The organism is Streptomyces sp. NPDC104814 (assembly GCF_055583185.1).
In genome coordinates this window covers 1-57469 of the sequence record NZ_JBVJOL010000010.1, presented here as the reverse complement: position 1 = coordinate 57469, position 57469 = coordinate 1, and the positions used below count along the sequence as shown (strand labels likewise).

At 72.9% G+C, this 57469-nt stretch carries 49 protein-coding genes and 2 rRNA genes (1 of these 51 cut by a window edge); 13 read left to right on the top strand and 38 right to left on the bottom strand.

Features of this window, described 5'->3' with window-relative positions; genetic code table 11:
* On the top strand, positions 1-695 hold the 3' portion of the coding sequence (locus ACZ64A_RS28630) for an ABC transporter substrate-binding protein (protein ID WP_469814386.1). 259 nt of this gene lie to the left of the window's left edge; the window shows 695 of its 954 coding nt (coding positions 260-954); the start codon falls outside the window, past its left edge; it ends in the stop codon at positions 693-695.
* Positions 696-731: 36 nt separating this feature from the next.
* Here the strand turns inward: ACZ64A_RS28630 and ACZ64A_RS28625 are convergent, their stop codons facing one another.
* Positions 732-1889, bottom strand: coding sequence for a DUF5685 family protein (locus tag ACZ64A_RS28625; RefSeq protein WP_469814385.1), 1158 nt, complete (start codon positions 1887-1889; stop codon positions 732-734).
* Positions 1890-2137: 248 nt separating this feature from the next.
* On the opposite strand from ACZ64A_RS28625, the gene ACZ64A_RS28620 reads away from it, so the two are divergent.
* Entirely contained in the window at positions 2138-2575 is a 438-nt protein-coding gene (locus ACZ64A_RS28620) for a cell division protein SepF (RefSeq protein ID WP_361625813.1), read from the top strand.
* Positions 2576-2614: 39 nt separating this feature from the next.
* Here ACZ64A_RS28620 and ACZ64A_RS28615 read toward each other — a convergent pair whose 3' ends face one another.
* Positions 2615-3784, bottom strand: a complete 1170-nt coding sequence (locus tag ACZ64A_RS28615) for an acyl-CoA dehydrogenase family protein (protein ID WP_469814383.1) — start codon at positions 3782-3784, stop codon at positions 2615-2617.
* A 113-nt stretch (positions 3785-3897) separates the two neighbouring features.
* Positions 3898-5499, bottom strand: coding sequence for an MFS transporter (locus ACZ64A_RS28610; protein ID WP_469814381.1), 1602 nt, complete (start codon positions 5497-5499; stop codon positions 3898-3900).
* A 480-nt stretch (positions 5500-5979) separates the two neighbouring features.
* Here ACZ64A_RS28610 and ACZ64A_RS28605 point away from each other — a divergent pair, with 480 nt between their 5' ends.
* On the top strand, positions 5980-7002 hold the full coding sequence (locus tag ACZ64A_RS28605) for a phosphatase PAP2 family protein (protein ID WP_469814379.1): 1023 nt from the start codon (positions 5980-5982) through the stop codon (positions 7000-7002).
* Positions 7003-7131: 129 nt separating this feature from the next.
* On the opposite strand, the gene ACZ64A_RS28600 is transcribed toward ACZ64A_RS28605, so the two are convergent.
* The 4 genes from ACZ64A_RS28600 to ACZ64A_RS28585 form a co-directional block, all read right to left on the bottom strand.
* Positions 7132-7347, bottom strand: a complete 216-nt coding sequence (locus ACZ64A_RS28600; RefSeq protein ID WP_469814378.1) for an I78 family peptidase inhibitor — start codon at positions 7345-7347, stop codon at positions 7132-7134.
* Between the two features lie 300 nt (positions 7348-7647).
* Positions 7648-8640 carry a helix-turn-helix transcriptional regulator gene (locus tag ACZ64A_RS28595; protein ID WP_469814376.1) on the bottom strand — a complete coding sequence of 331 codons (993 nt, stop codon included), beginning with the start codon at positions 8638-8640 and terminating at the stop codon, positions 7648-7650.
* 62 nt (positions 8641-8702) lie between these two features.
* On the bottom strand, positions 8703-10034 hold the full coding sequence (locus ACZ64A_RS28590) for an ABC transporter substrate-binding protein (protein WP_469814374.1): 1332 nt from the start codon (positions 10032-10034) through the stop codon (positions 8703-8705).
* Complete coding sequence (locus ACZ64A_RS28585; protein WP_469814373.1) at positions 10003-10581, bottom strand: MTB12 C-terminal domain-containing protein; 579 nt, start codon at positions 10579-10581, stop codon at positions 10003-10005. The genes ACZ64A_RS28590 and ACZ64A_RS28585 overlap by 32 nt, the downstream gene beginning before the upstream one ends.
* 142 nt (positions 10582-10723) lie before the next feature.
* Here ACZ64A_RS28585 and ACZ64A_RS28580 point away from each other — a divergent pair, with 142 nt between their 5' ends.
* From ACZ64A_RS28580 to ACZ64A_RS28570, 3 genes are read left to right on the top strand one after another with little or no spacing between them, the layout of a single operon-like run.
* The gene (locus ACZ64A_RS28580) at positions 10724-11197 is read left to right on the top strand and encodes a hypothetical protein (RefSeq protein WP_469814371.1); all 474 of its coding nucleotides are present in this window, start codon (positions 10724-10726) and stop codon (positions 11195-11197) included.
* On the top strand, positions 11197-14118 hold the full coding sequence (locus tag ACZ64A_RS28575) for an ABC transporter permease subunit (RefSeq protein WP_469814370.1): 2922 nt from the start codon (positions 11197-11199) through the stop codon (positions 14116-14118). The genes ACZ64A_RS28580 and ACZ64A_RS28575 overlap by 1 nt, the downstream gene beginning before the upstream one ends.
* Complete coding sequence (locus ACZ64A_RS28570; RefSeq protein ID WP_469814368.1) at positions 14115-14771, top strand: ATP-binding cassette domain-containing protein; 657 nt, start codon at positions 14115-14117, stop codon at positions 14769-14771. Before ACZ64A_RS28575 ends, ACZ64A_RS28570 begins: the two co-directional genes overlap by 4 nt.
* An 82-nt stretch (positions 14772-14853) precedes the next feature.
* Here ACZ64A_RS28570 and ACZ64A_RS28565 read toward each other — a convergent pair whose 3' ends face one another.
* Positions 14854-15573, bottom strand: a complete 720-nt coding sequence (locus ACZ64A_RS28565; RefSeq protein ID WP_469814367.1) for a transglycosylase family protein — start codon at positions 15571-15573, stop codon at positions 14854-14856.
* A 513-nt stretch (positions 15574-16086) separates the two neighbouring features.
* Between ACZ64A_RS28565 and ACZ64A_RS28560 the strand changes: the two genes are divergently transcribed.
* Positions 16087-16881: a hypothetical protein gene (locus tag ACZ64A_RS28560; RefSeq protein ID WP_469814365.1), complete on the top strand. Its 795-nt coding sequence runs from the start codon at positions 16087-16089 to the stop codon at positions 16879-16881.
* A 286-nt stretch (positions 16882-17167) separates the two neighbouring features.
* A complete protein-coding gene (locus ACZ64A_RS28555) occupies positions 17168-17560 on the top strand; it encodes a hypothetical protein (protein ID WP_469814364.1) in 393 nt (130 codons plus the stop codon).
* A 73-nt stretch (positions 17561-17633) separates the two neighbouring features.
* Here the strand turns inward: ACZ64A_RS28555 and der are convergent, their stop codons facing one another.
* The 15 genes from der to ACZ64A_RS28480 form a co-directional block, all read right to left on the bottom strand.
* Positions 17634-19112 carry a ribosome biogenesis GTPase Der gene (gene der / locus ACZ64A_RS28550; protein ID WP_469814363.1) on the bottom strand — a complete coding sequence of 493 codons (1479 nt, stop codon included), beginning with the start codon at positions 19110-19112 and terminating at the stop codon, positions 17634-17636.
* Between the two features lie 19 nt (positions 19113-19131).
* The gene (locus tag ACZ64A_RS28545; protein WP_469814803.1) at positions 19132-19779 is read right to left on the bottom strand and encodes a lysophospholipid acyltransferase family protein; all 648 of its coding nucleotides are present in this window, start codon (positions 19777-19779) and stop codon (positions 19132-19134) included.
* A 53-nt stretch (positions 19780-19832) separates the two neighbouring features.
* Positions 19833-20528 (bottom strand): (d)CMP kinase, encoded by a 696-nt coding sequence (gene cmk / locus ACZ64A_RS28540; protein ID WP_469814362.1) that lies wholly within the window; start codon positions 20526-20528, stop codon positions 19833-19835.
* 168 nt (positions 20529-20696) lie between these two features.
* A complete protein-coding gene (locus tag ACZ64A_RS28535) occupies positions 20697-21782 on the bottom strand; it encodes a prephenate dehydrogenase (protein ID WP_469814361.1) in 1086 nt (361 codons plus the stop codon).
* Entirely contained in the window at positions 21779-22141 is a 363-nt protein-coding gene (gene aroH / locus ACZ64A_RS28530) for a chorismate mutase (RefSeq protein WP_469814359.1), read from the bottom strand. Before aroH ends, ACZ64A_RS28535 begins: the two co-directional genes overlap by 4 nt.
* A gap of 181 nt (positions 22142-22322) precedes the next feature.
* Positions 22323-23330, bottom strand: coding sequence for an ADP-ribosylglycohydrolase family protein (locus ACZ64A_RS28525; RefSeq protein WP_469814358.1), 1008 nt, complete (start codon positions 23328-23330; stop codon positions 22323-22325).
* A gap of 67 nt (positions 23331-23397) precedes the next feature.
* The gene (locus ACZ64A_RS28520; RefSeq protein ID WP_469814356.1) at positions 23398-24516 is read right to left on the bottom strand and encodes a pseudouridine synthase; all 1119 of its coding nucleotides are present in this window, start codon (positions 24514-24516) and stop codon (positions 23398-23400) included.
* The gene (gene scpB, locus ACZ64A_RS28515; protein ID WP_469814354.1) at positions 24516-25202 is read right to left on the bottom strand and encodes an SMC-Scp complex subunit ScpB; all 687 of its coding nucleotides are present in this window, start codon (positions 25200-25202) and stop codon (positions 24516-24518) included. The genes ACZ64A_RS28520 and scpB overlap by 1 nt, the downstream gene beginning before the upstream one ends.
* Complete coding sequence (locus ACZ64A_RS28510) at positions 25199-26467, bottom strand: segregation and condensation protein A (protein ID WP_469814801.1); 1269 nt, start codon at positions 26465-26467, stop codon at positions 25199-25201. The genes scpB and ACZ64A_RS28510 overlap by 4 nt, the downstream gene beginning before the upstream one ends.
* Before the next feature lie 186 nt (positions 26468-26653).
* On the bottom strand, positions 26654-27247 hold the full coding sequence (locus ACZ64A_RS28505) for a hypothetical protein (RefSeq protein WP_469814352.1): 594 nt from the start codon (positions 27245-27247) through the stop codon (positions 26654-26656).
* Positions 27232-28368 carry a ParA family protein gene (locus ACZ64A_RS28500; RefSeq protein ID WP_469814350.1) on the bottom strand — a complete coding sequence of 379 codons (1137 nt, stop codon included), beginning with the start codon at positions 28366-28368 and terminating at the stop codon, positions 27232-27234. The genes ACZ64A_RS28505 and ACZ64A_RS28500 overlap by 16 nt, the downstream gene beginning before the upstream one ends.
* Before the next feature lie 426 nt (positions 28369-28794).
* A complete protein-coding gene (gene ald / locus ACZ64A_RS28495) occupies positions 28795-29910 on the bottom strand; it encodes an alanine dehydrogenase (RefSeq protein WP_469814799.1) in 1116 nt (371 codons plus the stop codon).
* A 145-nt stretch (positions 29911-30055) separates the two neighbouring features.
* A complete protein-coding gene (locus tag ACZ64A_RS28490) occupies positions 30056-32122 on the bottom strand; it encodes a tetratricopeptide repeat protein (protein ID WP_469814349.1) in 2067 nt (688 codons plus the stop codon).
* 244 nt (positions 32123-32366) lie between these two features.
* The gene (locus tag ACZ64A_RS28485) at positions 32367-32993 is read right to left on the bottom strand and encodes an NUDIX domain-containing protein (RefSeq protein WP_469814348.1); all 627 of its coding nucleotides are present in this window, start codon (positions 32991-32993) and stop codon (positions 32367-32369) included.
* A gap of 86 nt (positions 32994-33079) precedes the next feature.
* On the bottom strand, positions 33080-34747 hold the full coding sequence (locus tag ACZ64A_RS28480) for a CTP synthase (protein WP_469814797.1): 1668 nt from the start codon (positions 34745-34747) through the stop codon (positions 33080-33082).
* 509 nt (positions 34748-35256) lie between these two features.
* Between ACZ64A_RS28480 and ACZ64A_RS28475 the strand changes: the two genes are divergently transcribed.
* Positions 35257-37059, top strand: coding sequence for a glycoside hydrolase family 15 protein (locus ACZ64A_RS28475; RefSeq protein ID WP_469814795.1), 1803 nt, complete (start codon positions 35257-35259; stop codon positions 37057-37059).
* Positions 37060-37218: 159 nt separating this feature from the next.
* On the top strand, positions 37219-38601 hold the full coding sequence (locus ACZ64A_RS28470; RefSeq protein WP_469814346.1) for an FAD-binding protein: 1383 nt from the start codon (positions 37219-37221) through the stop codon (positions 38599-38601).
* Positions 38602-38693: 92 nt separating this feature from the next.
* Here the strand turns inward: ACZ64A_RS28470 and ACZ64A_RS28465 are convergent, their stop codons facing one another.
* Both ACZ64A_RS28465 and ACZ64A_RS28460 read right to left on the bottom strand, forming a co-directional pair.
* Positions 38694-40292 carry a flavin monoamine oxidase family protein gene (locus tag ACZ64A_RS28465; protein ID WP_469814344.1) on the bottom strand — a complete coding sequence of 533 codons (1599 nt, stop codon included), beginning with the start codon at positions 40290-40292 and terminating at the stop codon, positions 38694-38696.
* 11 nt (positions 40293-40303) lie between these two features.
* The gene (locus tag ACZ64A_RS28460) at positions 40304-41812 is read right to left on the bottom strand and encodes an APC family permease (RefSeq protein ID WP_469814342.1); all 1509 of its coding nucleotides are present in this window, start codon (positions 41810-41812) and stop codon (positions 40304-40306) included.
* A 223-nt stretch (positions 41813-42035) separates the two neighbouring features.
* On the opposite strand from ACZ64A_RS28460, the gene ACZ64A_RS28455 reads away from it, so the two are divergent.
* Positions 42036-43679 (top strand): PucR family transcriptional regulator, encoded by a 1644-nt coding sequence (locus tag ACZ64A_RS28455; RefSeq protein WP_469814341.1) that lies wholly within the window; start codon positions 42036-42038, stop codon positions 43677-43679.
* Positions 43680-43726: 47 nt separating this feature from the next.
* On the opposite strand, the gene ACZ64A_RS28450 is transcribed toward ACZ64A_RS28455, so the two are convergent.
* From ACZ64A_RS28450 to ACZ64A_RS28430, 5 genes are all read right to left on the bottom strand, one after another.
* Positions 43727-44863 carry a glycosyltransferase family 4 protein gene (locus ACZ64A_RS28450; protein ID WP_469814339.1) on the bottom strand — a complete coding sequence of 379 codons (1137 nt, stop codon included), beginning with the start codon at positions 44861-44863 and terminating at the stop codon, positions 43727-43729.
* A 329-nt stretch (positions 44864-45192) separates the two neighbouring features.
* Positions 45193-46935, bottom strand: coding sequence for a DNA repair protein RecN (gene recN, locus ACZ64A_RS28445; RefSeq protein ID WP_469814337.1), 1743 nt, complete (start codon positions 46933-46935; stop codon positions 45193-45195).
* A gap of 87 nt (positions 46936-47022) precedes the next feature.
* Positions 47023-47928, bottom strand: a complete 906-nt coding sequence (locus ACZ64A_RS28440; protein WP_469814335.1) for an NAD kinase — start codon at positions 47926-47928, stop codon at positions 47023-47025.
* Positions 47925-48740: a hemolysin gene (locus tag ACZ64A_RS28435; protein WP_469814334.1), complete on the bottom strand. Its 816-nt coding sequence runs from the start codon at positions 48738-48740 to the stop codon at positions 47925-47927. Before ACZ64A_RS28435 ends, ACZ64A_RS28440 begins: the two co-directional genes overlap by 4 nt.
* A gap of 7 nt (positions 48741-48747) precedes the next feature.
* Positions 48748-49053, bottom strand: a complete 306-nt coding sequence (locus ACZ64A_RS28430; RefSeq protein ID WP_469814333.1) for a hypothetical protein — start codon at positions 49051-49053, stop codon at positions 48748-48750.
* A 42-nt stretch (positions 49054-49095) separates the two neighbouring features.
* Here ACZ64A_RS28430 and ACZ64A_RS28425 point away from each other — a divergent pair, with 42 nt between their 5' ends.
* Positions 49096-49443 (top strand): sterol-binding protein, encoded by a 348-nt coding sequence (locus tag ACZ64A_RS28425; RefSeq protein ID WP_469814331.1) that lies wholly within the window; start codon positions 49096-49098, stop codon positions 49441-49443.
* A gap of 96 nt (positions 49444-49539) precedes the next feature.
* Here the strand turns inward: ACZ64A_RS28425 and ACZ64A_RS28420 are convergent, their stop codons facing one another.
* The 4 genes from ACZ64A_RS28420 to ACZ64A_RS28405 all read right to left on the bottom strand — a co-directional run bounded on the left by ACZ64A_RS28420 (position 49540) and on the right by ACZ64A_RS28405 (position 53616).
* The gene (locus tag ACZ64A_RS28420; protein ID WP_469814329.1) at positions 49540-50397 is read right to left on the bottom strand and encodes an ABC transporter ATP-binding protein; all 858 of its coding nucleotides are present in this window, start codon (positions 50395-50397) and stop codon (positions 49540-49542) included.
* A complete protein-coding gene (locus tag ACZ64A_RS28415; protein WP_469814328.1) occupies positions 50394-51473 on the bottom strand; it encodes a FecCD family ABC transporter permease in 1080 nt (359 codons plus the stop codon). The genes ACZ64A_RS28420 and ACZ64A_RS28415 overlap by 4 nt, the downstream gene beginning before the upstream one ends.
* A complete protein-coding gene (locus ACZ64A_RS28410; RefSeq protein WP_469814326.1) occupies positions 51470-52513 on the bottom strand; it encodes a FecCD family ABC transporter permease in 1044 nt (347 codons plus the stop codon). Before ACZ64A_RS28410 ends, ACZ64A_RS28415 begins: the two co-directional genes overlap by 4 nt.
* Positions 52514-52587: 74 nt before the next feature.
* Positions 52588-53616: an HAD hydrolase-like protein gene (locus ACZ64A_RS28405; RefSeq protein ID WP_469814324.1), complete on the bottom strand. Its 1029-nt coding sequence runs from the start codon at positions 53614-53616 to the stop codon at positions 52588-52590.
* Between the two features lie 75 nt (positions 53617-53691).
* On the opposite strand from ACZ64A_RS28405, the gene ACZ64A_RS28400 reads away from it, so the two are divergent.
* Positions 53692-54984: a DUF1015 domain-containing protein gene (locus tag ACZ64A_RS28400; RefSeq protein WP_469814322.1), complete on the top strand. Its 1293-nt coding sequence runs from the start codon at positions 53692-53694 to the stop codon at positions 54982-54984.
* An 84-nt stretch (positions 54985-55068) separates the two neighbouring features.
* Here the strand turns inward: ACZ64A_RS28400 and ACZ64A_RS28395 are convergent, their stop codons facing one another.
* From ACZ64A_RS28395 to ACZ64A_RS28380, 4 genes are all read right to left on the bottom strand, one after another.
* On the bottom strand, positions 55069-55854 hold the full coding sequence (locus ACZ64A_RS28395; protein WP_469814793.1) for a tetratricopeptide repeat protein: 786 nt from the start codon (positions 55852-55854) through the stop codon (positions 55069-55071).
* Positions 55746-57005, bottom strand: coding sequence for a hypothetical protein (locus ACZ64A_RS28390; RefSeq protein WP_469814791.1), 1260 nt, complete (start codon positions 57003-57005; stop codon positions 55746-55748). The genes ACZ64A_RS28395 and ACZ64A_RS28390 overlap by 109 nt, the downstream gene beginning before the upstream one ends.
* 169 nt (positions 57006-57174) lie before the next feature.
* Positions 57175-57291, bottom strand: a 5S ribosomal RNA gene (gene rrf, locus ACZ64A_RS28385).
* Positions 57292-57395: 104 nt separating this feature from the next.
* Positions 57396-57469: ribosomal RNA gene (locus ACZ64A_RS28380) — 23S ribosomal RNA — on the bottom strand; the annotation flags it as partial.

The window sequence follows — 57469 nt, the reverse complement described above, 5'->3', positions numbered from 1 at the left end:
CCACCTATCTGGACGACGGCAAGACGCTGACCGGTCAGGACGTCGACTTCACCAAGGCCGTCGCCCGCGTCCTCGGCCTGCGGCTGAAGGTGGAGCAGGCGGGGTTCGAGGCGATCCTGCCCGCCCTGGACAGCGGCAAGTACGACGTCGGCGCCAGCAACTTCGGCGTCACCGACGAGCGCCGCAAGACCATCGACTTCGTCACCTACATCAACGACGGACAGGGCTTCGCCACCCGCAAGGACAGCGACCTGCACAAGATCACCGATCTGACGCAGCTGTGCGGCCTGAACGTCGCCACCGGCGCCGGCACCACCTTCGAGGCCACTCTGGAGAAGAACAAGCACCTGTGCACGGACGCCGGCAAGAAGGCGTACACGGTGCAGACGTACGGCGAGCCGGGCGCGATCTGGTCGTCGGTGCAGCAGGGCCGCAGCGACGTGGTGATGTCCACCATCAACGGCCTGCGCTACGCCGTCGCCCACCAGCCGGGCCTGAAGTTCCTCAACGAGTACCACCGCCTCGACGTCGGCTTCGCCTTCAAGAAGGGCACCGCGCTGGCGCCCGCGTTCCGGGCCGCGGTGAACAAGCTGATCGCGGACGGCACGTACGAGGCGATCCTGAAGAAGTGGGGGACGACGGGATCGGCGATCAGGACGTCACAGATCTCGCCGCCGGAGCTGAAGTCCTCCTAGACACCGGCCCGTTCGGCGGCCGGGCCCCACGCCGGTTCAGCAACCGTCGCACGGACAGCAGCAGTCGCAGCCGTCGCACCCGTCGCAGCCGTTGCACGGGCAGTCGCAGTCGCAGTTCTGGCAGCACCCTTCGCGCCGCTTGCGCGACCACGGCCCCTCGAACTCGTCGGCACAGCACACCTTGCAGGTGCAGCACAGCCCGATCGCGGCCGCGCACCCGGCCCAGAAGCCGCGCGGGCCCTTGTACGGCGACTGCGCACCGAAGGGGTCGCCCGGCAGGTACGAGGGGGTGCCCGGCGGGGGCGGTCCGAAGGCGCCCTCGGGCCGGTGGCCGCACGAGGCGGTGCCGAACGCCCGGTCCACCGAGCGGCCCAGTTCGTGCACCAGCAGCCGGTGCGCGAGCCGGCCGTCGGCGAACTCCACGTCCCGCAGGGCGAGACGGATGCCGTGCACGGCGTCGTCCGCCAGCCGGCGGGCGTCGGTGAGGGAGGTGCCGGTGGCCGTCAGCGGGTTCCAGGCGCCGGACGCCGCGTCGGCGTCCCGGTCCTCGACCGCGTCCAGCAGGTGGGCGAGCCGTCCGAAGAGCCGGCCGGCCTCGGCGAGCGGTGCCGCGTTGCCGGGACGGCCGGCCAGCACGGCGGTGTGCGCGAAGGCGGCGGCGGTGGCCGTCTCGGTGGGTTCCGTGACGGTCAGGACCGGTGTGCCGGGCCCGGCCAGCGCCTCCAGGCCGCTCTGCCGGTCGACGGCGTCGACGAGGACGGCGGTGTCGAAACCGACGGCGGCGCCGCCCCGTTCCCCGGCCCGCGCCCAGCCTTCGGCGACCCGGCGGGCGGCGAGCGCCACCGGCCGCCGGCCCAGCAGCCCGTCACGGTCGGCGACATGGTCGTGCACCTTCGCGGAGGCGAGCACCAGCGACACCGCGGCGGCCAGTCGAGCGCCCTCCCCCTGGGCGACGGATGCGGTGCGCATCCCGCGCAGCGGACACGGTCCGGCCGTACGCCACCCACCTGCGGTCTTCGCGGTCTGAGCCTCCGTCAGAACCGATATGAGCAGTCCGTCATAGTTCGTCACGATTCGGGCGAACTGTCCGTGATCCTTGCGCAGTGCCAGACACAGCCCGCACAGATGAGCCACCCACTGCACCCCGAGCGCCTCGCCGAGCCGATGCCGGCAGGGCCTTACGATTCCGAACACCACGCGCCCCCGTTCACCCGTACGCCCCGTCCGTCACCCGGACGCCGGGAAGAATCATATTTCACTCACAGTCAGCAGCCGTTTGAGTCACGACCCTTGGGACACCCGGGCTCTCGACGGATCGGCTGTGCACCAGTACCGTCACAAACCCCCCGCACGGCGTCTATCCACTTGGCGCGACATCCGCATCATGGACGACCATGGGGAATGCGGAAGGCAAGACAAGGCCGCTGTGAGAGGAGGCGTCCATGGGATCGGTGCGCAAGGCGAGTGCGTGGCTCGGCCTCGTCGACGACAACGATGACGAGCGCTACTACGACGACGACTACACCGAGGGGACCGAGTCCGGGGACGCCTGGGTCACCGACCCCCGGGTGAAGGTGGCAACGGACACGGCCGAGGAGAAGGGCCGCCGGATCGGCACGGTGACGCCGGACAGCTTCCGGGACGCCCGCGCGATCGGCGAGCTGTTCCGCGAGGGGGTACCGGTCATCATGAACCTCACGGCCATGGAGCCCGGCGACGCCAAGCGCGTGGTGGACTTCGCGGCGGGGCTCATCTTCGGGCTGCGCGGCTCGATCGACCGGATCTCCACGCGTGTGTTCCTGCTGTCCCCGGCCGACACGGAGATCATCTGCGGCGAGCCCGCCGCGCACCGTTCGGACGGTTTCTTCAACCAGAGCTGAGGCGGGGCCGCTCACCGGCCCCGCCCTGCTCGGGGTCCGTCACCGGAACGCGTCGAGTCCGGTGAGCGCCTTGCCCAGCACCAGCTGGTGCATCTCGACGGTGCCCTCGTAGGTGAGCACCGACTCCAGGTTGGTCGCGTGCCGCATCACGGGGTACTCCAGCGAGATCCCGTTCGCGCCGAGGATGGTGCGCGCGGTACGGCAGATCTCGATCGCTTCCCGTACGTTGTTGAGCTTGCCGAAGCTGACCTGCTCGGGACGCAGGCGGCCGGCGTCCATGCGCCGCCCGAGGTGATGGGCGAGCAGAATCCCCTTGTGCAGCTCGACCGCCATGTCGGCGAGCTTGGCCTGCGTGAGCTGGAAGCCGCCGATGGGCCGGCCGAACTGCTCGCGCGTCCTGGCGTACTCCAGTGCGGTCTCGAACGAGGACCGGGCCGCGCCCATGGCCCCCCAGACGATCCCGTAGCGGGCGTGCGACAGACAGCTCAGCGGGCCGCGCAGCCCGGTGACCTCCGGCAGCACCGCGTCGGCCGGCAGCCGTACGTCGTCCAGCACCAGTTCGCTGGTGACGCTCGCCCGCAGCGACCACTTGTGCTTGATCTCGGGTGCGGCAAAGCCGGGGGTGTCGGTCGGGACGACGAAGCCGCGGATGCCGTCGTCGGTGCGCGCCCAGACGACCGCGACACCGGCGACCGAGCCGTTGGTGATCCACATCTTGCGGCCGTTGAGCACCCAGTCGGAGCCGTCGCGCTTGGCGTGGGTCCGCATGGCGGCGGGGTCGGAGCCGTGGTCGGGCTCGGTCAGGCCGAAGCAGCCGATGACCTCGCCGGCGGCCATGCGCGGCAGCCAGGTCTGCTTCTGCTCCTCGCTGCCGAAGCGGTGGACGGCGTACATGGCGAGCGAGCCCTGGACCGAGACCAGGGACCGGATGCCGGAGTCGGCGGCCTCCAGCTCCAGGCACGCGAGGCCGTACTGCACGGCGGAGGCACCGGCGCAGCCGTAGCCCTCCAGGGACATGCCGAGCGCGCCGATCGCGCCGAGTTCCCTCGCCAGCTCGCGGATGCCGGGCAGCTCACCCTTCTCGTACCACTCGGCGATGTGCGGCAGGACGCGGTCCGCCGCCCAGCTGCGGACGGTGTCCCTGACGGCCAGGTCCTCGGGCTCGAGAAGGTCGTCGATCCCCAGGGGATCGGTGGGGTCAAAGGACATGGCGCATCCTCCGGCGAACGCGGAAAACTAGCAGCGCTAGTTACGGTTGGTGCCGCTGACGTTACGACGCGCTGTCCCGTACGTCCAGTCCCACGGATGTGTCCGGTGCGGCGTCACGCCGAGACGCGCGAGCGCTCCGCCTCCCGGGGCGCGGGAACCTCCACCGGCTCCGGCTCGCCGCACTGCATGATCCTCGGCAGCCGCAGCGCCATCACCGCGCCCAGCAGCAACAGGCCCGCGCTCACCAGCAGCGTCACATGCAGCCCGTGGACGAAGGAGGCGCGCGCCGCCGCCCGCAGGGCGTCCCCGGCGCTCCCGCCGAGCCGGCCGGCGATGTCGTAGGCCTCCCCCAGCGAGTGCCCGGCCGCCCGGGAGGCCGGCGCCGGCACGCCCGGCACGTCCGCGAGCCCCGGCGCGTACGCCGCGTTCATCACACTGCCGAGCAGCGCGATCCCGATCCCGGCGCCCAGCTGGTACGACGTCTCACCGATCGCCGCCGCGCCGCCCGACTGCTCGGCCGGCGCCTCGCTCAGCATCGACTCGTACGCCCCGAAGAGCGTCGTCTCCAGCCCGAAGCCGAGCAGCACGAAGCCGGCCAGCAGCAGAGGCACGTCGTCGGTCGCGCCCATCGCCGTGAGCGCCACCACCGCGGCCGCGGTCAGGCAGAAGCCGGCGCACACCATCCGGCGCGGTCCGAACCGGCGCAGCATCCGCGCCCCGAGCAGTCCAGCGGCCATCGCCGCGAAGGTCAGCGGCAGCAGCCGCAGACCGGTCTGGAGCGGCGACAGGCCGAGCACCAGTTGCAGGTACTGCGCCGCGATCAGCTCCAGGCCGACCAGGGCGAGCATCGCCAGCACGATGCACCCGACGGAGGTGCTGAACGCCGGCCGGGCGAACATCCCGAGGTCCACCAGCGGGTGCCGGCGCCGCCGCTGCCGTCGCACGAAGAGCACGAGGAGCACCGCGCCGGCGATCAGGGGCAGCACGGTGAGCGCGCTGCCGGCCGGCTCCCCGCCGCCCAGCCGCTTGACGCCGAACACCGCGCCGAAGAGGCCGGCCGCGGCCATCAGCGCGCCGACGACGTCCCAGGGGCCGTCGTCCTCTCCGGTCGACTCGGGCAGCAGCAGCCGGCCCACCGGGAGGCTGATCAGCATCAGCGGGATGTTGACGAGGAAGACCGAGCCCCACCAGAAGTGCTCCAGCAGGAAGCCGCCCAGCAGCGGGCCGACGGCCGCGCCGACCGCCGCGACCGCGCTCCACACGCCGATCGCGAGCGCCCGCTCGCGCCGGTCGGGGAAGACCTGCCGCAGGATCGACAGCGTGGCGGGCATGATCATCGCGCCGCCCACGCCGAGGAGGGCCCGCGCGAGGATCAGTACCTGCGCGTTCGGTGCGAAGGCGGCGAGCGCGGAGGCGATGCCGAAGAGGCCGTAGCCGAGCAGCAGGACGCGTCTGCGGCCGATCTTGTCGCCGAGCGTGCCGAACAGGATCAGCAGCGAGGCGCAGACGAGGGGGTAGGTGTCGACGATCCAGAGCAGCTCGATGGCGCCGGGCCTCAGGTCCTCGGTGACGGCGGGCACCGCCACGTGCAGCACGGTGGCGTCGACGGCGACGAGCAGCAGGCTGGCACACAGGACGACGAGGACGACCCATCGGTTGGCACCGGCCCCGGCCGCCCGACGGCGCAGCGCGGCGGCCGTGGTCGTCCCGGACATGTACTACCTCCCAGATGAACCTCGCGCCCGGCGGGCTCGCGGGGAGGGGGACTCCCCCGCGACTCGGCCGGAGAGAAGCGGTCGTCTCCGGCCCGCGCAGCGAACGCGAGTGACACGTCAGCGTACGCGCATTCGCTCGCCGCTCGCGTGGCGGAGGTCTCACCGGTTCCGGTGAACCCGTGTGGCGTACGCCACTCGCCCGCATGACCGGGACGTCCGGCGCGGACGCCCGGCCGGCCCGGGGTCGATCACGCTGCGACACGAGCGAGCAGCGAAATCCCGGCGGGCGCACGGTGAACGCATTCGGACAAGCCATTAAACCCGCTCCGGAATGATCAAAGGAATTGCAGGGCGCGGCGTAGTCCGATTACAGATTCACAGGAATTAAACCCGCTGTTGAGAGGAATCCCACATCACATCGTCATCACAAAGCCGTGGATTCGCAGGGGTTGACAGCTCACTCGCTGTAACGTCGATTGAGTGCGTACCGAACCGAACCTCACCCGTCTGGACCGGGTGTTCACCAGACTGGACAGGGAGCCGGAACGACCGGCCCACATCGACGTACCGCGGATGACGCGGCACAGGGTCGTGCTGTTCGGCTCGACCCTGGCCTTCTACGCGGCGATCGTGTGGCTGGTGGTGACCACCTCGTGGCTGGTCCGGCTGGACTGGCAGGTCATGTTCTTCCGGCCCTACCAGCAGTGGGCGCAGATCCACTGGTTCGTCGACTACTACGTGGTGCTCGGCCAGCGCGGCCCCACCGCCGTGATGGTCGCCGCCTGGCTGGGCTGGCGCTCCTGGCGGCAGCACACCCTGCGCCCCCTGCTGACGCTGGGGGCGTCTCTGCTGTTGCTGAACATCACCGTGGGCGCCGCGAAGATCGGCATGGGCCGGCTCGGCCCGCACTACGCGACCGTGATCGGCTCCAACGAGATGGGCATGGGCGGCGATATATTTCCCAGCGGCCACACCGCCAACGCCGTCGTGACCTGGGGAATCCTGGCCTATCTGGCCTCCACCCCGAGGGCCAGGCGCTGGCTGTCCGCCCTGTCGGCGATGACCGCGCTGGGCGTGGGCATGTCCACGGTGTACCTCGGGACGCACTGGCTGAGCGATGTGCTCCTCGGCTGGGCCGCGGGCCTGCTGGTCCTGCTCGCGCTGCCGTGGTGCGAGCCGCTGATCGCCCGCGCCGAGGCCGCGCTCTTCGACCTGCGCGACCGCCTGCGCTCCCGCCGCGCCGGTACGGCGCCGGCTCCCGCCGCCCCGGTCACGCCGCCGGTCCTGGTCCCCTCGCGCCCCCAGGCGCAGGACGACGCCCCCACGGGCCGCGCCGCGCGCGACACGGCCCGCGCCCCGCGAGCGCCCGTCTACCTGGCCCCGGGCCCGCACACCACCCGCGCCGAGCGCACGCCGGTCACCCCGGCCGGCAGCCGCCGCCCGCCGCACGCGGACCGCTTGCCGCGCGGTACGACCCCGGCGGCCCGCCCGACGGGCGGCTGACGGCCGCGCGGCGGACCGGTACGCACACCCCCCGTCGCGCACCACACCTCCTCGCGCAGCACACGTCGCGCGCGGACGAAGGCCCCGGTTCCGGGCAGGAACCGGGGCCTTCGTCGTCGTCCGGGCGCCTCAGCCCTTCCAGGCGCGGGCCACTCGGCCGTCCTTGACCTCGAAGTTCAGCCGGCCCACGCGGTACTCCATGGTGATGACCGCCCCGGGCGGCAGGGAACGCACCGTCGACCATCCGCGCTCACGCGCGAGGCCCTCGGCCCGCTCGGCGTCGAGGCCGACGTAACCCTCGGGACTGTCCTGCGGCTCCCCCGGCGGGGAGGGAATGGGTGCCATACCGCCACGCTAGGCGGTGTCACGCTTCTGTCACAAGATCACACCGTCATGTTTGACCGCGTCCGGTCATACCCGGGAGTGGTTCCCGATGCCTTCATTACTCCTTGCGGGCGTATTCGCCCGCCATTCCCGCGGCCGGGGCCGGTTCTTCCGGCTCCCTGCCGGAAAATGCCCCGGCCCGACCCTCCCGGCCGTGATTTCCGGGCCGATTTCCCGAAAGGCGTATGCGTCGGCGCGCCATGGTGCGTCCACGGTTCCCCCACACAATCTCCGTACGCCCCCGCGGTGCGCTGCGACCGTTCACCCGGTTCGCGGCGCCGGCCCCGCGGCCCGAGCCAGGGCCGCGTCCAGCCGGTCCCGGGTGGTCCTGAGCGCGTCGACCAGTCCGGCCGGCTCGACCACCTCGAAGGGCAGGCCGAGCATCATCACGTGGATCACCATCACGTCCAGGCTCCCGGCCCCGGTGCGCAGCAGGCAGGCGCCGGGGCCGTCCGGCTCCAGCGTCCCGGCGGACGGCGAGACGCGCTCGGCGGCCTCGGCGAGGGGCACCAGCAGCCGGACGGTGGCGTGGGTGGCGTACGCGCGCGTGGAGACGCCCTTGGAGACGTACGCGGCGAGATCGTCGGCGGGCGGGGTGCGCGGGGTGAAACGCGGTCCGTGCGGCGGCTTGGGGGTGATGCGGTCGACGCGGAAGGTGCGCCAGTCGTCCCGCTCGACGTCCCAGGCGACCAGGTACCAGCGGCGCTCGGTGCACACCAGGCGGTGCGGTTCGACGGTACGGCGGCCGGTGGCGCCGTCGTGCGTGCGGTACTCGAAGCGCAGCCGCTCGGCGTCCCGGCACAGGTGCGCGAGCTCCGTGAGCAGGGCCGGGTCCACGGGAGCCGTCGGCGGGCCGGGGCGCAGCATCGGCACGGTGAAGGCGTTCAGCGCGCTCACCCGGCGGCGCAGCCGGTCCGGCAGCACCTGCTCCAGCTTGGCCAGGGCCCGCACGGAGGTCTCGCCGATGCCCTCGATGCCCTGTCCGGCGGCGGTGCGCAGACCCACCGCGACGGCGACCGCCTCCTCGTCGTCCAGCAGCAGCGGCGGCAGTTCGGCGCCGGCGCCGAGCTGGTAGCCGCCGCCGGTGCCGGGGCTGGCGTTGACGGGGTAGCCGAGCTCGCGCAGCCGGTCCACGTCCCGGCGCACCGTGCGCGGGCTGACGCCGAGCCGTTCGGCGAGGTCCGGGCCGGACCACTCGCGGTGGGCCTGGAGCAGGGACAGCAGGCGCAGCAGTCGTGCGGAGGTCTCCAGCATGGCGCCGAGTCTGCCAGGGCTTGCGGACAGGGAGTGTCCGCAATGGCCCCGGTCACCCGAGGTCAGGGCGTGTAGGGCAGTTGCGGCACCACGAAGCAGGTGCGGTTCATGTCGCCCTGCGTCACCCAGCCCTTGCCGTCCTGCCAGCGGGCCACCGACAGACAGGTGCGGCGGTCCTTCGGCGGCTGCGGCAGCCGAGCGAACTCGACGGGAAGCAGCAGGCCGTCGGCGGTGTAGCCGTTGCCGTGGCGGTTCATCCAGGCGTCCACGCACGCGCGCGTGATGCCGTGCCGCGCGCAGGAGCGGGCCGCGTCGGTGAACCACAGGGCCGCCGCCCAGCCCTCCAGCTGCCACTGGGAGTGCGTCGAGAGCCCCGCGGTGGCATCCCGGAACTCCCGCACCGCGCTGTCGCCGGTGTCCTGGTAGTTGCGGCTCGCGCCGGTGGCCCACAGGGCGTTGCGGCAGTGCGGGGCGTCCTTGTAGTCCTGCGGGACGGTCGAGGTCCAGTTCTGCACGTTGGTCACCTTGGCGGTGACGTGCGCGCCGACCGCGTCCATGGCCCGGCACAGCTGGGCGTTGCCGTGGGTGTCGATCGCGTCGAAGACCAGGTCGACGCCCTGCTGTTTCAGGTCGGCGGCGACGGCGCGGAAGTTGGGCAGCGCGAAGTCGACCTCCTCGGTGACCACCTTGTACCCCTCGGCCTTCAGTCCGCGCTGGACGAGCCGGGCGTAGGCGGCGGACGCCGACTGGTTGTACGACACGACGGCGGCCGTACGAGCGCCGTGCTCGCGCCGGAAGTACCGGTAGACCTCGGTGCCGCCGTACAGCTTCCCGCCCCAGCCCGGCGTGCCGTCGCGCGGTGCGAGGCTGCCGTAGATGCCGTACAGGTGCGCCCAGGTGTCGTAGGCGGCGCCGATGGGCTGGCCGCCGATGTCGGGCACGCCCGCGTGGGACACGCGCGGGGCGCCCGCGTAGTCGAGGGCGGTGGTGGCGACCAGGGCGACGACCTTGTCCTCGTCGATCAGCCGCTGCACGCACGCGTTGTTGCCGATGCCGCTGCCGCCGTCGTCGCACAGGTGCACCTCGATGCGGCGGCCGGCGATGCCGCCGCGCGCGTCGAGCTTGTCGAAGAAGGCCCGCGCGCCGTCCCGCGGGCCGGTGAACGCGCTGCCGCCGACCGGGCTGGTGGCGCTCGTGATGATGCCGACCCGGATCGGCGCGCTCTGCCCCGGCGTGGACGGGGACGTGTGCGTGCCCTGCTCGAAGTCGCGCTCCGGCAGGCGGCTGCCGCACGCCGTGCTCAGGGCGAGCAGCAGTGCCGCGGCGGCGGCCCCGGCCGTGCGGCCGGCACGGCCCGCGTGGTCAGCAGACCGGGATCGCCGACGCGGACGCATTGCCGCTCAGCTTGACCAGCGCGCACAGTGTGTTGACGGAGACCTTCCAGGTGCCGTTCTGCTGGACCGCGGTGCCGACCGCGTTCGGCAGGGCCGTGGCGCCCTGGACGACGAGGTCGTACGTCACGGCCGCCCTGGTCGCCGAGGTGAACGTCACCTTGGTGACCTTCGCCTGCGCCTGCCGGTTGCGCGGGTCTTTGCTGAAGGCGTACAGGACGGGAGCCATCCGGACGCCGTTCTCCAGGACGGCCTGCTTGTCCTTGAGCGACGTCGACGGGGCGAAGAACCTCTCCCAGTTCTGTTTGATCTCCTTCTGCGCCGCGGCCGGGTCCGCGGGTGCCGTCGGCGCGGCGCTGGTCGTCTGCTGCGCCGGGGGCGTGGCGGACGGCGTGGCCTTGCCGCCCCCGCCGTTGTTGTCACTGCACGCCGCGAGGGCCGGGGCGAGAATGAGAGCGAGGGCGGCCGCCAGCGCCGTACCCCGTCCCGCCGCCCCTGGGCCGCGCCCCGTGCCTGCCGTCCCCCGCCTGAGGTCGCTTCCCAGAACCATCTGGCTCACCACCGGGTGTCGGTCCGGGCGATCTACGCCCGGTGCTTTCAGGGTCGGCGCACAACAGACATACTGCAAGCCATCGGTCGACGGGGGACACACCGGACAGGCCGGGCGGCTGCGTGACGTGTGGGAGCCAGCGATGCGGACAGCGAGGCTGCGGACCGTGCACCCCGTCCTGTGGGCCGGCTGGGCGGCGCTGGCCGCGGGCGCGGTGCTGTGCGTCATCGGCTGGTACGGCGTCTCCGGCGAGCGGTTCGCCGAGCGGCAGCTGCCCTATCTGGCGTCCTGCACGGTGCCGGGCGCGGCACTGATCGTCGCCGGGGCGGTGCTGCTCAGCCACGGCCGCGACGCCCGCGCGGCCGCGCGCATGGAGGCGCTGTACGGGCTGCTGGTGGCGGCCGAGGCGAACGACGACATGGTGGCCGGCCCCGCCGCGGCGCCGGTCGCGGTCAGCGCCCGGACGGTGAGGGTGCCCGGCGGCACGCTGCTGCACCGCGCCGACTGCCCGCTCGTCGCGGGCAAGGCGCAGGCCCTGCCGGTGGACGGCCGGCTGCTCGCGGACGGCTCGCTGGACCCCTGCCCGATCTGCGAGCCGGACACCGCGGAGGGCTGATGTCCTCCCTCACCTACGACCTCACGCTCGCCGGGTTGTCGATCGGCAGCGCCGCCGCGCTCACCGGGATCGGGCTGATCGTGACCTACCGGGCGACCGGTGTCCTCAACTTCGCGCACGGGGCGATCGCGATGGTCTGCGCCTACGTGCTGCGGCAGTGCGTGGTGGTGTGGGGCTGGCCGCTGTGGCTGGGCGCGGTGGTGACGCTGCTGGTGCTGGCGCCGGGGATCGGCGTGCTGCTGGAACGGTTCGTCTTCCGGCCCCTCGCGGTGCTCGGCGGCGACCCGGCGCGCACCCTGGTGGCCTCCATCGGGGTGTTCGTGCTGCTGGTCGGCGGCGCCGTGCTGCTGTGGGGGCAGGGCGCGCGGGACGACGCGCCGCAGCTGGTGTCCGCCGACCCCTGGGGACAGCTGGCGGTGGCGCTGCTGCTGGCGGCCGGGGTGTCCGCCGTCATCCGCTGGACCCGGTTCGGCCGGGAGCTGCGGGCCGTGGTGGACGACCGGCAGCTGGCCGTGCTCGGCGGCATCGACGCCGACCGGGTGGCCGCCGCGGGCTGGGCGTTCGGGGCGTTCACGGCCGGGCTGACGGGGGCACTGCTGGCACCGTATGTACGTCTCGACCCGTACGGGCTGCCGCTGCTGGTGATGGAGGTGGTCGCGGTCGCGGTGGCCGCGCGGATGCGCAGCCTGCCGGTCGCGGTGGTGGTCGCGCTCGGGATCGGGGTGGCGCAGAGCCAGCTGACCCGGCTGCACCCCTCCGGCTGGGCGCAGCCGCTGCTCCAGGCGGTCGGCGCGAACCTGTTCGTGGTGGCGCTGCTGGTGGCGGCGCTGGTCCTGCCCGGCGTCGGCCGCCGCGACGCGCTCCCCCACCCGGTGATCGCGCGCGCCCCGGCCGCTGCGCACGGCGCCTGGATCGTCGCCGTCGTGCTGTTCCTGCTGCCGCTGGGGCTGGCCGGTTCCGACCTGCGGACGGCGGTGCAGGTGCCGGCGCTGGCCATCGTGCTGCTGTCCCTGGTGGTGGTCACCGGCCGGGGCGGCCAGATCTCCCTCGGCCAGGCGGCGTACGCGGGCCTGGGCGCGCTGTTCACGGCGCTGCTGGCGGCGGGCCGCTTCCCCGTCCTGCCGCGGCTGCCGGAGCTGACGGCGCTCGCGGTCGCGGTCCTCATGGTGGCGCCGCTCGGGCTGCTCACCGGCTGGCCCGCGATCGGCCGCCAGGGCCTCGCGCTGGCCCTGGCGACGTTCGCGGTCGGCGTCGGCGTGAGCCGTTTCGTCTTCGCCCAGCCGTACGCCACGGCCGGGCTGTCCCTGGACCGCCCGGCCGGGTTCGCCGGCGACCGCGCCTACTACCTCCTCGAACTGGCCCTGCTCGCGGCCGCACTGCTCGCCACGCGGCTGCTGCGCCGGGGCCGCACCGGGCGGGCCCTCGCCGCCATGCGGGACCACGAGGGGGGCGCGTGTGCGGCGGGCGTCCAGGTGCCCTCGCTCAAGCTGCTCGCCTTCGTGTGCGGGGCGGCGCTGGCCGCGCTGGGCGGCGGCCTGCTCGGCATGGGGCTGCGCGCCTTCGACCCGGGCACGTACGACCCGGTGCGCGGCCTGCTGTGGTTCGCCGCGGTGGTCGTGCTGGGCGCCGACAGCACCCTGGGCGCGCTGGTCGCGGCGGCCCTCCTGGTCGGGCTGGACGCGGGCGCGCGCGGCGGGGTGGCGGCGGCCCTGGTCGGCGTCCTGGCGGCGTTCGCCGGCCGCTTCCCAGGCGGCCCGTACGAGGCGCTGCGCTCGGCGGCGGAACGCCTGCGGCCCGGCGGCGGGTCCCGCCCGACGGCGCTGGGCGCCCGCGTACGCACCCGACTGCACCCGGCCCCTGAACGGCCCCGGGGCGGCGCCGGGCTGACGGGGGCTACGGCGGTGTCGGCGGCGGGGGCCGCGGTGTCGGCAGCGGGGGCGGCTTCGGCGGCGGGGGCGGCGGGGGCGGCGGGGGCGGCGACGACGGTGTCGGCGGCGGGGTCGGCTTCGGCAGCGGGGGCGGCCTCGGCTTCGGTGGTGTCGGCGGCGGGGCGTTCGGCTACGACGGCGGCGGGAGCCGCAGGCGGGGAGGCCGCGTCGCCGGGCCGGGGCGCGGGCGGCGGGGCTCGCGCTGACGGCCCACCGGCGCCGGTCCACGCCGCCCCGGCCGGGACAGACGGCCCCAGGGGCCGTCCGGGCGCCGCCGCCGCGCCCGTCCCCGTGCTCGCCGCGCGAGGGCTGCGCGTCCGGTACGGCGGGTTCACGGCGCTCGACGGGGTCGATCTGGAGGTCGCCCACGGCCGGGTCACCGCGGTCGTCGGACCCAACGGCGCCGGGAAGAGCACGCTGTTCCACTGCCTGGCCGGGACCGTGCGGCCGGAGCGCGGGCAGGTGCTGTTCGGGCGACGGGACGTCACCCGGCTCCCGGCGTACGCCCGTACCAGGCTGGGCATCGCGCGGACCTTCCAGCAGCTGGCCGTCTTCCCGTCCCTCACCGTCGCCGAGAACGTCCGTATCGGCGCCGAACAGGGCAGGGTCACCGATCCGGCGGCGGTGGAGCGGGCGCTGCGGCTGTTCGGGCTGGACGGCCCCGTCCGGGCGCTGCCCGCCGCCGGACTGCCCACCGGCACGCTGCGCCGCGTGGAACTGGCCCGGGCGTTCGCGGGCGGGCCGCGCGTGCTGCTGCTGGACGAGCCGGCCGCCGGGCTGGACACCGCCGAGGTGAGTGCGATGGCCCGGGTGCTGCGTGCGCTGGCCGCGGACGGCACGGCTCTGCTCGTCGTCGAGCACGACCTCGATCTGGTCGCCGACCTCGCCGACGTCGTGCATGTGATGACCGCCGGCCGGGTCGTCGCCTCCGGACCGCCCGGCCGTGTCCTGGACGCCTTCGGCGCCCGGGCCGGACAGGAGGCGGGCGCATGACCCTCGCCCTGCGTCACGCGCGTGTGCGCTACGGCCCCCTGGAGGCCCTGCACGGTGTCACGCTGACCGCGCCCGGCCCGGGTCTGACGGTGCTGCTGGGCCGCAACGGCTCCGGCCGCAGCACCGCCCTGCGCGCGCTCGCCGGGACCGTGCCGCTGGCCGCCGGGGCGGTGCTGTGGGACGGCGCGGACGTCACACGGCTTCCGGCGTACGAGCGGGCCCGGCGCGGCCTGTGCCTGGTGCCGGAGCGGCAGGCGGTGTTCGGCTCCCTCACCGTCCGCGAGAACCTGTCCCTCACCGCCGGCGCCCAGGACGCCGCCCTCGCCGCCTATCCGCAGCTGGAGCCGCTGCTCGCCCGCCGCGCCGGCACGCTCTCCGGCGGGGAGCAGCGCATGCTCGCCCTGGCCCGGGCGCTGGGGGCACGCGCGCGTGCCGTACTCGTGGACGAGCCCACGCAGGGCATGGCGCCCGCGGTGGCCGCCCGCACCTACGAGCTGCTGGCCTCGCTCGACGTGTGTGTGGTCCTCGCCGAGCAGCGGCTGCCGCCCGCGGTGCGCGGCCGCCGGACGGTGGTGGTGTACGAACTGCGGCGCGGCAGCGTCGTCTTCGGCGGCGAGGCGGCGGAGCTGGAACGGCGGGGATCCGCGAGGTGAGCGGCCCGCGCGGCCGCCTGGGGCGGCACAGCCCTCGGGGCCCCACCCGGCCGGCAGACCGGGTGGGGCCCCGAGGCGTGACTCAGAGGTGCCGCAGCGCGAGCCGCATGCCCGGCTCGATCAGATCGGGGTCGCCGCCGATGACGCTCTTGTTCGCGGCGTAGATCCGCTGCCAGCTCGTGGCGTTGTGCGCGGCGATGGCGCTGAGCGTGTCGCCCCGGCGCACGGTGTAGTCACCGCCGCGCGTGGATCCGCGGCCGGCGTGGCCGTCCGCACGGGCCGGCGCCTTCGCCGGCTCGGACACGGTGGACTTCGACGAGGTCGACGTGTGCGAGGTCGAATGGTGCGCGGTGGAATGCGACCGCTTCGGCGCCGACTTCGCCGAGACGGGGTTCGCCGCGGGCGCGTCGCCGTACGCCCCGGCGCGGCCCGAACAGACCGGCCAGGCGCCCCAGCCCTGGGCGCGCTGGACCTTCGTGGCGACGGCGATCTGCGCGGAGCGCGAGGCCTGGTCGGCGGTCGACGCGTAGGCCGTGCCCCCGTAGGCCCGCCAGGTGCTCGCGGAGAACTGCAGTCCGCCGTAGTAGCCGTTGCCGGTGTTGATGTGCCAGTTGCCGCCGCTCTCGCACTGGGCGATGCGGTCCCACACTCCGCCTTCCGCCGCCGCGGCGCCGCCGGCCGAGGCGAGCAGGCCGAGGGGGGCGAGGAGCGCCGCCCCGGCGAGGACCGCCGTCGTCCGGGCCTGACCCTTGGTCAGGGTCTTGCGGGCGGTGGTGCGGGTGTTATCGGCACATTCGGACATGTAGATCCCTCTCGGACTACTCGAGGTCCCCCAAGGCGGGCCGCCACCCCTCACGCATCGGCGCGGGGGTCGCGCTCCGCCCCGCCCACCGGGGGTGGTGCTCCGCGACACGGCGCGGACCGGTGGACGTACTCGAGCGGTGCTCGTTGCACACGGCGGAGGAATCTAGAGAGCCTCAGGGCCCGGCATCAACCAATTCGCCGTCATTCCAGGCCAGTTGGGAGTTACCCGGGGTATCGGCGATTTCCGGCCACCCACTACATCCGAGAATTTCACGACATGTGACCCATCAGCCGCGCCCGCCTGTGAGCCACTTCACCAAGTCAACATCCTTGACGGCTCGAACACTTGACTCTGAGTGACCGGTTCCGGCGCGGAGTTGACCGTACGCGTCGGTTGAGGGGATTCCGTTCCCGCGCGTGCGTGACCCCCACCACAGATCGTCCGTTGTGCTCTTCATGAGCCGGGGACCACCCGGCGCCGCCAACGCACCGCATCCCGAGGGAGCCACCCGTGCCGCGCATGCTCGACGTCAGCGACGAGGTACGCGCCGAGATCGGCGATGAAGAAGCCGACCGGCTGCTCGCCGGGGAGAACGCCCCCGGCAGTTACGACTGCACCTCCTGCCGTACCCCGGGCGACCCCGAGCACGAACGCACCAGCACGGTGCTGTTCATCGGCGACGAGACCGCCGTACTCGCCTTCGCCCACGCCGGCTGCCTGCCCTCGCAGGTCGTCCAGGTCACCGAGGAGCAGCTGCAGGGCGCGGTCCGCTCCATCGGCGGCGTCGCCGGCGGTCGGGGTGGCGCGGGTGAGCCGGTGAAGTCGGTGCCGGAGCAGGCCGTGCTCGGCGTGACCAGCGGACTGGTCCTGATCGCCGGGGAGTTGCACCCGGCGCTGGTCGTGGAACCGACCGGGCCGATCGTGCGTCCCGGCTCCACCGGCGCCGGCGACGACTTCCTGCCGCTGCTGATCGAGCATGGCTTCATGCCGCTGCCCGAGCTGTCCGCCGTACCGCCGGTGCTGCACGGCTGGTCCGTGCTGCTGGCGATGGGGCAGCTGCACGCGGTCCTCCAGCCCGGGATGGACGGTGGCCAGCCGGTGGCCTGGTGGCAGGCCCACCAGCCGCTGCAGGTCACCGAGGGCTGGCGAGCGGCCGCCAACAAGCACCAGCAGGTACTGATGTTCGCGGCGCCGGTGGGCTCCATCGGCCGCCAGCCCCGCGAGGACCTCCTGCGCGACGCCCTGGACAAGGCGGCGGCAACCGGCCACCTGGTCGCGGCAACCCTGCCCCTCGCCGGCACCTGAGCCCCCGCAGCCCGGGCCCCGCCCCGCCGGGGCTTGCGCCACCCGGGGGTGCCGGCCCCCGCCGGAGCGTGAGCCACCCGGCGGCCCGGGGGGCCACGCCATGCCGGGTCGATTCCGGGCGGGTCTCGCCTCTCGGCCTCACCCCCCCCGGGCCGCCCTCCGGCCTCGTCCCCGGCCCTCGCGTCGGGCCCGCACCCTCCCCCTCCCCCCAGCCCGCAGCCTCCTGCGTCGTCGCCGGGGCGGGGTGGGGCCGCATCTCTTGACGTGCCGCATCGTTGGGACTCACGTGCACAGTTACGACGTTCCCCGCCGCCAGAGCTTCTCCTCGGTTCCGCCTCCGCCGCGGGTGGGGCAGGAGTCGCACCGCGGCCCATCGGCCACGCCGATCTACGACGCGCTCTACGCCGAGTACGTCAAGTCCTTCCGCTCGCTGCCGGGTGACCGCAGCGGTGAGGAGGATCTGGGGTTCACCGCCTTCGGGAGCATCCGGCACAGCGGCCCGGCGGACCCGCGGCCGGGGTCGTTCTCCAGCTCGTACAGCGCCTACAGCGCGGGAGCGCAGAGCGCCCGCGTGGGCCGGCAGTCGGCGTGGCAGCGGGTCGGCCCGGTGGGCCAGTCCGGCGGGACCACGCAGTTCGTGCCGGCCGCCCTGCCGCCCGGCCGGCCCGGCGGCAGCTGACGGCCGTGGACGCGAAGGGGGCGGCCCCCAGGTCCGTGACGGACTCGGGGGCCGCCCCCTTCGGGCGTCCGGACTACTTCTTCTTGCCGCGCTTCTCGCGCACGCGCACGGAGATGTGGATCGGCGTGCCCTCGAAGCCGAACTCCTCGCGCAGCCGGCGCTCGATGAAGCGCCGGTAGCCCGCCTCGATGAAGCCGGAGGCGAAGAGCACGAACCGCGGCGGCTTGGTGCCGGCCTGCGTGCCGAACAGGATGCGCGGCTGCTTGCCGCCCCGGATCGGGTGCGGGTGGGCGGCGACCAGCTCGCCGAGGAAGGCGTTCAGCCGGCCGGTCGGAACACGCGTCTCCCAGCCGGCGAGGGCGGTCTCGATCGCCGGGACCAGCTTCTCCATGTGCCGGCCGGTGCGGGCCGAGACGTTGACGCGCGGCGCCCAGGCCACCTGGCCGAGCTCCGTCTCGATCTCCCGCTCCAGGTAGTAGCGGCGCTCCTCGTCGAGGGTGTCCCACTTGTTGAAGGCGAGGACGATCGCACGGCCCGCCTCGACCGCCATGGTGACGATCCGCTGGTCCTGCACGGAGATGTTCTCCGAGGCGTCGATCAGGATGACCGCGACCTCGGCCTTCTCCACGGCGGCCGCGGTGCGCAGCGAGGCGTAGTAGTCGGCGCCCTGCTGGAGGTGGACGCGCTTGCGGATGCCCGCCGTGTCCACGAACTTCCAGGTCACCCCGCCCAGCTCGATCAGCTCGTCGACCGGGTCACGGGTGGTGCCCGCCAGCTCGTTGACGACGACGCGCTCCTCGCCGGCCACCTTGTTCAGCAGGGAGGACTTGCCGACGTTCGGGCGGCCGATGAGCGCGATCCGGCGGGGGCCGCCGACGGCCGTGCCGAAGGACTGCTCGGGCGCCTCGGGCAGCGCCTCCAGGACGGCGTCCAGCATGTCGCCGGTGCCGCGGCCGTGCAGCGCGGAGACGGGGTGCGGCTCGCCCAGACCGAGGTTCCACAGGTAGGACGCGTCGGCCTCGCCGCTCGGGCCGTCGACCTTGTTGGCGCACAGCACGACCGGCTTGCCGGCCTTGCGCAGCAGCCGTACGACGGCCTCGTCGGTGTCGGTGGCGCCGACCTTGGCGTCGACGACGAAGACGACCGCGTCGGCGGCCTCGATGGCGTACTCGGCCTGCGCGGCGACGGAGGCGTCGATGCCGAGGACGTCCTGCTCCCAGCCGCCGGTGTCGACGACCTTGAAGCGGCGGCCCGCCCACTCGGCCTCGTAGGTGACACGGTCGCGGGTGACACCGGGCTTGTCCTCGACGACGGCCTCACGGCGGCCGATGATCCGGTTCACCAGGGTCGACTTGCCGACATTGGGGCGGCCGACGACGGCGAGCACCGGGAGCGGGCCGTGCCCGGCCTCCTCGATCGCGCCCTCGACGTCCGTGACGTCGAAGCCCTCTTCCGCCGCGAGCTCCATGAACTCCGCGTACTCGGCGTCGCCGAGAGCCCCGTGATCGTGCTCGTGTACGTCCGAGCCGTCGGGCTGGATGTGGTCGTTCATGAAGTCCGTACCTCGTCGTTCATTCGTGGTGATCGGTGGAGCGGGCCACACGTGAGCCTGATCCACTACTCAGTGTCGCCCGGCGGCCGGTCAGCCGCCTGGCGTTTTCCAGGTGCTCGGTGAGCTGCTTCTGGATGCGTTCGGTCGCCTCGTCGAGTGCCCTGCGCGTACGCCGCCCGCTTCCGTCGCCCGCGTCGAACGGGTCGCCGAAGACGACGTCGATGCGCGAGCGCAGCGGCGGCAGCGCCTTTATCAACCGTCCGTGCCGCTCGGAACTTCCCAGGACCGCCACCGGCACGATCGGTGCCCCGGAACGCACCGCGAAGTAGGCGAGGCCGGCGCGCAGCGAGGCGAAGTCGCCCTCGCCGCGGGTGCCCTCCGGGAAGATCCCGAGGACGCCGCCGGCCGCCAGGACGTCCAGCGCCTGCGTGATCGCGGTGCGGTCGGCCGTGGAGCGGTCGACCTTGAGCTGGCCGATGCCGGTCAGGAAGGGGTCGAGCGGTCCGACGAACGCTTCCTTCTTGATCAGGAAGTGCACGGGCCGGGGCGCCACACCCATGACCATGGGGCCGTCGACGTTGTGCGAGTGGTTGACGGCCAGGATCAGCGGGCCGCGCGCCGGCATCCGCCAGGCGCCCAGCACCCGCGGCTTGAACAGGCCGTACATCAGGCCGACGCCGATGCGCCGCCCGACGTCCGCGCCCCGCTCGGACACAGCGGTCACTTCCCGGCCCGCTTCTCCTCGACGAGGGTGACCACGCACTCGATGACCTGGGCCAGGCTGAGGTCGGTGGTGTCCACCTCGACGGCGTCGCCGGCCTTGGCCAGCGGCGAGGTCTTGCGGCTGGAGTCGGCCGCGTCCCGCTTGAGCAGCGCCTCACGGGTGGAGTGCACGTCGGCGCCCTTCAGCTCACCGCTGCGCCGGGCGGCGCGGGCCTCCGGGGAGGCGGTGAGGAAGATCTTCAGGTCGGCGTCCGGCAGCACGGTCGTACCGATGTCCCGGCCCTCGACGACGATGCCGTTCTCCGCGGCGGTCGCGATGGAGCGCTGCAGCTCGGTGATCCGGGCCCGCACCTCGGGCACCGCGCTGACGGCGCTGACCCGGGAGGTGACCTCCTGGGTGCGGATCGGGCCGGAGACGTCGAACCCGTCGACGGTGATCGTCGGCTTCTCCGGGTCGGTGCCGGAGACGATCTGCGGCTTGCCCGCGGCGGCGGCGATCGCGGCGGGGTCGTCGACGTCGACGCCGTTGGTCACCATCCACCAGGTGATCGCCCGGTACTGGGCGCCGGTGTCCAGGTAGCTCAGACCGAGCTGCGCGGCCACGGCCTTCGACGTGCTCGACTTGCCCGTGCCGGAGGGACCGTCGATGGCGACGATCACAGGCGGAACAGTCTGGGCGGCGCCGTTTTCCACGGGGGGACACCTTCCTGGTGCGAGGCGGTGAGCGGGGTGCGGGGCGCACGGCCCTAGAGGGACGCCCCGCACAAGGTTACTGGCTCCGCGGCGCGCCTCTTACTGCCGGACGGCCCAGCCGCTCGCGCAGCTCCTCACCGCCGGACACCCAGCCGCTCGCGCAGCGTCCTACTGCCGGATGGCCCAGCCCCGCTCGCGCAGGGCGGCCGTGAGCACCGGCGCCGCCTTCGGCTCGACCATGAGCTGGACCAGGCCGGCCTGCTGTCCGGTCGCGTGCTCGATGCGCACGTCCTCGATGTTGACCCCGGCCCGTCCGGCGTCGGCGAAGATGCGGGCCAGCTGCCCGGGCTGGTCGTCGATGAGGACGACGACGGTCTCGTAGACGCGCGGCGCGCTGCCGTGCTTGCCGGGGACGCGGATCTGGCCGGCGTTGCCGCGGCGCAGCACGTCCTCGATGCCGGCGCTGCCCTCGCGGCGCTTGTCGTCGTCGCTGGACTGCAGCGCGCGCAGCGCCTCGACGGTCTCCTCCAGGTCGCCGGCCACGTCGGAGAGCAGGTCGGCGACGGGACCGGGGTTCGCGGAGAGGATGTCGATCCACATGCGCGGGTCGGAGGCGGCGATCCTGGTCACGTCCCGGATGCCCTGCCCGCACAGCCGTACCGCCGCCTCCTCGGCGTTCTCCAGACGGGCGGCGACCATGCTGGAGACCAGGTGCGGCATGTGGGAGACAAGCGCCACGGCCCGGTCGTGGGCGTCGGCGTCCATGACGACCGGCACCGCGCGGCAGTGCGAGACCAGTTCCAGGGCGAGGTTCAGCACCTCGGTGTCGGTGTCCCGGGTGGGGGTGAGCACCCAGGGGCGGCCCTCGAAGAGGTCCCCGGAGGCGGCGAGCGGGCCCGACTTCTCCCGGCCCGACATCGGGTGGGTGCCCAGGTAGGAGGAGAGGTCCAGGCCGAGCGCCTCCAGCTCGCGGCGCGGGCCGCCCTTGACGCTGGCCACGTCGATGTAGCCGCGGGCCATGCCGCGCCGCATGGCGTCGGCGAGCACGGTGGCCACGTGCGCGGGCGGGGCGGCGACGATCGCCAGGTCGACCGGGCCCGCGGGCGGGTCGTCGGTGCCGGCGCCGAGCGCGGCGGCGGTACGGGCCTGCTCCGGGTCGTGGTCGACGAGGTGGACGGTGACACCGCGCTGGGCGAGGGCGAGGGCGGCGGAGGTGCCGATCAGGCCCGTGCCGATGACGAGTGCGGTCCTCACTGGGCGATGTCCTTGCGCAGGGCGGCGGCGGCGCCGAGGTAGACATGGGTGATGTCAGCGCGCGGCTTGTCCGACTCGATGTGCGCGAGGAGGCGCACCACACGGGGCATCGCGCCCTCGATGTCCAGCTCCTGCGCGCAGATCAGCGGCACGTCGACGATGCCGAGCTTGCGGGCGGCGGCCGCCGGGAAGTCGCTGTGCAGGTCGGGGGTGGCCGTGAACCAGATGCTGATGAGGTCGTCCGTGCTCAGGCCGTTCCGTTCCAGGACGGCGGTGAGCAGTGCCGAGACCTGCTCGTCCATGTGCCCGGCCTCGTCCCGCTCCAACTGGACGGCCCCCCGGACCGCTCGTACCGCCACGGTGCTGCTCCTTGCGTATCGGCTGCCCATCTCGGCTCTGCTGTGCGTCCAGCCTAGTCAGCCCGCGGCCCGGGAGCCCGCGGCGCCCGTCCGCTGAGACGCCGGGCAGGGCGCCTGCCGCCAAAGGCGCCCTCCGGCGCCCGTTTCCCCGGCATCCGGGACCCCGCGTGGAGCCGTGCGGTCAGGCGTCCCAGAGTTCACCGAGGGCCAGCAGCTCGCTGCGGTACTCGATGCGGTCGGCCCATGCGGCCGGCCAGGCGTCGGCGCCCAGGTACGCCCCCGCGAAGGCGCCGGCCAGGCAGGCGATGGAGTCGGAGTCACCGGCGGTGCAGGCGGCGCGGCGCAGGGCGGTCAGCGGCTCGTCGGGGAAGAGCAGGAAGCACAGCAGCCCGGTGGCGAGCGCCTCCTCGGCGATCCAGCCCTCTCCGGTGGCCAGGCACGGGTCGGTCTCCGGCGAGACGGTCCGCACGGCGTCCCGGAGCCGTTCGAGGATCTCCAGGCACTCGTCCCAGCCGCGCGCGATGAAGTGCTCGGGCGTGGGGTCCTGGCCGCGGGTCCACAGGTCGCCGAGCCAGGTGTGGTCGTAGTGGGTGCGGTGGTCCAGGGCGTACGACCGCAGCAGCCCGATCAGCGCGGTGGGGTCGGCTCCCTGCGCGAGCAGGTGCACGGCGTGCGCGGTGAGGTCGGAGGCGGCGAGCGCCGTGGGGTGGCCGTGGGTGAGGGCGGACTGAAGCTGGGCGGCGCCGGAGCGCTGCGCCTCGCTCAGCCCCGGCGCGAGGCCGATCGGCGCGACGCGCATGTTGGCGCCGCAGCCCTTGGAGTGGATCTGGCTGGCGTCCTGCCAGGCGCGGCCCTCCTCCTTGAGGAGGTCGCAGGCCCGCAGGCAGGTGTTGCCGGGGGCGCGGTTGTTGTCCGGTGACTGGTACCAGTCCACGAACTCCTCCCGCACGGGCCGTTCCAGCCGCTTGGGCGCCAGGTGGCCGCGGTCCATGGCGGTGCGCAGGCCCCGGCCGAGGGCCAGGGTCATCTGGGTGTCGTCGGTGACGAGGGCCCGCTGGGGCAGCTCCAGCTCCCGCCACGGGCCGAACATCGACAGGATCAACGGCACGGTCTTGAACTCGGTCGGGTAGCCGAGGGCGTCCCCGAGGGCGAGGCCGATGAGTGCTCCGGTCGCGGCGCGCTTGGACATGCGATCACCATCCCCCTTTTATCGTCACGTTGACCATAAAGGAGGACGGTGATCACGGCAAGCCGCTTTAGAGGTCGACCTCCTGCATCAGCATGCCGACCTCGGTGTTCGACAGGCGGCGCAGCCAGCCCGACTTCTGGTCGCCGAGGGTGATCGGGCCGAAGGCGACACGGACCAGCTTGTCGACCGGGAAGCCGGCCTCGGCCAGCATGCGGCGCACGATGTGCTTGCGGCCCTCGTGCAGCGTGACCTCGACCAGGTAGTTCTTGCCGGTCTGCTCCACGACCCGGAAGTGGTCGGCGCGGGCGTACCCGTCCTCCAGCTGGATGCCGTCCTTGAGCTGCTTGCCCAGGTCGCGCGGGATCGGGCCGACGATGTGCGCGAGGTAGGTCTTCTTCACGCCGTACTTCGGGTGGGTCAGCCGGTGCGCCAGCTCGCCGTGGTTGGTGAGCAGGATGACACCCTCGGTCTCGGTGTCGAGGCGGCCGACGTGGAAGAGACGGGTCTCCCGGTTGGTGACGTAGTCGCCGAGGCACTGGCGGCCCTCGGGGTCCTCCATGGTGGAGACGACACCGGCCGGCTTGTTCAGCGAGAAGAACTGGTAGCGCTGGGTCGCGACGGTCAGGCCGTCGACCTTGATCTCGTCCTTCTCCGGGTCGACCCGCTTGCCCTGCTCGGTGACGATCTCGCCGTTGACCTCGACACGGGCCTCGTCGATCAGGTCCTCGCAGGCGCGGCGGGAGCCGAAACCGGCGCGCGCCAGCACCTTCTGCAGCCGCTCGCCCTCCTGCTCGGCGCCCGGGAAGGTCTTGGGCAGCTTGACGTCCTTCTTGCCCGCGTAGCGCTCGCGGTTGCGCTCCTCGGTACGGGCCTCGTACTCACGCGAACGCGCGGGAGCCGGACGGCCCCCGGGGCGCTGTCCCTGCTTGGGGCCGCCCTTGGCGCCGCCGCGGGCCGAGGGGCCCCGGCCGGACTTCGGGCCGTCCTGCGTGGCGCCGGGGCCGACGTCGTAGCGCCGCTCCTCGGGACGCGGCTTCTTGGGACGGCCTCCCTGCTTGTCGTCGCGGTTGTTGCCGGCGCCGCGGTAGTTGCCGCGGCCCCCGCTGCTCCCGCCGCGGCCGCCGCTGTTGCCACCACGGCTCCCGCCGTTGTTTCCGCTGCTGTTCCTGCCGCTGCTGCTTCGCATCAATGTTCCGTCTGGTCGTCTTCGTCGTCGGTGTCCGGGAGGCCCCGGACGGCGCCCGGCTCGTCATCGGGAGCGTCCGGGTCGAACGACGGAACGCCTTCCTGCGTCTCGGCCTCGATCGCCTCCGCCTCCGGGAGGAAGGGCGCGAGTTCCGGGAGTTCGTCCAGGCCGCGCAGGCCCATCCGCTCCAGGAAGTAGTTCGTCGTCCTGTACAGGATCGCACCTGTTTCGGGTTCCGTGCCCGCCTCCTCGACCAGACCGCGCTGCAGGAGGGTGCGCATCACGCCGTCGCAATTGACTCCGCGGACGGCCGAGACGCGACTGCGGCTGACCGGCTGGCGGTAGGCGACGACGGCGAGGGTCTCCAGGGCGGCCTGGGTGAGCCGGGCGGTCTGGCCGTCCAGGACCAGGCGCTCGACGGCGGGCGCGTAGGCGGGGCGGGTGTAGAAACGCCAGCCGCCCGCGACGTGCCGCAGCTCGAAACCGCGCCCCTGCACGGTGTACTCGTCGGCGAGCTCGCGCAGGGCGTCGGCGATCTGCCGCCTCGGCCGCTCCAGGATCTTCGCCAGGTGCTCCTCGGTCGCCGGTTCGTCGACGACCATGAGGACGGCCTCCAGTGCGGGCCTGAGGTCGAGCCCGGCCACGGTCCGCAGGCCCGCCGGAGCCTCGCTGATCTCCTCGCTCACGGCTTCCTCTCCTCCCGGGACCCCCCTGCCTCCTGCGGCTCTCTCGCCGTCTTCGGCGTCTTCGGCGTATTCGTCGATTCCAGCGTCTCCGGCGGCCGGTCGAACTCGTCCGTGACGGCCGGTGCCGCGTCCCCCTCGCCCCCCGTCCAGCGCACGGTCAGCTCGCCGAGGGCGGCCTCCTGGTCCAGCGCGACGGCCCTCTCTCGGTACAGCTCCAGCAGGGCGAGGAAGCGGGCGACGACGGTGAGGGTGTCCTCGGTGTCCGCGACGAGCGTACGGAAGCTGGCCTCCCCCAGCTCCTTCAGCCGCGCGACGACGACTTGCGCCTGCTCCTGGACGCTGACCAGGGGCGCGTGGATGTGGTCGACGTACACCTGCGGCCTGGGTCTCGGCTGCATCGCCTTCACGGCGAGCCGGGCGAAGCCCTCGGGGCCGATGCTGATGACCACCTCGGGCAGCAGTTCGGCGTACTGCGGCTCCAGCCCGACGGTACGGGGGTAGCGGCGGGCCTCGTCCTCGATGCGCTCGTTGAAGATGTCGGCGATCCGTTTGTACGCCCGGTACTGCAGCAGCCGGGCGAACAGCAGGTCCCGGGCCTCCAGCAGGGCGAGGTCGCCCTCGTCCTCGACCTCGGCGGCGGGCAGCAGCCGGGCCGCCTTCAGGTCGAGCAGGGTGGCGGCGACGACCAGGAACTCGGTCGTCTGGTCCAGGTCCCAGTCGGCCCCCATCGCCCGGATGTGCGCCATGAACTCGTCGGTCACCTTGGACAGCGCGACCTCGGTGACGTCGAGTTTGTGCCGGGAGATGAGCTGCAGCAGCAGATCGAACGGCCCCTCGAAGTTGTCCAGCCGGACCTTGAAGACACCGTCCTCACCAGCCAGGGGGGCGGCATCGGGGGCATCGGTGGCATCCCCGTCCGTCCCGGCGCCCCGGACAGCGGCCCCGCTCCCGTCCGGCAAGGGACCGTGGGGCTCGGCAGACCCGGGCACACCGGCGGGCGTCACCGCATCGACCGGGCCCGGACCGCCGGCCGACGGATCCGACCGTCCCGGCCCACCGGGCAGGGGCGGCACATCCGTCGCCCCCGGCGCTACGGCACCGTCGGGCGCCCCGCACTCGTCCCGGCCCACCCGCTCGCCGGTGCGCACCGCGTCCTGCGATGCCCCCGCGGGCGGCACCTCGGTCGTCTCGGGCACGGACGCCCCGCGGGGCTCCGCCTCCTCGGACACGGATGCCTCACCGCTCAGCTGTGCCGCCTCCGGCACGGACCCCTCGCCGGGCGGCTCTACCGCCTCCGGCACGGACCCCGGCCGCTCGGCCGCCTCCCGTACCGGCTCCTCGCCCGGCTGCTCCCGCTCTGCGGGCGGAGCCGCCGGGCCCCGGCCCAGTGGGCGTCGGCGGGCGGCGGGGGTGGAGGGGTCGTTCGAGGTCATGGCCCCCGCAGGGTACCGCTAGCGTCCACGCAGACGGCGTACGAGGATGCTGGCGTCCCCGCGGGATTCCAGGTCGGCGAGGACGACGGCGACGGCCTCGCGGACGATGCGCCCGCGGTCCACGGCCAGACCGTGCTCGCCGCGCAGCACCAGGCGGGCGTGCTCGAGGTCCATCAGCTCCTCGGCGGAGACATAGACCGTGATCTTCTCGTCGTGGCGCTCGCGTCCGCTGGGCCGCCGTGTGGCGCGCCCGCGCCGGCGCGGCTGCGCGGCCTCGTCGGCGACGGCACCGGCACCACTGGCAGAACCTTCCTGCTGGGTCGCTCTGCGGCGTGCGGCGCGTTCCGGCGCCGTGGACGCCCGGCTGCGGGACTCCTCGCCCGGCTCGGCGTCGGCCGCGACGTGCTCCACGCCCTCGCCGTCCCCGCCCTGCGCCGGCACGGAGTGCGGGGCGTCGTCGGGCGCGGTGGCCGTGACGGCGTCGCTCTCCCCCGCGGGAGCGGGCACCCGGGCCTCGCCGCCCGGGCGCCGGGGAGTGGACGGCTGCAGCGCCATCCCCCCTGTCGTACGGAAGAGTTCGTCGGCCCCCGGCAGACTCACTCGGCGTGACACCGGGCGAGCACCTCCCTGGCGAGCTGACGGTAGGCGGCGGCGCCGACGGAGTTGGAGGCGTAGGTGGTGATCGGCTCGCCGGCGACCGTGGTCTCCGGGAAGCGGACCGTGCGCCCGATGACCGTGTGGTACACGTGGTCGTCGAACGCCTCGACCACACGGGCCAGCACCTCGCGGCTGTGGACCGTGCGCGAGTCGTACATCGTGGCGAGGATGCCGTCGAGCTCCAGGTCGGGGTTGAGCCGCTCCTGGACCTTCTCGATGGTCTCGGTCAGCAGCGCGACCCCGCGCAGCGCGAAGAACTCGCACTCGAGCGGCACGATCACCTTGTGCGCCGCGGTGAGCGCGTTCACGGTGAGCAGGCCGAGCGAGGGCTGGCAGTCGATGACGACGAAGTCGTAGTCCGGCAGCAGCGGCTTCAGCGCGCGCTGCAGCGTGGACTCGCGCGCGACCTCGCTCACCAGCTGGACCTCGGCGGCCGACAGGTCGATGTTGCTGGGCAGCAGGTCCATGTTGGGGACCGCCGTCTTCAGCAGGACCTCGTCCGCGGACATCCCCCGCTCCATGAGCAGGTTGTAGACCGTCAGGTCGAGTTCCATGGGGTTGACGCCGAGACCCACCGACAGCGCGCCCTGCGGGTCGAAGTCCACGAGCAGCACGCGCCGGCCGTACTCCGCGAGCGCGGCACCCAGGTTGATGGTCGACGTCGTCTTGCCGACGCCGCCCTTCTGGTTGCACATCGCGATGATCTTCGCGGGACCGTGGTCGGTCAGCGGGCCCGGAATCGGGAAGTAGGGCAGCGGGCGCCCGGTCGGGCCGACGCGCTCGCGGCGCTGACGCGCGGCGTCGGGCGCGAGGGTGGCCGCGTACTCGGGGTCCGGCTCGTACTCGGCGTCGGGATCGTAGAAGTGCCCTTCGGGCAGTTCGTCGTAGTCGGCGAAGTGGTTGTGGGGCGCGCCACTTCCGTCGCCGGCCATGGCGTTCACGTGATGACCGTCCATGCTCTGGTGTGCTGACAGAGCCGTATGGGGGCTGTTCTGGCTCTGGTGGGCTGCGAAGGTTCGGACAGCGACGGAGCCGACAGCCTCGAGCCCCGTGGAGCCCTGGCCCCGCGCAGGCATTCCTGGTTGACCACCCCCGGGAGAAAATGTCGACTCATTCACAAGTCGTCTTACCTCCTTGGTGACCAGGAAACTTCTAGACAAGGTCAGCGTGGCACCATGCCGACGGTTGGCGACTCTATGGCGTGTCGGGCGTCCGCAGCAACACAATCCGCCGGACCCGGCCCGATGTGTCGGCAATGAAACATCCCGCTGTCAAGGGCGTACGGCCGTCGCACAGCAGGTTTCACCGGTGTGCGAATCGGTCGAAGGGTTACGTTCGAGGCGAGTTGACCGAGAGCCGCAAAGTGACCATACACACATCCGGCCGGACCTTGTCGGGCAAGGTCCGGCCGGATGCGTGGTGTTGACGACCCGTGTTGACGTATCGCCTTGTTGCTGCGGACGACTTGGGCCCGCGGACGGGCGGGCCGGTCGGCCGGAAGGTCAGCCGAGGAGGGCGGAGAGCTCCACGTGCTCCAGACCGTGGGCCTCGGCGACCTCCTTGTAAACGACCTTGCCGTCGTGGGTGTTGAGGCCCTTGGCCAGCGCGGCGTCGCGGCGCAGCGCCTCGACCCAGCCGTTGTTCGCGACCGAGACGATGTACGGCAGCGTCGCGTTGGTGAGGGCGTTGGTGGAGGTGTTCGGCACCGCGCCGGGCATGTTGGCGACGCAGTAGAAGACCGAGTTGTGGACCTTGAAGGTCGGCTCGGCGTGCGTGGTCGGGTGCGAGTCCTCGAAGCAGCCGCCCTGGTCGATCGCGATGTCGACAAGAACACTTCCGGGCTTCATGCGGGACACCAGCTCGTTGGTGACGAGCTTCGGGGCCTTGGCGCCCGGGATGAGGACGGCGCCGATGACGAGGTCGGCGTCCAGGACGGCCTTCTCCAGCTCGAAGGCGTTGGACATGATCGCCTTGACCTTCGTGCCGAAGATCTTGTCGGCCTCGCGCAGCTTGTTGATGTCGCGGTCGAGCAGGGTCACGTCGAAGCCCATGCCGACGGCGACCTGGGTGGCGTTCCAGCCGGAGACGCCACCGCCGATGACGACGGCCTTGGCCGGGGTCACGCCGGGGACGCCGCCGGGCAGCACGCCACGGCCGCCGGCCGCGCGCATCAGGTGGTAGGCGCCGACCTGGGGGGCCAGCCGGCCCGCGACCTCGGACATCGGGGCGAGCAGCGGCAGGGCGCGGTTCGGCAGCTCGACGGTCTCGTAGGCGATGGCCGTGGTGCCGGACTCGATGAGCGCGTCCGTGCACTCCTTGGAGGCGGCCAGGTGCAGGTAGGTGAAGAGGATCTGGTCCTTGCGGAGGCGGTGGTACTCCTCCGCGATGGGCTCCTTGACCTTCAGCAGCAGGTCGGCGGTGGCCCAGACCTCGTCGGCGGTCTCCAGGATCTGGGCACCGGCGGCAACGTACTCGTCGTCCGTGATCGACGAGCCGACGCCGGCGTTGCGCTCGATGACCACCTGGTGGCCGTTGCGCACCAGCTCGTGCACGCCGGCGGGGGTGATGGCCACCCGGAACTCGTTGTTCTTGACCTCGCGGGGGATGCCGACCTTCACGTCGATCACGGTCCTTGGCTCAGGGGAAACAGGGGCATTACTAGACATACCCAGGCATGCGGGGGCACACCGGGAGACACCGCAGGAGAACGTGCGGCAGAGCCAGTCTAATGAAGGTGTTCCTGCTGTCTAGCCTTTCATTGCATCAATCTTCAGTGGATGCACTACGGATTTCGCAGGCATTGGCGGCGTATTCCCGCTGGTCGGCCCCCTCAGGACCCTCCTGCCCCTCCTCCGCGAGCATCCGTTCGGCCGTCCCGCGGTGGATCCCGGCGGCCACCGGATCACCGAGGTGGTCCAGGGTGTCGGCGATCCGCAGGTGCAGCGCGGCCTGCAACCGGGTGTCCTCGGCCCGGCGCGCCCACTCCACCGCCTCCTGGCAGGTGCGCAGCGAATCCGCCGGCCGCCCGGCGTACTCCTGCACCCGCGCCAGCTCGCTCAACGCCCGTGCGTGCGCGGCCACATCGCCGCACCGCCGGTGGCCCGCGGCGGCCGCCCGCCAGTTCCGCAGCGCTTCCCCGTAGCGGCCCGCGTAGGTGTGTGCGGTGGCGATACGGCCGTACAGCCGGGCGGCGTCCGCACGCTCGTCCCGGGCCAGGCGCTGGCTCAGGGCCCGCCCGAACCAGTCGGCGGCCCGCTCGTAGTCCCCCAGCTCCAGATGGGCTCCACCTACGGATTCCATTGCGCGACCGGTGGCGTACGGGTCATTTGCTCTGCGTCCGGCATCCAAAGCTGCGCGATATCGCAGCAGCGCCTCGTTCGTCCGGCCGGTCTGGGCGTCCAGGTCGGCCAGGTTCAGCAGGGCCGCGGCCTTCTCCCGGGGCAGCTCGCGCCGCTCGGCCACGTCGAGGACGAGGCGGTGGACGCCGTACAGGTCCGGCGCCGCGGCCTGGGTGCCGAAGTGCGCGACCATCGCCCGCACCAGCTGGGACAGCAGCCGCCGGGCCAGGGTGTCCAGCTCCCCGTCGGCGACCGCGAGGCGGGCGGCGCCGAGCAGCGCGGGGCGGCGCACCCGCAGCCACTCCTCGGCCGCCCGGGGGGTGGGGAAGCGCAGGGCGCGCGGCATGCCGAGCATCTTCTCCCGGGCCTGCGGGCTGTCGGTCTCCGTGATCGCCCGGCAGGACTGCAGCAGCCGCACGGTCCGCTCCAGCATGCGGGCACGGGCCAGCTGCAGCTCGGCGGGGCGGTCGTGGGTCTCGGTGAGGGCCTTGAGCAGCGGGTGCAGGCAGCCGGGGATCTCGTACTCCGGCAGCGGTGAGTCGACGGCGCGCAGCAGCCCGAAGCGGACGAAGTCGTCCAGGGTGGTGCGGGCGCCGCTCACCGAGCAGCCGGCCAGCGCGGACGCCGTGTGCGGATCGACGTGCCCGGCGGGGGCGAGGGCGAGCAGACGCAGTATCCGGGCGGCCGGTGCGGGCAGCGCGGTGTAGGCCAGCTTGAAGACCCGGGCCAGCGGGGTGGTGTCGTCGCCGTCGGCGCGCAGCTGCTTGGCGAGGTCCGCGACGGCCGCCTTCGGGTGGGCCGTGAGCCAGCCGGCGGCCAGCGTCAGCGCGGCGGGCTGGCCCTGGCACGCCTCGACCAGGCCCTCGGCGGCCCGCGGGTCGACGGTCACCCGCACCGGGTCGATCCGGCGGGACAGCAGCTCGACGGCGGACTTGGTGTCCAGCCCGCCCAGCGTGCAGGGCCGCACGTCGGCGATGCCGGTCAGGGGCCGCGCGGAGACGGCGACGGCCAGGCAGTCGGGGTTGTCCGGCAGCAGGGCGTCGACCTGTTCGGCGCCGGCCGCGTCGTCCAGCAGGAGCAGCGTCCGCCGGTCGGCGAGGGCGTCGCGCAGCGCCTCGGTCAGCTCGTCCTCGCCGGCGCCCGGCGGCACGGGCCGCTCCAGCGCGGCGAGCAGCTCACGGGCAGCCCGCTCGACGGGGACGGGTGTGCCGTCGGCCTCGCCGAGCCGGGCGCGCAGCACCCCGTGCTCGTAACGGTCCGCGACCTGCCGGACCAGTTCCTCGGCGAGAGCGGTGCGCCCGGAGCCGGGGCGTCCGGCGATCAGCAGCACCCGCGCGCGGGGGGCCTTCTTCCCGCTCAGCGTGTCCAGCCCCGCGCGCTCGATGTCGGCGCGCAGTTCCTTCAACTCCCGTGTGCGGCCCAGGAACACACCGTCCGTCGACGTCTTCGCCGACAGCCGCACGCCGCCCTCGTCCACCGCCTGTTCCGTCACGGGCCACGCTCCCGTTCCACCGCACGCCGGCGCCCGACGGGACCGATCGATCGGGCGTATGCAGAGCCTAGTTCACGCTCTGCGACGATCCGGGCGGAGCACGGCGGTGCCGGACGGAGAGTCCCCTGATCGGATCAGCGGATCGTAGGACCAACGGAAGTGGAACGCCGTAAAAGGGGCGCGGGGAACTGCGCGACCAGCCACGACGACGGCGCGGCCGGACCGCGACCGGAACCAGGCGACGCTAGACCTCGAACGGCCGCGCGGGCCACTCGGCGTTCGCCGGGCGCAACGCGTCGAGTCCGCCCGCCTGCCGGGCGGCCACCAGCGACAGCACCCCCGTCACCAGGCACGTGTTGTGCAGCTCACCGGCGAGAATCCCGCGCACCAGCTCGTCCACGGGCACCCGGGCGTGCTGCATGTCGGTCTCCTCGTGCTCCGCGGCGAACCGCTCCCCCTCCGCCTCGGAGAGCCCCCGCGCGAGGAAGACGCGTACGGCCTCGTCGCAGCCGCCGGGCGTGGTGTAGACGTCGGTCAGCACCCGCCAGTCCTCGGCCTTGACGTGCGCCTCCTCGTACAGCTCGCGCTGGGCGGCGTGCAGCGGGTTCTCGCCGGGCACGTCGAGCAGGCCGGCCGGGATCTCCCACAGCTTGTGCCGCACCGGGTGGCGGTACTGGTTGATCAGCAGCACCCGGTCCTCGTCGTCCAGGGCGAGGACGGCGACCGAGCCGGGGTGGACCTGGTAGTCGCGCGTGGCCACGGAGCCGTCGGGCATGACCACCTCGTCCGTCCTGACGGAGGTCTTCGCCCCGGTGAACGGGGTCCGCGTCGCCCGGATCTCCCACTCCTCGGGCGTGTCCTTGATCGTCATGCCGTTCCTTCCCCACGTGCGCATACGAAAGCCGGGGTGCTCCCTACTGAAAGGTATGCACCCCGGCCACCGTACTAGCCGGTGTGTTACTTCGAATTCTGCCGCTCGACCGCCGCCTTCACGAGGCCGGCGAACAGCGGGTGCGGACGCGTCGGACGCGAGCGCAGCTCCGGGTGGGCCTGGGTGGCCACCAGGTAGGGGTGCGTGTCACGCGGGTACTCGACGTACTCGACGAGCTTGCCGTCCGGGGAGGTGCCGGAGAACAGGATGCCCGCCTTCTTCTCCAGCTCCGCGCGGTAGGCGTTGTTCACCTCGTAGCGGTGGCGGTGACGCTCCTCGACGTACTCCTTGCCGTCGTACACCTCGCGCACGATCGAGCCCTCGGCCAGCTTCGCCGGGTACATGCCGAGCCGCATCGTGCCGCCCATGTCGCCCTCACCGGCGACGATGTCCATCTGCTCGGCCATCGTGGAGATGACCGGGTGACCGGTGGCCGGGTCGAACTCGGTGGAGTTGGCGTCCGGGATGTCGGCGAGGTTGCGCGCGGCCTCGATCACGATGCACTGCAGGCCCAGGCACAGACCGAGCAGCGGGATCTTGTTCTCGCGGGCGTACTTGATCGCGCCGACCTTGCCGAGCACACCGCGGTCGCCGAAGCCGCCGGGGATGCAGATGCCGTCGACGTCCGACAGCTGCGCCTTGGCGCCGGCCGGCGTCTTGCAGTCGTCGGAGGTGACCCACTTGATCTTGACGCGGGCGCGGTTGGCGAAGCCGCCGGCGCGCAGCGCCTCGGTGACCGACAGATAGGCGTCGGGCAGGTCGATGTACTTGCCGACCAGGGCGAGGGTGATCTCGTGGTCGGGGTTGTGGACGCGGTCCAGCAGGTCGTCCCAGGTCGTCCAGTCGACGTCCCGGAACGGCAGGTCGAGCTTGCGCACGACGTAGGCGTCGAGGCCCTCGCCGTGCACGGTCTTCGGGATGTCGTAGATCGAGCGGGCGTCGGGGCAGGCCACCACGGCCGCCTCGTCGACGTCGCACATCAGCGAGATCTTCCGCTTGATCGCGGTGGGCACCTCGCGGTCGCAGCGCAGGACAATGGCATCGGGCTGGATACCGATGTTGCGCAGCGCCGCCACCGAGTGCTGGGTCGGCTTGGTCTTCAGCTCACCGGAGGGGCCGATGTACGGCAGGAGCGAGATGTGCACGACGAAGACGTTGTCGCGGCCGACCTCGTGACGGACCTGGCGGACGGTCTCCAGGAACGGCAGCGACTCGATGTCGCCGACGGTGCCGCCGACCTCGGTGATCACGACGTCCACCTCGTCGGTGGCCATGCGCCGGATGCGGTGCTTGATCTCGTTGGTGATGTGCGGGATGACCTGCACGGTGTCGCCGAGGTACTCACCGCGGCGCTCCTTGGCGATCACCGTGGAGTAGACCTGGCCGGTGGTGACGTTGGCGGAGCCGTCGAGGTCGCGGTCGAGGAAGCGCTCGTAGTGGCCGATGTCCAGGTCGGTCTCGGCGCCGTCGTTGGTGACGAACACCTCACCGTGCTGGAAGGGGTTCATCGTGCCCGGGTCGACGTTCAGGTACGGGTCGAGCTTCTGCATGACGACGCGCAGGCCCCGGGCCTTGAGCAGCATGCCGAGGCTGGAGGCCGTCAGCCCCTTGCCGAGAGAGGAGGCGACACCCCCGGTGACGAAGATGTGCTTGGTCGTCGTGGCTGTGCTGTTGCGAAAAGCAGCGGGCGGCATGGCCAAAGGGGGGCTCCCGTGGTCGCGGTCTGGGGGTTGCGGGTCGGCTGTCCACTCCGGAATTCCGGGGGGTGCCGTCGCTGCGGTTCGGGGGTTTTGCTCCCACCGGTCCACGGGCTACCAGGGTATCAGCGACCGGCGCCGATGGCTTCCGGCCACGCTCCGCGCACGCGCGGCCACCCGGCACACATCGGTCACGCGTTTCTCACCCGATGGTCACTCGTTCGGTGGATGCCCGTTGCCCGGAGGGGCACGCGGATCATCTACGTGCGTCGTATCCTGCTCGGACACTCGCTGCCGAGCCCGGCCGGGTACCAGGCGCCACCACAGCCCGTACATCACCGGAACAACGAGAGCTCGTCAGTTCGTTGAGCAGAGATTGCCGTTTTGCCATCGCGGTTGAGCGGCTGCTTTGCTTCACCGCTCAACGACGCACAACAACGACCCCTTGACCGCACTAGCGACAGCCCCGCACGCGGGGTGACGTGGCCGTTCGACTGGAGTTGCACGTGGCCGGGCGCATCGAAGACTACGCACTCATCGGAGACATGCAGACAGCGGCGCTGGTCTGCCGTGACGGCACGGTGGACTGGCTCTGCCTGCCGCGCTTCGACTCGCATGCCATCTTCGCCGGCCTGCTGGGGACCGAGGAGCACGGGTACTGGCGGCTCGGCCCGGCCCACGCGCCCGACCAGCAGCCGCCGACCGCGGCCCGGCGCAGCTACCGCGGCGACTCGCTGATCCTCGAATCGGAGTGGGACACGCCACGCGGCACGGTCCGGGTGACCGATTTCATGCCCCCGCGTGACGGCGCCCCGCAGCTGATCCGGATCGTCGAGGGCGTCTCGGGCCGCGTCCCGATGCGCTCGGCACTGCGGATGCGCTTCTCCTACGGCCGGGTCGTGCCGTGGGTGCACAAGCACGAGGGCCGCACGGTGGCCGTGGCCGGCCCCGACTCGGTCTGGTACGACACGGAGGTCGAGACCTACGGCAAGTCGCTGACGACGTTCTCGGACTTCACCGTCGCGCCGGGTGACCGGATCGCGTTCACCATCTCGTGGCAGCCCTCGCACAAGGAGCCCCCGGCCCTGCCGGAGCCCGAGCAGTCGCTGGTCGCGACGGAGGACTTCTGGCGCGAGTGGGTCGAGCAGTGTACGTACCACGGCCCCTACCGGGAGGCCGTGATCCGCTCGCTGATCACCCTCAAGGCACTGACGTACGCCCCCACCGGCGGCATCGTCGCGGCGCCCACCACCTCCCTGCCGGAGGACATCGGCGGCGTGCGCAACTGGGACTACCGCTACACCTGGCTGCGCGACGCGGCGATCACCCTGTCCTCGCTGCTGCGCACCGGCTACCGCGAAGAGGCCCGCGCCTGGCGTGAGTGGCTGCTGCGCGCGGTGGCCGGCGACCCCGAGAACCTGCAGATCATGTACGGCATCGCGGGCGAGCGAGAGCTGGGCGAGGCGGAGCTGGACTGGCTGCCGGGCTATGAGAAGTCCGCGCCGGTGCGGGTGGGCAACGGCGCCGCGCACCAGCTCCAGCTGGACGTGTACGGCGAGGTCACCGAGGCGCTGCACCTGGCCCACATGACGGGTCTGGCCCGCAACGACTACGCCTCGCTGCTCCAGCTGAAGCTGATCAGCTACCTGGAGAAGCACTGGCAGGAGCCGGACGAGGGCATCTGGGAGGTGCGCGGGCCGCGCCGGCACTTCGTGCACTCCAAGGTGATGGCCTGGGTCGCCGTCGACCGCACGATCAAGCTGCTGGAGTCCGGCGACGCCGACGGCCCGCTGGAGCGCTGGCGGGAGCTGCGTGAGGAGATCCACCGCGAGGTGTGCGAGAAGGGGTACGACAAGGAGCGCAACACCTTCACGCAGTCCTACGGCTCGCGGGAGCTGGACGCCTCCCTGCTGCTGATCCCGCAGATGGGCTTCCTGCCGCCGGACGACAAGCGGGTGATCGGCACGATCGAGGCGATCCAGCGGGAGCTGTCCACGACGGACGGGTTCATCCTGCGCTACCCCACCGAGGGCGAGCACGAGGGCGTCGACGGCCTTCCGGGCGACGAGGGCGCTTTCCTCGCGTGCTCCTTCTGGATGGCGGACGACCTGGCGATGATCGGCCGGGTGGACGAGGCCCGCAAGCTGTTCGAGAAGCTGCTCTCCCTGCGCAACGACCTCGGTCTGCTGGCGGAGGAGTGGGACCCGCGCCTGAAGCGCCAGGTGGGCAACTTCCCCCAGGCCTTCAGCCACGTCCCGCTGATCGACACGGCCCTGCGCCTGACGGCGTCCGGCGCGTACGGCGGCTGAGCGGCGCGCGCGTACGGCGGCCGGCCGGCCTCCGGCGCGTACGGCGGCCGGCCGCGTCCCGTGTGTGACGGCGGCCGGCCCCTGCGTACGACAGGTCCGGCGGCGCGTGCCCGCCTAGGCTGGAAGCGCACTGTTGCCCCTGCGGAAAGGGGGGCGGCCATGGCTTCCCCTGCGAAGGCGGGCGCGGCGCTGGCCGCGTTGCGTGAGGATCTGGTCGGCGACGTGTTCGCTCCCGGCGACCCGGGCTACGACGAGGCCCGGAGCGTCTTCAACGCCATGATCGACCGGCGTCCGGCGGCGATCGCGCAGTGCGCGCGCCCGCAGGACGTCGCACGGGCCGTGCGGTGCGCCCGGGACCTGGACCTGCCGGTCGCGGTGCGCGGCGGTGGGCACAGCGTGGCCGGCATGGCCGTGGCGGACGGGGCGCTGGTCGTCGATCTGCGGCGGCTGCACGAGGTGGTGGTCGATCCCGCGGCCCGCTCGGTCCGGGTCGAGGGCGGCGCCACGATGAGCCACCTCGACCGGGCCACCGAGCCCCACGGCCTGGCCACCACCGGCGGGCGGGCCTCCACCACCGGCGTCGGCGGCTTCGTCCTCGGCGGCGGAACGGGCTGGCTGGACCGGACCTTCGGGCTGGCCGTCGACAACCTGCTCGGCGTGGACCTGGTCACCGCCGACGGCTCGCACGTCCACGCCGACGCGGACGAACACCCCGATCTGTTCTGGGCGTTGCACGGCGGCAGCAGCAACTTCGGCGTCGCCACCGCGCTCACGCTGCGGCTGCACGAACTGCCCGGGTTCTCCATCGCCCTGTTGCTGTTCCTGCCGACGGCGGGGCCCGACGTGGTGCGCGCCTTCCGCGAGATCATCCGCAACGGACCGGACGAACTGAGCGGCGCGGTGCTGTACTTCACCGGCCCGCCGGAGGAGTTCGTACCGCCGGACCTGGTCGGCAAGCTGCTGTGCGGGGCGCTGGTCACGTACGTGGGCGGTGAGGACGAGATGCGCAGGCTGGCCGAGCCGTTGCTGGCGCTGCGGCACGAGGCGGAGATCGTCGGGCCGATGCCGTACGCGGACGTGCAGTGCATGCTCGACGATCCGCCGGGGATGCGGAACTACTGGTCGGCGGAGTATCTGACCGGTCTGCCCGACGAGATGGTGGACGTCTACTGCGGCCTCGCCGACGGCATGCCCGTGCCGACCGGCACCCAGCACATCCTCTTCCCGCAGGGCGGCGCGATCGCCTCGGGTCCCGCCGACTTCCCGGTGCCCTACCGCAACGCGCCCTGGGCGGCGCACCCGTTCGGGATCTGGGAGGACCCGGGGGACGACGAGCGGGCCGTGTCCTGGGTCCGCGGGGTGCGGGCCGCGGTCCGCCCGTGGAGCACCGGCGCGGTCTACCTCAACTTCATCGGCGACGAGGGCGCCGAGCGGGTCGAGGCCGGTCTCGGCGCCGGGAACGCCCGCCGGCTGGGCGAGGTGAAGAGGCGCTACGACCCCGGCAACGTCTTCCGCTTCAACCACAACATCCAGCCGGCCTGAGCGCGCGCGGTGGGCGGGGCGACCTCGCCGAGGCCCGCGTCGAGGTGGACGTCGACGCGGGCCCGTACCGTCCCACCCCGATGCCTGGGCGCCTAACCCAGTGCGGCGATCACCTCCCGTGCCGCCCGCTCCCCCTCGGTCGCGCCGCCCTCCATGTAGCCCTGGAAGTCGTAGCTGCAGTGCTCGCCGCCGATGTGGATGTTGCCCTGCGCGGTCCCCTCGTAGCCCGCGTACCGGTGCAGATAGCCCACCGGCCAGTAGGAGTAGGCGCCGAGGGAGTACGGGTTGAGGTGCCACGCGGACAGCTCAGCGCGGCCGGTCCACGCACTCGACGTGCCGGGGAAGATGGCGTCGATGTCCTTGAGATACTTCCCAGCGAGGCTCTTCACATAGGGGTCGCTCTCGAACGAGAACGGTCCCGCCGGGGTCAGCGACTTGGCGAGGCTCCCGCCGCCGTACTGGATGAGGATGCCGCCGGTGCCGGGCTGGACCTTGGTGGTGTCCCAGGTCTGCTGCACCTGGCCGTCGGTGAAGCACTCGCCCGCGGACACGCCGGGCCAGGGGCCGGTGCCGCGCCAGGGACGGCTGGAGAACTGCATGTTGAGCTTGGTGCAGTACCCCATGCGGGCGTCCCGCAGCAGACTGGTCATCCGGGGGTCGAAGCCGGCCCGGCTCAGATCGAGCCGTTGCAGGACCGGCAGCGGCACGCACAGCACGGTGTGGTCGGCGGTGACCGTGCGGGTGCTGCCCGCCTCGCTGAAGGTCAGTGTCTGCGTGCCGTCGGCGTTGGCCCGCACCGCCTGCAGCGACCAGCCCTGCCGGATCGTCCCCGCGGGCAGGAAGTCCGCGATGGCGTGCGGCAGTTGGTCGTTGCCGCCGACGATGTGGTAGCGCTCGTCGGACAGGCCCCAGATGTTGAAGTCGCCGGGATTGGTCTGGTAGCCCATCAGCAGCACCAGGGCGAGCGAGGACTGGTCGGTGGTGTCGGCGCCGTACTCGACGTTGTAGGCGACGTCGAAGAGCTGTCCCAGCCGGGAGGCGTGGCCGCCGGGTACCCGGGACTCGATCCAGTCGTACAGGGACATGGTGTCCAGGGCCGTGCCGGCGGCCGTGGTCTGGTTCCACTTGACCTCTCCGGCGGCCTGGAGGTCGGTGTGCAGGGCCTGGTAGACGGCCTTGAAGTCCTCGTCGGCCCGGTCGCGCGGGTAGTAGGCGCCGTCGAACCAGAACACCTCCTCGGCGCCGTTCGGGCCGCCACCGAGGAAGTCCTCCAGGGGCAGGGAGAAGCGGCGGCACAGTTCCTGGATCTTCTTGTGGCCGGTGTCGATCAGCTCGCCGCCGACCTCGGAGGTCTGCCCCCAGGCCCAGTGGTCGCGCTGGGAGTACATGCGCCCCCCGACCCGGTCGGGGTTGGCCTCGTACACCGTGCAGGCGTATCCGGCGTCCCGGAGGGTGAGCGCGGCGGTCAGCCCGGCGATGCCGGCGCCGACGACGGCGATACGCGGTGCGGAGGCGGCGGCGGCTCTGGCCGGGACCGCCACCGCGCTCACCGCGGCGGTGGCGAGGGCGCCCTTGAGGACGCTGCGGCGGCGGATCCGGCGGGCTTCGGCGACGGGCAGGCCGAGCCGGTGGGCGGCGGCGTGGTCGGCGGTGAGGGAGCTCAGGGCGTGCATCAGCTGCGTACGGGACACGGTGCGGCTCCTCAGGCGTTGGCGGGGGCTTCCTCGATGTCGCTGTCCGTGCGCTCGGCCGCGTCCTCCAGGACGATCCGGCCGATGATCTCGTAGCGTTCCGGGCGGCGGGCCCGCAGATACAGGCCGAGGCCCAGGCCGCCGAAGAAGACCAGCCCGACGATCCAGGGGATGGCCTTGAAGAAGAGCGAGCCGGCCGCCGTACCGGCCGCGGTGTCCATGTTGACCACCAGCAGCACCACCACGGCGGTCATGCCGATCCCGCCGAGCAGGGGCGCGGTGAAGGTGCGGAACCAGTGCCGGTCCTCGGGGTGGTTCCTGCGGAAGTAGCCGATGACCGCGAAGGAGCACAGGGTCTGCACGATGAGGATGGCCATCGTGCCGAGGATCGCCAGCAGGGTGTACAGGTGGATGTACGGGTCCTGTCCGGTCGCCCAGAACGCGCCGACGAGGGCGACGGCGATGACGGACTGCACGAAGGAGGCGAGGTAGGGCGAGCCGTGCCGGGGGTGGGTGCGGCCGAAGAGGGGGTGCAGGAACCCCTCGCGGCCGATGGCGTACAGGTAGCGCGCGGCGCATTGGTGGAACGCCATGCCGCAGGCGAACGAGCCGGTGATCAGCAGCCACTGGAAGGCGTTGACCGCCCAGGCGCCGATGAAGGTGTGGGCGGGGGCGAAGAACAGGTCGAGCGGGCTGGCCCCGGCGGAGAGCTTGACCGCGCCGCTCAGTCCGTTGCCGGCGATGGTCATCCAGGAGACGTAGATGTAGAACAGGCCGACGCCGACGACGGAGATGAGCGTGGCGCGCGGGATGACCCGCTTGGGGTCGCGGGACTCCTCTCCGTACATGGCCGTCGACTCGAAACCGACCCAGGACCAGAAGGCGAAGAACAGTCCGAGTCCGGCGGAGGCGCCGGTGAAGGCGTTCTTGGGGTTGACCGGCTCCAGCGGGATGCCGTCCGGGCCGCCGCCGTGCAGGAGGACCGCGGTGGCGACCGCGAAGAGGACGGCGATCTCCGCGATCAGCATGACGCCGAGCGCCTTGGCGGTGAGGTTGATGTCGAAGTACGCGAGGACGGCCGTGACCAGCAGCATGGCGGCGGCGTAGAGGACCCAGGGCAGGTCGACGCCGAGCTGGTCGTGGACGGTGGTCTGCGCGAAGTAGGAGAAGACGCCGACGATGGACGCCTCGAAGACGATGTACGCGAGCACCGCGAGCATCCCGGAGGCCAGGCCGGCGATCCGGCCCAGGCCGTGCGAGATGTAGCCGTAGAAGGCGCCGGCCGCGGTGATCCGGCGGGCCATCGCGACATAGCCGACGGAGAAGACGGTCAGCACGAGCGTGGCGAACAGATAGCCGGCCGGTGCGCCGGTGCCGTTGCCGTAGCCGACCGCGATGGGCAGGTTGCCGGTCATCGCGGTGATGGGTGCGGCGGTGGCCACCGCCATGAACACCACACCCACCAGTCCTACGGAATTCGCTTTGAGGCGATGCACCTCTCGCGTGGGAGTTTCTGCCATTCCCGCCCCTCTCACCCGTCATTCACAACGGAATCTGAAGATCACGCCGCGGATTACCTGCGGATGCGTCAGTGTGGCGGCGGAGTGACGCGCGCCACAACAGACAGGCGGTCACGCTATTGGGCGCCCGGGGCGACGCAGTGTCGCGGCGCGGGCGGCGGTGATCGCCCCTGTGACCGCCCGGAGATGTCACCGCAACACGCACCCGGGTAGCGTCCGCTGCATGGACAGCCGCACCGACCACCGATTCGACACCCAGGGCACCGGGATCACCGTGCAGCGGGCACTGGAACTGCCCGGCCTGCGCAGCGGACTGCCCGAGGTGGTCGCGGGCGCCGACCGGCTGGGGCGCACCGTGCGCTGGGTGCACGCGGGCGAGGTGCCGAACATCGCCTCTCTGCTCAAGGGCGGCGAACTGCTGCTGACCACGGGATACGGCGTCGGCACCCGTCCGGCCGAGCAGCGGGCGTTCGTGCGGACCCTGGCCGAACGCGGCATCGCGGCGCTGGTGGTGGAGCTGGGCCCGCGCTTCGCCCGGCTGCCCGCGCCCCTGGTGGAGACGGCGCGGGCGGCGGGGCTGCCGCTGGTCCAACTGCACCGCGAGGTGCCGTTCGTGACGGTCACCGAGGAGATCCACACCGAGATCGTCAACGGCCACTACGCGCTGCTGCAGCGGGCGGAGGAGGTGCACCGGCGCTGCACGCAGGCCCTGCTGGGCGGCGGCGGAGTACCGCAGGTCCTCGGCATCCTGGCCGACTTCAGCGACAACCCCGTCTTCCTGGAGACGGCCGACGGCCGGCTGCTGTACGCCGCCGGGGCCGGGCCGGAGGGCACCGATCCGCTCCAGGTGTGGGAGGGGCTGCGCGGCCCGCACAAGGATGCGCCGCCGCCGTCGGGTTCGGTGCTGGTGGACGTCCCCGGCGGCGGTCCTGGGGCGGGCTCGGTGCGGGCGCGGCTGGTGCTGCTGCCGGTGCGCTCACCGCTGGCCCCCGTGCACCGGATCGCCGGTGAGCGGGCCGCGGGCATTCTCGCGGTGGTGCTGATGCAGGCCCGCCAGGAGGAGGAGCTGGCCGCGCGCGGGCGCGGTGACTTCCTCACCGACCTCGCCGAGGGCCGTATCACCGCCGACGACGCCCCGGCGCAAGCCCGCGTGCTGGGCTTCAAACCGGGTTCAGGGCCCCTGCTGCCGGTGGTGATGCGGCTCGGTGACGCCCTCTCCCCCGGCGGTGGCTGGGCGGTGCTGGCCCGTGCCGTCTCCGAGGAACTGGCGGCGGTGGGCGTGCCGGTGCTGATCGGCGTACGCCCCGTCGAGGGCCGGGTGCTGGTCCTGCTGGGCCTGCGCTCGGAGTCGGAGCGCGCGGCGGTCGCCGACCGGGTCGCGGCGGCGCTGCGGGCGGGTGTGGAGCGGGCCGGGATGCAGCGGCCGGGCGGACAGCCGCCGGTCGTGGTGGCCGGGGTCGCGGGCGGCTGGGCGGCCGCCTCGGCGGGCCTGCGGCACGCGGCGGAGACGGCGACGGCGGCCCAGGGCCTGACCGACCGCCCCTGGTACGACGCCCGCCGGCTGGACATCGACCTGCTGCTGTGGCGGCTGCGCGACCATCCGGACCTGGAGGCCTTCGTGGACCGCGCGATCGGCCCGCTGCGCGACCACGACCGCCGCTCGCGCCCCCCGCTGCTGCCGACCCTGGAGACCTACCTGGCGCACGCCGGCCGCAAGGCGGAGACGGCCCGCGAACTGCACCTGAACCGCCAGACGCTCTACAACCGGCTCGCCCGCATCGGCGAACTCCTCGGCACGGACCTCGACGACCCCCAGACGGTCCTGGCCCTGAGCCTGGCGCTACGGGCCCGCCGGCATGTGCCGTAGGTGCGACCGGAGCCGCGTGGCCCGGGCTGCGTCTCGCCGATCGCGCCCTACAGCCACGGCGAGGGCTTGGTCAACTCGTCGTAGACGCTGAGTACTTGGGCGACCGTCTCGTCCTCGGAAGGCCAGGTCGCCGCCTGCCGTGTGCCCCTGTCCCGCAGTTGCTCGCGGCGGCCGGGGTCGTCGAGCAGAGCGACGACGCGCGAGGCGAGCGCTCGGGTGTCGCCGTACGGCACCAGTTCCGCGGCGTCGCCGACGAGTTCGCGGATGCCGCCGACGTCGGTCGCGACGAGCGGCACGCGCGCGTGCAGCGCCTCCTGGGCGAGGACGGACCGCGACTCCCAGCGGCTGGGCAGCAGCGCGAGATCCGCCGCGGCGAGCAGCTCGCCGATGTCGTCGCGGCGCCCGAGCAGCCGGACCGGCAGCCCTTCGTCCTCGATACGGCGCTGCAGCTCCGCCCGCAGCGGCCCCTCCCCGGCGATCGCGACCAGCGGCAGCGGGTCCAGGGAGCGCCACGCGCGCGAGGCGTCCAGCAGGAGCTCGTATCCACGGTGGCGGTCCAGGGAACCGACGGCCATGAGCAACGGGCGTCCGGTGGCGCCCAGTTCGGCCCGTACCTTGGGCCGCCGCCGCTCCGCCTCCTCGTCCCGGGCGGCCGGGCGCGCTCCGGGCACGGAGACCGCGGCGAGCCGGGCGTCGCGGGCGCCGGTGCGGCGGGCGACGTCCACCAGGACGGAGCTGGTGCCGAGCACCACGGCGGCGGTCCTGGCCACCCGCCGCTCCAGCAGCCGCAGCATATGGGCGCGCGGCCCCTCGGCGTACGCCCGGTCGTGCCAGGTGACGACGAGCGGGGTCCGGCGCCCGCTGAGCGCGAGCACGGCCCGGAAGGAGGCGTGCAGCCCGTGCGCGTGCACCAGGTCGGCGTTGGCGCAGGCCGCCCGCAGCGCGGCGACGGACACCGGGTCGCTGCTGCGCGGCACGGCCACGTGGTCGGCACCGGCGCCGGTGAAGTCGTAGGCGTGATCGGCCTCGTAGGGGGCGCACACGGTGACCTTCACGCCCCGTGCGACGAGCCCCGCGGCCAGCGAGCGCACATGGGCGCTGCTGCCGGCGTTGCCTCCGCCGAGCACCTGCACGGTGCGCAGCGGCGGCCGGCCGTGCGGTGACGGGCTGCTCGCGGGGGTCACGTGGCCGGGCTCCTGGGTCGGCGTGGGACGGTCACGAAGAGAACGTACAGAAGGATCGCGCGAAGGGGGTGGACCACACCGTTTCCTCCGCCCATGAGCCAAGAATGCCAGCCCGCACGGCCGTTCCGGGAACCCCGGGGGCGCACACCCGCTCCGCGCGCCCTCCGGATGTCACTCACACGAGTGAATGGACCGCCCCGCCGGACCGCCCCACCGGACCGCTCCCCACAGATCTCCGCGAACCCGGCGGCGGGCCCTCCAGGGTGGCCGACTCCGTCACCCGCCACGAGGCGACCCGTCCCGCACCCACCGCCGGGCCGGGCCGCCTCTCAGGCGTCCGCGCGGGCCGTCTCCAGGAGTTCCTCCGCGTGGGCGCGGGCCGTCTCCGAGTCCTCCTGGCCGGCCAGCATCCTGGAGAGCTCGCGGATGCGGTCCTCGCCCTCCAGCACCTTCACGCCCGAGCGGGTCACCGAGCCGTCGTTGGTCTTCTCCACCAGCAGCTGCCGGTCGGCGAACGCGGCCACCTGCGGCAGGTGCGTGACGACGACGACCTGCGCCGACTTCGCGAGCCGCGCCAGGCGCCGCCCGATCTCCACGGCCGCCTTGCCGCCGACGCCCGCGTCGACCTCGTCGAAGAGGTACGTCGGCACCGGGTCCGTGCCCGCGAACACGACCTCGACGGCCAGCATCACCCGGGACAGCTCACCGCCGGAGGCGCCCTTGGCGATGGGACGCGGCGGCGCGCCCGGATGCGGGGCGAGCAGCAGCTCGACCTCGTCGACGCCGTGCGGGCCGTAGGCCACCGTGCGCCCATGCACCTCGACGCCCTCCGGGTCGTCGCTTCGCCGGATGTCGAAGGACACGCGCGCGTGCGGCATCGCCAGCGACGCCAGCTCCGCGGTCACGGCCGCCGCGAACCGCTCGGCGGCCTCCGTGCGCGCCTCGGTCAGCGCCTGCGCGAGGCCGCCCAGCTCGGCGCGCAGCCCGTCGCGTTCGGCGGTCAGTTCCCCGATCCGCTCGTCGTCGCCGTCGAGTTCGGTCAGCCGCTGGGCGCTGCGCTCGGCCCACGCCAGCACCGCGTTCACGTCCTCGCCGTACTTCCGCGTGAGCTGCGTGAGCGCGGCCCGCCGCTCCTCGACCGCCGCCAGCCGCAGCGGATCGGCGTCCAGGTCGTCGGCGTAACCCGCCAGCTCCCCGGCCACGTCCCCGAGCAGAATGCCGATCTCGCCGATCCGGTCGGCGAGCGCGGCCAGCGCCGGATCGTGCGACCGGACGGCCTCCAGGGCCCGCTGGGCGCCCGCGACCAGCGTGGTCGCGTCGATGCCCTCGGGGTCCTCCGGATTGCCCGCCAGCGCGGCGTGCGCGGCCGTCGCGGCCGACGACAGCGCCTCCGCGTGCCCGAGCCGCTCGGCCTCCTCGGCCAGCCCCGTGTCCTCACCGGCGTGCGGCTCGACCGCGGAGATCTCCTCCAGCCCGAAGCGCAGCAGGTCGGCCTCCTGGGCCCGCTCCCGCGCGCGCGTGGTGATCTCCTCCAGCTCGGCGGCCACGGCCCGCAGCCGCTTGTACGCCTCCCGGTACTTGGTCAGCGGCACGGCGACCGCGTCCCCGGCGTACCGGTCCAGCGCCTCACGCTGCCGGGACAGCTTCAGCAGCCCCTGCTGGTCGGTCTGCCCGTGCACGGCCACCAGGTCGTCGGCCAGCTCCGCGAGCAGCCCCACGGGTACCGACCGCCCGCCGACGTGCGCCCGCGACCGGCCCTCGGCGGACACCGTGCGGCTGATCAGCAGCGCCCCGTCGTCCAGCTCGGCCCCGGCCTCCTCGGCGCGCACCACGGCGGTGGCGTCGGCGGGTACGGTGATCCGGCCCTCGACGACCGCCTTCTCGGCCCCGAGCCGCACGAGCGCGGCGTCGGCGCGCCCGCCCAGCAACAGCCCGAGGCTGGTGACCACCATGGTCTTGCCCGCACCGGTCTCGCCGGTGACGGCGGTGAACCCGGGCGACAGCTCGACAACGGCGTCGTCGATGACACCGAGCGACCGTATCCGCATCTCTTCCAGCACGCACAAGACCATACGAGGTCCGGCAGGCCGAGTGCGACCGCCCCGCCTTTGTCACCCACCCGAGCGAGCCCCGGTCGTCCGGCCGACCCGAGCGGGGGCCTAGTGCGGCGCCCCGCGCCACCCTGAGACCGGCAGGGCGAACTTCGCGACGAGCCGGTCGGTGAAGTTCGCGTGGTGCAGCCGGGCCAGCCGCACCGGCACGGCCCCGCGCCGCACCTCGACCCGCGCCCCCGGCGGCAGCTCGACGGTCCGCCGCCCGTCGCACCACAGCACGCCCGGCGGGACGTGCGGCAGCACCTCGACGGCCAGCACCGAGTCCGGCGCGGTCACCAGCGGCTTCGCGAACAGCGCGTGCGCCGAGATCGGCACCATCAGCAGCGCCTCGACCTCCGGCCACACCACCGGCCCGCCCGCCGAGAACGCGTACGCCGTCGACCCGGTCGGCGTCGCGCACACGATCCCGTCGCAGCCGAACCCGGTCACCGGCCGCCCGTCGATCTCCAGCACGACCTCGAGCATCCGCTCCGCGGACACCTTCTGCACGGCCGCCTCGTTCAGCGCCCAGTCGGTGTGCACGATGTCGCCGTTGCGGTGCACGACGACGTCGACGGTCATCCGCTCCTCGACCTCGTACGACCGCGCCACCACCCGGTCGACGACCTTCTCCAGGTCGTCCCGCTCGGCCTCGGCGAGGAATCCGACCCGCCCCAGGTTGACGCCGAGCATCGGCACCCCGGACGCCCGCGCGAACTCCGCGCCGCGCAGCAGGGTGCCGTCACCGCCGAGGACGATGAGCAGCTCGCACCCGTCGAGGCACTGCGGGGTCGCCTCCTTGACCAGCCGCACCTCGTCCGGCAGCGGCAGATCGACCGCCTCCGCCTCCAGCACCCGCACCCCGATACCGGACCGCAGCAGGCCCTTCACCACGAGCTCGGCACTGCGCACGGCCGCCGGCCGTCCGGTGTGGGCGAGCAGGAAAACAGTACGAGCTCGGTTCTGCGTCAACGCGGCCCCTCCGCCACTGCACGGTCAACATCGGCCGCGTCCAGGGCGGGCGCCCCGGCACGCAGCCACAGAAAGTACTCGACGTTGCCGGACGGCCCGGGCAGCGGGGACGCGGTGACACCCTTCACCCCGAGCCCCAGCTCCCACGCCTTCTCGGCGACACCCCGCACGGCCTCCGCCCGCAGCTGCGGACTCCGCACGACACCCCCGCTGCCCAGTCGCTCCTTCCCCACCTCGAACTGCGGCTTGACCATCATCACCAGATCGGCGTCCGGCGTCACGCACCGCACCAGCGCGGGCAGCACCAGACCGAGCGGGATGAACGACAGATCCCCCACGACCAGATCCACGGGCTTGCCGTCGATCGCCTCCGGCGTCAACTCGCGTACGTTCGTACGGTCCTTGACGGTGACGCGTTCATCGCTCTGCAGTGTCCAGGCGAGCTGCCCGTACCCGACGTCCACCGCGACCACGTGCGCCGCCCCGGCCCGCAGCAGCACGTCCGTGAACCCGCCCGTGGACGCGCCGGCGTCCAGGGCCCGCCGGCCCTCGACGACCAGCCCCTGCGGCACGAAGGCCGCGAGCGCCCCGGCGAGCTTGTGCCCGCCCCGGGAGACGTAGTCGGGATCGCTGTCGTCGGCCGTGACCACGATCGCCGCCGCGGTCTCCACCTGGGTGGCGGCCTTGGTCGCGACGGTCTTGCCGACGGTGACCCGCCCCGCGGCGATCAGCTGGCTGGCGTGCTCACGCGAGCGCGCGAGCTTGCGGCGGACCAGCTCCGCGTCCAGACGGCGACGTGCGACTCCTGCCACGGTGCGTTCAGCTCCTGCTCTGGTACGACGACGGGGGCGCCGTCGGGTGGGACGACGGGGGCGCCGGAGGTCCCGGGCGGGCGTCGAGCGCGGTGAGCGCGTCGCGCAGCCCCCGGTGTACATCCTCGTACACCTCGAGGTGTCCGTCCGTGGCGAGGTGGTCGGCGTCGGCCAGCCGGTCCAGGGCGGCGTCGACGTCGGCGTTGCCGGTGGGCGTGCGGTCCGCGTTCAGCGGGGCCGGGGCGGCGGGGTCGTACGCCGGCTCGTCCGGGCCCTCCTCGTGCGCCTCGGCGTCGGGGACGGTGTCGTGCATGCCCAGACGCTACCTCGAAGCGCTGCGGTACCGTCGAGCGCGATGGCCACGATCGAGGAGTGCCGCAGCGCACTCGGCAGACTTTCGGACAACATGCAGAGCGCCGAGGGCGACGTCCGCGAGGCCGCGGCCCTGGACCGTTCGGTGAGCTGCCACATCACGGACCTGGACGTCACCTTCGTGGGGCGGCTGACCGGCGGCCGGATCCGGGTGGACGACACCCTTCAGGGGCCGCCGCCGGAGCGCGCCGAGATCCGGCTGGCGATGGCCGGCGACGACCTGGTCGCCCTGGTGGGCGGCGAGCTGACCTTCGCGCGCGCCTGGGGCTCGGGCCGGGTGAAGCTGGAGGCGAGCCTGCTGGACCTGTTCCGGCTCAGGAAACTGCTGTAGCGCTTCCGGCGCACGGGGCTGCTGTAGCGCTTCCGGCGCGCTCGAAGCTGCTGGAGCGCTTCCGGCGCGCGAGGCTGCTGTCGCGTTCCGCGGTCGTCAGGATGCCTCCGCGGCGGCCACCGTGGCCCGCGCCCGTGCCGCGCGCGCGGCCGGCACCACCAGCGGGGTCCCGGTCTCGGGGTCGTCGATGACCTGGCAGCGCAGCTGGAAGACCTCCTCGACCAGCTCCGCCGTGACGATGTCCTTCGGTGCGCCGTGCGCGATGACCTCGCCGCCCTTGAGGGCGATCAGGTGCGTGGCGTACCGGGCTGCGTGGTTCAGGTCGTGCAGGACGGCGACGAGGGTGCGGCCCTGCGTCTCGTGCAGTTCGGCGCACAGGTCGAGCACGTCGATCTGGTGCTGGATGTCGAGGTAGGTCGTCGGCTCGTCGAGCAGCAGCAGCGGGGTCTGCTGGGCGAGTGCCATCGCGATCCACACCCGCTGGCGCTGACCACCGGACAGCTCGTCGACGTACCGGTCGGCGAGGGCGGCGACCCCGGTCTGCGCCATGGACTCCTGTACGACCCGCTCGTCCTCGCTCGACCACTGGCGCAGCAGGCCCTGGTGGGGGTAGCGGCCGCGGCCGACGAGGTCGGCGACGGTGATGCCGTCGGGCGCGACCGACGACTGCGGCAGCAGGCCCAGGGTGCGGGCGACCTTCTTCGCGGGCATCGACTGGATGACCTGCCCGTCCAGCAGCACCCGTCCCTGGCTCGGCTTGAGCATCCGTGACAGGGCCCGCAGCAGCGTCGACTTGCCGCAGGCGTTCGGGCCGACGATCACCGTGAAGGAGCGGTCGGGGATCTGCACCGACAACTGCTCGGCGATGACGCGCTGGTCGTAGGCGAGGGTGACGTTCTCGGCGGACAGGCGGTTCACGATGCTCCTATCGGTGTTCTGATGCGTGCCGCTCATATCCGGCCCGCCCGGCGCTCGGTGACCAGCAGCCACAGCAGGTAGACACCGCCGAGTACGCCGGTGACCACACCGACGGGCAGCTGGTCGGCGCCGAACAGCCGCTGCGAGGCGAAGTCGGCGGCGACCAGCAGGGTGGCGCCCATGCACAGCGACGGCACGAGGTTGGGCCCCGGCGAGCGGGTCAGCCGGCGGGCGAGCTGGGGCGCGGTGAGGGCGACGAAGCCGACGGGACCGGCGGCGGCCGTGGCCGTGGCGGTGAGCAGGACGGCGGCCACCATCAGCAGCATCCGCACCCGCTCGACGCGCACCCCGAGGGCGCCGGCCATGTCGTCGCCCATCTCCATCATCCGCAGGCCCCGCGCGTGGGCGAGGACCAGCGGCACCAGCAGCGCGCACAGCCCGAGCAGCGGCCACACCTGTTCCCAGCCGCGGCCGTTGAGCGAACCGGTCATCCACACGATCGCGCGGGCCGCGTCGACCAGGTCGGCCTTGGTGATGAGGTAGCCGTTGACGGCCGTGGCCACGGCGGAGACGCCGATGCCCACGAGCACCAGCCGGTAACCGTGCACGCCCTGCTTCCAGGCGAGCAGATAGATGGCGAGGCCGGTCAGCAGGCCGCCGGCCAGCGCACCGAGGGTGACCTCGGCGGTGTTGCCGCCGACTAGGACGATCACCACGAGCGCCCCGGCCGTGGAGCCCTGCCCGAGGCCGAGGACGTCCGGACTGCCCAGCGGGTTGCGGGAGACGGCCTGGAACAGCGCACCGCCCAGCCCCAGCGCCGCCCCGACCAGCAGGCCGACCAGCACCCGCGGCAGCCGCAGTTCGCGGATGATGAACTCCTGGCCCGGGTTGCCGTCGCCGAGCAGCGTCCTGATCACGTCCCCGGCGGGGATCGGGAAGTCACCGGTGCCGATGAGCACGACGCTCGCGGCGAGCGCGGCCACCAGCAGCAGCACGACGACGATCAGGGCCCGCACATCGAGGCGCAACGACAGCCCGCCGGGCGTGCGCAGCGCACGCGGGCCGCGCTCCTTCCGCTCAGCCGTCCTCACCGTCTTGGCCTCCGAGTTCACAGCTGCGCCGTCCTTCGCCGTCGGACCAGGAAGATGAAGACCGGACCGCCCAGGACGGCGGTGACGACACCGACCTGGAGTTCCGAGGGCCGCACGGCGATCCTTCCGAGCACATCCGCGCCGAGCAGCAGCACGGGCGACAGGACGGTGGCGTACGGCAGGATCCAGCGCAGGTCGGGTCCGGTGAAGGAGCGCACGACGTGCGGCACCATCAGCCCGACGAACAGGATCGGCCCGCACGCGGCGGTGGCCGCCCCGCACAGCACGGTGGCGGCGAGCATGGCCAGCGCCCGGGTCCGGCTGAGGTGGGCGCCGAGCGCCTTGGCGGTGTCGTCGCCCATGGCCATCGCGTTCAGCGGGCGGGCGAGCGAGAGGGCCAGCAGGGTGCCGGCCGCGAAGAACGGCAGCACCTGCCGGACGGTCCCGTCGGTCGCGGAGCCCAGTGAACCGACGGTCCAGAAGCGCATCTTGCCGAGCGCCGCGTCGTCCGTGATCATCACGGCCTGGACGAACCCGTACAGCGCGGCGGTGATCGCGGTCCCGGCGAGCGCGAGCCGGACGGGCGTGGCGCCCCGGCTGCCGCCGAGGAACCACACCAGCGCGCCCACGACGGCGGCGCCGAGGAAGGCGAACCACACATAGCCGGTCAGGCTGGTGACGCCGAGATAGGTGATGGCCGTGACGACCGCGGCGGACGCGCCCGCGTTGATGCCGAGCAGCCCGGGGTCGGCGAGCGGGTTGCGGGTGAGCGCCTGGAGCACGGCCCCGGACAGGCCGAGCGCCGCCCCGGCGAGCAGCCCGAGCACGGTCCGCGCCAGCCGGTCGCCGACGACGACGTCGCCGTACGTCCCGGTGTCGTGGAACAGGCCGTGCCAGACCTGCCCCATGGACAGCTGTTTGGCGCCGACGGCGATGCTCGCCACGACGAGGAGCGCCAGGAGCGCCACGGCGAGGAGCAGCCCGGCGGCACGTACCGCCCGGCGGCTCGGGGGCGCGGGAGCGGTCGCCGCGCGCTGTTCGGGAGGACTGTCGACCAACACGAGGTTAGGTTAGCCTACCCTCGCTAGAGTCCACGATCCCGGGTCGTAGTGCCTGGCCGCGCGATCCGGCGCCCTCACAACCCCAGCCGCGCCAGCGGCTTCCCCGCGTCCAGCCCGCACGCCCCGTCCCCGGCCGCCGTCCAGGCCGCCGCGCACAGCGCCCGCAGCCCGTCCAGCGCCTCACCGTCTCCGCTCAGCACCAGCCGATCGTCCCCCGCACGGGCCGTCCACCCGCCGCACCGGAAGCCGTCACCCTCCTCGGTGATCTCCGGCTGCCCGGTGAGCATCCCGCGCAGATCCGCGTCCACATACGTCGGCCGGTGCTGCGGCGGCGCGGCGAGCAACTGCGCGCCGTCGGTGACGCCGGTCAGCACGAGCAGCGAGTCGACCTCACCGTTGAACGCCCCCTCGATGTCCGTGTCCAGCCGGTCCCCCACCACCAGCGGCCGCTTCGCACCCGTGCGCAGGATGGTCTCCTTGTGCATCGGCGGCAGCGGCTTGCCCGCGACCTGCGGCTCGGCACCGGTCGCGATCCGCACGACCTCCACCGCCGCGCCGTTGCCCGGGGCGATGCCGCGCCCGCTCGGGATCGTCAGATCCGTGTTGGACGCGAACCACGGCACTCCCCTCGCGACCGCGTAGGACGCCTCCGCGAACCGGCCCCACGGCAGGTCCGGCCCGCCGTACCCCTGCACCACCGCCACCGGGTCGTCGTCCGCCGACTCCACGGGCACCAGGCCGCGTTCGCGCAGCGCCACCCGCAGCCCCTCCCCGCCGATCACCAGCACCCGCGCACCGGCCGGCACCTGCTCGCTGATCAGCCGGGCCACCGCCTGCGCCGACGTGATGACGTCCGCCGCGCCCGTCGGTATGCCCAGCTCGGTCAGATGCTCCGCGACGACGTCCGGCGTGCGCAGCGCGTTGTTCGTGACGTACGCGAGATGCATCCCGCCCGCACGCGCCGTCTCCAGCGACTCCACGGCGTACGCGATCGCGTTCCCGCCCGCGTACACCACCCCGTCCAGATCGAGCAGCGCCGTGTCGTACGCCTCGCTCAGGGCCTGCCCACTGCCCTCGGGCCTCGTCCTGACGCTCCGGCTCATTGCACATCGCTCCTCGGTCGGCCTGCTCTTTCCCCCGATCATCGCGCATACCGGTGACACACGTACGATGCCGGGATGGACACAGCAGGTCACTCGGAAGCAACGGCGCGCCGGGGCCTCGAACTCACCCCGTTCAGAGGCCTGCGTTACGACCCGGACCGGGTCGGCAGCCTCGCCGCCGTCACCTCACCGCCGTACGACGTCGTGGTCCGCCCCGACGGCCTGCACCACCTCCAGTCGTCGGACCCGTACAACATCGTCCGCCTCATCCTCCCCCAGGCCGGAACACCGAGCGCCCGCAACGAGCAGGCCGCCGACACCCTGCGGCGCTGGCTCGACGAGGGCGTGCTCACCGCCGACCCCGAACCCGGTCTCTACGTCTACGAGCAGCGCGACGGCGACGGCATGCTCCAGCGCGGCCTGATCGGCGCCCTGCGCGTGACCGACCCGGCCGACGGCCTCGTCCTGCCGCACGAGGACGTCATGCCGCACGTGGTCGCCGACCGCGCCGCCCTGATGCGGGCGACGTCCGCGAACCTCGAACCGCTGCTGCTGACGTACCGCGGCAACGGCCCCACGGCCGCCACCACCCGGGCCGTGGAGAGCGCGGCGGAGCAGCCCCCGCTGCTGTCGACGACCACCGAGGACGGCTTCACCCACCGCCTGTGGGCCGTCACCGACCCCGCCGAGCTGGCCGCGATCCAGGTAGACCTGGCCCACCACCAGGCCCTGATCGCCGACGGCCACCACCGCTGGGCCACCTACCGCCGGCTGCGCGAGGAACACCCCTCCCCCGGCCCCTGGGACTACGGCCTGGTGCTGCTCGTCGACACCGCCCGCTACCCGCTGCGGGTGCGCGCCATCCACCGGCTCCTGCACGGCCTGCCGGTCGCGGACGCGGTCGCCGCCGTCGAGGACCACTTCCGCGTGCAGCGCCTTCAGGTGCCGCTGCCCGAGGCCCTGGAGGCCCTTGCCGACGCGGCCTGCGCGGGCAACGCCTTCCTGCTGGCCGGCGACGGCGCCTTCCACCTCCTCGACCGGCCCGACCCGGCGTTCCTGGCCCGCACGGTCCCCGCCGACCGCCCCGCGGCTTGGCGCACCCTGGACGCGACGGTCCTGCACGCCGCACTGCTCGAGCACGTCTGGCACATCCCCGAGGACTCCCCGGCCCACATCGCCTACATCCACGACACGGCCGCCACCGTCACCAAAGCGGAACGCGACGGCTCCACGGCGGTCCTGCTGCACCCGGTGCGCGAGGAGGTCGTCCGCGACCTCGCCCGCCAGGGCGTCACCATGCCCCGCAAGTCGACGTCCTTCGGCCCGAAACCGGCCTCCGGGCTGGTCCTGCGCGCCCTCGACCTCTGAGGTCCTCGGCCCGGAGAAGACGGCAGAACGACGAAAGGGCGGGCCCCGGATTCACCGGGGCCCGCCCTTTCGTCGTCACGCCTGTCAGTCGTCGTCGCCGTCGCTGTCCTCGTCGGCGGCGGCCTCGGCGTCGGAGTCCTTCGCCTCGGAGATCTCCGTGACCTCCGCGGCCGTCGTGTCCTCCGCGCCCTCGTCCAGGGCGTCGACGAACTCCACACCGTCCAGCTCGGCGAGGCGGTCGGACGCGTCGGTGCTGCCGTCGCGGTCCGCCTCCACGGCCTTGGCGAACCACTCGCGCGCCTCGTCCTTACGGCCGGCCGCCAGCAGCGCGTCGGCGTACGCGTACCGCAGCCGCGCGGTCCACGGCTGGACCGAGTTGGAGGCCAGCTCGGGGCTCTGCAGCGTCACGATGGCCGCGTCCAGCTGGTCCATGTCCCGCCGGGCACCGGCAGCGACGAGCCGCATCTCGACCTGGCCGGCCTTGTCGAGCTTGTGCACCTCAGGGGCGCCGGCCATGTCCAGCGCCTTCTCCGGCCGCCCGAGCCCACGCTCGCAGTCGGCCATCACGGGCCACAGGTCGACGTTGCCGGTCATACGCCGGGCAGCGCGGAACTCCCCGAGCGCCTCGGCGTACTTCTGGCTGGCGTACGCCGCGAAACCGGCGGCCTCCCGCACGGCGGCGACGCGCGACGCCAGACGCAGGGCGACCTTGGAGTAGCCGTAGGCACCCTCGGGGTCCTCGTCGATGAGCCGCGCGACCATCACCAGGTTCTTGGCGACGTCGTCCGCGAGCGTCTTCGGCAGGCTCTGCAGCTCCTGGCGTACGTCCTTGTCGATCTCCTCGCCGGTGACGTCCGGCGGGATCGGCAGCCGCTTGATCGGCTCGCGGTCGCGGTCACGGTCCCGGTCGTCACGGAAGCGTCCGCCGCCGCGCCGGTCGTCGCGCCCGAAGCCGCCGCGGTCGTCCCGACGGTCGTCACGGCCGCGGAAACCGCCCGGCCGGCCACCGCGGTCGTCGCGGCGGGGGCCGCGAGCACCACGGTCGTCCCGTCCACGGAAGCCACCGCGCTCTCCACCACGGTCGCCGAAGCGACGCTCGCCGGTGCGCTCACCGCCACGGTCCCCGAAGCGACGCTCCCCGGCACGGTCGTCCCGACGCTCGCCGAAGCGCCGCTCACCACCGCGGTCGTCACGACGGTCGTCGCGGCGGTCGTCACGCCTGTCGTCGCGACGGTCGTCACGGCGGAAGCCGCCACGGTCGTCGCGCCCGAAGCCGCCACGGTCGTCCCGACGGTCGTCGCGGCGGAAACCGCCACGGTCGCCGCGGTCGTCACGCCTGTCGTCACGGCGGAAGCCACCGCGGTCGCCACCGTCCCGGCGGCCGTAGCCGCCACGGTCGCGGTCGTCACGGGGGGCGTAGCTGCCACGGTCGCGGTCGTCACGAGGGGCGTAGCCGCCACGGTCGCGGTCGTCACGGCGGTCGTCACGCCTGTCGTCGCGGCGGAAACCAGGACGGTCGCCCCGGTCGTCACGCCGGCCGAAACCACCGCGGTTGTCGTCGCGGCGGAAACCGGGTCGGTCACCGCCACGCTCACCGCGATCGTCACGACGGAAGCCGGGACGGTCACCACGGTCGTCACGACGGAAGCCGGGACGGTCACCGCCACGCTCACCACGGTCGTCACGAAGGAAGCCGGGACGGTCACCGCCACGCTCACCGCGATCGTCGCGGCGGAACGCGGGTCGGTCCCCGCCACGCTCACCGCGATCGTCACGGCGGAACGGGGGACGCTCACCGCGGTCGTCACGTCGCGGACCGCGGTCCCGGTCGTCGCGCCGGCCGAAACCGCCACGGTTGTCGTCACGACGGAACCCACCGCGGTCCCCACGATCGCCGCGCTCACCACGGTCGTTGCGGTCGTCACCACGGCGGTCGTCGCGGCGGAAACCACCGCGGTCGCCTCCGTCACGGCGGCCGAAGCCGCCACGGTCACGGTCGTTGCCGCGGCGGAACCCACCACGGTCGCCCCGGTCCCCGCCCTCCCGGCGCCGCTGATCGCGCTCCGGACGGTCGTCGGGAGAGTTGGTGGACATGGGTGACTCCTGTCTTCGGTACTACAAGCATTGTAAAAACGAAAGGACCCCTGGTCCCAGCTGAACGCTGGTGACCAGGGGTCCTTCCCAAAGATTGTTCGGCGGCGTCCTACTCTCCCACAGGGTCCCCCCTGCAGTACCATCGGCGCTGTAAGGCTTAGCTTCCGGGTTCGAAATGTAACCGGGCGTTTCCCCTACGCTATGGCCACCGAAACCCTAATGGTTTCGAGCGAACAAGCACACTTTTTTGTTATGCGTTCTGCTCAAACCGGCAACTGTTCGTTGCCTCAGAACTTACACAGTGGACGCGAGCAACTGAGGACAAGCCCTCGGCCTATTAGTACCGGTCAACTCCACACGTTACCGTGCTTCCATATCCGGCCTATCAACC

What these genes read in the sequence shown, in the direction of transcription:
- ACZ64A_RS28620 (WP_361625813.1), top strand. Translation starts at nt 2,138, where the DNA reads ATGGGATCGGTGCGCAAGGCGAGTGCGTGGCTCGGCCTCGTCGACGAC.
- ACZ64A_RS28615 (WP_469814383.1), bottom strand. Translation starts at nt 3,784, where the DNA reads ATGTCCTTTGACCCCACCGATCCCCTGGGGATCGACGACCTTCTCGAG.
- ACZ64A_RS28610 (WP_469814381.1), bottom strand. Translation starts at nt 5,499, where the DNA reads ATGTCCGGGACGACCACGGCCGCCGCGCTGCGCCGTCGGGCGGCCGGG.
- ACZ64A_RS28600 (WP_469814378.1), bottom strand. Translation starts at nt 7,347, where the DNA reads ATGGCACCCATTCCCTCCCCGCCGGGGGAGCCGCAGGACAGTCCCGAG.
- ACZ64A_RS28595 (WP_469814376.1), bottom strand. Translation starts at nt 8,640, where the DNA reads ATGCTGGAGACCTCCGCACGACTGCTGCGCCTGCTGTCCCTGCTCCAG.
- ACZ64A_RS28590 (WP_469814374.1), bottom strand. Translation starts at nt 10,034, where the DNA reads ATGCGTCCGCGTCGGCGATCCCGGTCTGCTGACCACGCGGGCCGTGCC.
- ACZ64A_RS28585 (WP_469814373.1), bottom strand. Translation starts at nt 10,581, where the DNA reads ATGGTTCTGGGAAGCGACCTCAGGCGGGGGACGGCAGGCACGGGGCGC.
- ACZ64A_RS28580 (WP_469814371.1), top strand. Translation starts at nt 10,724, where the DNA reads ATGCGGACAGCGAGGCTGCGGACCGTGCACCCCGTCCTGTGGGCCGGC.
- ACZ64A_RS28575 (WP_469814370.1), top strand. Translation starts at nt 11,197, where the DNA reads ATGTCCTCCCTCACCTACGACCTCACGCTCGCCGGGTTGTCGATCGGC.
- ACZ64A_RS28570 (WP_469814368.1), top strand. Translation starts at nt 14,115, where the DNA reads ATGACCCTCGCCCTGCGTCACGCGCGTGTGCGCTACGGCCCCCTGGAG.
- ACZ64A_RS28565 (WP_469814367.1), bottom strand. Translation starts at nt 15,573, where the DNA reads ATGTCCGAATGTGCCGATAACACCCGCACCACCGCCCGCAAGACCCTG.
- der (WP_469814363.1), bottom strand. Translation starts at nt 19,112, where the DNA reads ATGAACGACCACATCCAGCCCGACGGCTCGGACGTACACGAGCACGAT.
- ACZ64A_RS28545 (WP_469814803.1), bottom strand. Translation starts at nt 19,779, where the DNA reads ATGTACGGCCTGTTCAAGCCGCGGGTGCTGGGCGCCTGGCGGATGCCG.
- ACZ64A_RS28525 (WP_469814358.1), bottom strand. Translation starts at nt 23,330, where the DNA reads ATGTCCAAGCGCGCCGCGACCGGAGCACTCATCGGCCTCGCCCTCGGG.
- ACZ64A_RS28520 (WP_469814356.1), bottom strand. Translation starts at nt 24,516, where the DNA reads ATGCGAAGCAGCAGCGGCAGGAACAGCAGCGGAAACAACGGCGGGAGC.
- ACZ64A_RS28500 (WP_469814350.1), bottom strand. Translation starts at nt 28,368, where the DNA reads ATGCCTGCGCGGGGCCAGGGCTCCACGGGGCTCGAGGCTGTCGGCTCC.
- ACZ64A_RS28485 (WP_469814348.1), bottom strand. Translation starts at nt 32,993, where the DNA reads ATGACGATCAAGGACACGCCCGAGGAGTGGGAGATCCGGGCGACGCGG.
- ACZ64A_RS28480 (WP_469814797.1), bottom strand. Translation starts at nt 34,747, where the DNA reads ATGCCGCCCGCTGCTTTTCGCAACAGCACAGCCACGACGACCAAGCAC.
- ACZ64A_RS28470 (WP_469814346.1), top strand. Translation starts at nt 37,219, where the DNA reads ATGGCTTCCCCTGCGAAGGCGGGCGCGGCGCTGGCCGCGTTGCGTGAG.
- ACZ64A_RS28460 (WP_469814342.1), bottom strand. Translation starts at nt 41,812, where the DNA reads ATGGCAGAAACTCCCACGCGAGAGGTGCATCGCCTCAAAGCGAATTCC.
- ACZ64A_RS28455 (WP_469814341.1), top strand. Translation starts at nt 42,036, where the DNA reads ATGGACAGCCGCACCGACCACCGATTCGACACCCAGGGCACCGGGATC.
- recN (WP_469814337.1), bottom strand. Translation starts at nt 46,935, where the DNA reads ATGGTCTTGTGCGTGCTGGAAGAGATGCGGATACGGTCGCTCGGTGTC.
- ACZ64A_RS28430 (WP_469814333.1), bottom strand. Translation starts at nt 49,053, where the DNA reads ATGCACGACACCGTCCCCGACGCCGAGGCGCACGAGGAGGGCCCGGAC.
- ACZ64A_RS28425 (WP_469814331.1), top strand. Translation starts at nt 49,096, where the DNA reads ATGGCCACGATCGAGGAGTGCCGCAGCGCACTCGGCAGACTTTCGGAC.
- ACZ64A_RS28420 (WP_469814329.1), bottom strand. Translation starts at nt 50,397, where the DNA reads ATGAGCGGCACGCATCAGAACACCGATAGGAGCATCGTGAACCGCCTG.
- ACZ64A_RS28405 (WP_469814324.1), bottom strand. Translation starts at nt 53,616, where the DNA reads ATGAGCCGGAGCGTCAGGACGAGGCCCGAGGGCAGTGGGCAGGCCCTG.
- ACZ64A_RS28400 (WP_469814322.1), top strand. Translation starts at nt 53,692, where the DNA reads ATGGACACAGCAGGTCACTCGGAAGCAACGGCGCGCCGGGGCCTCGAA.